The organism is Arenibacter sp. F26102 (assembly GCF_023015865.1).
Taxonomy (GTDB): Bacteria; Bacteroidota; Bacteroidia; order Flavobacteriales; family Flavobacteriaceae; genus Arenibacter.
In genome coordinates this window covers 57,672-115,342 of record NZ_JALKBC010000009.1, presented here as the reverse complement: position 1 = coordinate 115,342, position 57,671 = coordinate 57,672, and the positions used below count along the sequence as shown (strand labels likewise).

Here is a 57,671-nt window from a genome sequence, read left to right as displayed (position 1 = left end):
GTAATCCTGTGCCGTAAGGGAGACAGTTGTCATTAACAATAAAACAATGGCCCAAATCTGACTTTTAAGTATGTTTTTCATTTTTCTAAAATTATATTTCATCTATAAATTGCACAGAGTATTCCCTACAAACTGAGTCTTAGCTTATTTACTTCTTTTTCGGTTACGGTATCGGCATCATTTCCAAAATTTGTTCTAATATAAGTAAGCACATCCGCTATCTCCGTATCACTCAGAAAACTGTGCTGTGGCATTACTCCGTTAAAAACCTCACCATTTACTACTATAGAACCTTCCATGCCTTTTAAAACAATATTTATCAGCCTATCCTTATCCCCCGTTACCCAATCTGTTCCCTTTAATGTTGGAAATCTACCAGTTGCCCCCTTTCCATCCTTTTGATGACATGGACTGCAATAGGTATAATAGGTTTTTTGTCCACCCGTAAACTCTCCTGCCATAAGGTTATCCTTGATTTCATCGGGTGTTCTAATGTGAGCTAACAATTTTCTTTTTTCCATTTCAGCTAATTGTTCCTGACCGAAATTATCTTTATCACCTTCAAAAACGATTTTCCAAATTTTACCTTTAACCGAATCTGAAATGTACATACTATCGTCTGCACCGAAAGCAATACCCATAGGCCGATATTTAGCATCATTAACGCTAACGATGGTATCAACTACTGCAAAACCATCCGCAAAAACTTCCCAATCCCCCGAAGGCTTACCATCTTGGAACGGAACAAATCCAACAAAATAACCGGATTGGGGGTAAGGTGCCCTATTCGTAGACCCATGAAAGGCTATAAAAGCACCGTTTTTATATCGATTTGGCAACTTATCTCCTTTATAAAAAACTAAATCGTTGGGTGCCCAGTGCCCTGGAAAGCCCATTATGGGGTCATCGAAATCCTTACATCTACCAACAATTTTACCATCACCTCCATATTCGGGTGCCAGCACTTTCTTTTCCTGCATTTGATCATAGTAACAATAAGGCCAACCAAAATCTGAACCTTCCGTTACCCTTATAAATTCTTCGGATGGGAGCATGGCACTTTCCCAGCCGGAATATACATTTGAAAACAGTCTAAGTAAATCGTCCCGACCGTGCATAACGATATATAGATTTTCGTCCTCCGAATTCCAATCCATTGCCACTACACTGCGTATACCTGAGGCATATTTGTACCCATCCTTTTGGGTCTGGCCCAGTTTATTGGCATCAAAACGCCAAACACCTCCATGATCCTCAAGTTGGGGGCATGGGTCCAAACCCGGTGCCCTAGGTGTTCTTTTAGGGTTTTGACAGGCGTTGGATGGTGCCCCAAAAGGGACATACATATGACCCTTGTTATCAAAAGCAATTGGCTTGCCTATATGCTCGTGTTTGCCATGCTCATGATCATCGGTCATTACAATTTCCATTTCCCCTTCAGGTATTAATGTTCCCGGTTTTAATTTATAGCGATAAATAACCAGTTCCGAACTAAAATATAGATAGCCATTATAAATTCTCATGGCAGTGGAATAACTCCATTTTTGAAGTGAACGGTAGGCCCCAAATTTTTCTATCACATCAGCCCTGCCATCATTATTTTTATCCTTAAGTACAACTATACCTCCCTTTTCATTGGAATTTCTAAGTTTACCATATAGTATGCCTTCATCTGTTACCGCCATATGCCTTACTCTTTCCTCTATACTGTCTACGACCACTACCGCTTTAAAACCTTCAGGTAGAAAAAGGCCTCCGTTAGATGGCTGTACCTCGCATTGCACCAGATTCAAAATAGGTACAACACAAAAAAGTAATCTTTTGATACGCTGGGAAATAGGCATTGATTATATATTTAATAAACCACTGATTGACACTCCATATTTGGCAATTTTGTCCAATCCCCTTTTAACCCACAAATATTATATGGATTGGAATTGAAGTTTAACCTACAATATTATCCTCAGCCTGCTTGTAGATCCTGCCGTTAATTCTACTAGATGTGTTCGAACACATCTTAAATTTACTAATACTTTGGAGAAAACACCCTTAATATTTCCAATATTTAACAATTATGTTGCCCAATTGAAGGAAAAGTGCGATTTCTATTGAAAGATTACAAAAATTTTCCCTCAATAATATCTTGTTCCCGAAGTGACTTAGAATCACCCGGTTATTATTTATTGAAAAATAAGTCTGCCAAAAAATTCTGGCCTGTGATAATCCGGCCTTTCTGTTCCAACTGGATTCCAAGTTAAGTAGTGAGGTTGCGAAGTAGCATCCCCACATTTATAAAAATTTCCGTTAGCCTTAAGTCCCTTTAATTTAATTTCAGAATCATGGGTAAGAACCCCTGCGGGTATTATTATAGTCATTTCCCAAGTGAAGTCGCCCGTTTTTTCTGTAAAGGTTTGAGTTCCCAAAGAGCTTTCTACTTTGATTAAATTCCTTATGGTCTTAGGATCTACAAATTGACGCTTCTCTCTTCCGGGACCATAGGCCAGATGAATCGTGCCTATACAATTAAATTCAAAATTATAATAATTCCCATCCCCTAAGGGGTCAAAGAAAAATTCTACACAACTGTCGCGGGCCACAGGCCCATTGGTCTCTTCAACATTGGCCAATATGTTTTTTTCCCTAACATAATACTTTAACCATATAGCATTGTTACTATGGGCTATCCTAAAGGCAACCTCAGGGTGGTAAGAAAACTTATCCCAGTTAATTAAATCCACATGCTCCAATGCTACATGCTTTTCCAAAAGTTGGGACACCTGCACCAAACCAACTTGTCCGCTATATTTAATTTCCTTGACCTTAAGCACTTTGTCCTGACTATATATTTCAGATTTGCAGGCCAACATTAGCCCGATGAACCATAATATCAAATGAATCCTCCTCCACATTTCTGACATTTCTAATTAAAACTACAAATTAGCTAAAATTTATCATCCAAACTTCATGTTGATAGAATTAATGTCCCATTTAAGCAAAATAATTTTATGGGTGATCATAATACTCCCATTTTAAAGACTACTCAATATTTCATAAGATCTTAAGCGGTCATTGTGATCATAAATATGGGATACCGCCATTATTTCATTGACCTGTGTATTTGCCACGAAGTCCGAAATTTGTGATTTTATTGTTTCTTTAGATCCAACAAAGCTATAGTACATCATATTTTGTATTTGAGCTTTTTCCACCTCATGCCATATACCATCCATACTCTTTACCGGAGGCGACAATGGTTTTCTGGTATTTCTGATAATTCCCAAAGCTAATTGCTGAAGGCTTGTCTCCAAATGCCTGGCCTTTTCATCGGTTTCAGCGGCAATGACGTTAACACAGGCAATAGTATAGGGAGCTATACATTGTTCAGAAGGCTCAAAATTATGATGGTATAATCTTAGGGCTTCATGCAAGTGGGTAGGGGCAAAATGACTGGCAAAAGCATATGGCAAGCCTTTTGAACCGGCCAATTGTGCACTAAAGGTACTGGAGCCCAATAAATACAAGGGAAGTTTTAATCCCTCCCCAGGAATGGCCCTCACAGCAGCATTTCTATTCTCCTTGGAAAAATACGTTTGTAATTCCGTTATATCATTCGGAAAATCGTGCACGGTTTCTGTTCGATTTCTTCTTAAAGCCTTAGCCGTTAGTTGATCTGTTCCTGGCGCCCTTCCCAAGCCTAGATCAATTCTTCCTGGATAAAGTGTCTCTAAGGTCCCAAATTGTTCCGCTACAATTAAAGGAGCGTGATTGGGCAACATAATTCCACCGGAGCCTACCCTGATGGTTTTGGTTCCTTGGGCAATATGTCCTATTAAAATTGGCGTGGCCGAACTAACCAAACTTTCCATATTGTGGTGTTCGGAAATCCAAAATCGTTCAAAGCCCAAAGTTTCTACGTGTTGAGCCAATTCCAGACTCCTTTGAATAGACTGTAAGGGCGTCGATCCCTGAGTTACAGGGACCAAATCCAAAACTGAAAATTTAGTATTCCTCAAATTATTGTTGATGTTAACCTCCATTTTTTTGGTGTTTTCTTGATGTGATAGTAAGGCTTAGTCGAAAAAGGATATAAATACTTAAAACCTATTTAGGAAGACTAGAATCGGTAATAGGAACATACTAAAATTGAATGTTTCTATACTTTAACTATAACTGACCCCTCTAAATTTATCAACGTAAAAACTTAATCACGCTCAAAAATTACGGTGAGACCAGGATTTTGTTCTTCTAATTGAGTTATGGTTTCTTTGGACACTTCGGACTGCCAAAGATAGATTTTTTTTAACCTAGTTAATTTAGGAACAAGGTCCACGATACCTTTTGAAACTTTTGTTCCATAAAGGTTAAGCGATTCCAAATTCTCCAATTTAGATAAGTGCTTTATTCCGTTGTCGGTAATTTCATTTCCTCTAAGGTCCAACTTTACCAGATTTTGCAATAATCCAATTTTTTCAAGATTTGCGTCCTTAAGGTCCGAATTGCCAAGGTTAAGCCAAACCAATTGCTCCTTTAATTCCAATAGGACATCCAGATCGGAAGCTTCTAGGTCATATTCACTTAAACTAAAATTGGCCTCCAAAAAATAATTGTCCTTCATTAAAGGATTGATCACAAAGCCATGGCGAATCAAGGAATCAACGATGGACCGATTGGGGGGTGGAACCTTTTTGTTAAAAAGATTGTTCTTGTCCAATCCTAAATAATTACTGACCAAAGAACTTACTGCCTTTTCCGTATCCAATTCGGTTACAAAACCATCCGATGGGGCACCAATTTTAATCCACCATTTAATCATCAACACTTCTGGATCTGTCAGGGGCAACTTTCCTTCAGATGGCATAAAATCGTCATGTTCCGTTGGGAGTGTAATCCTTCGGACCAATTCGCTCTTCAAGGCATCACCCGGGATGATGGTATTTTCACTTTCACCTCCGAGTATCATATTACCATATGAGGTAAGCAAAAGACCTCCTTTATTTTTCCCCTCGTTATGGCAGCTAACACATTTAGTTTGCATCATTGGCAACACCAAATCAAGAAACACATCTGCGGAATCCAATACCGTGACCTTTTTACGCGGCTCCACTTTGGAAGGCAATCCTGCGATATTCCTAATAGGATTTGGCGCGTATTCCAGTAAATAGGTTGAACCATGGGTCAGGTTACCACCCATGTGCCCAGTAAACATAAGTAAAAGTCCAACTATGACAACCGATATCCATTTGGGTATGGTAAGTGAATCACTCGATTTCTTATTGATAAAGTAACACCCAAAAGACAATAACATTACGGTAATTCCGCCCCACTGATGCCAAAATAGGGTATCCTCATCGTAACCACCACTTAGAGACAGGAAATAACCAAAAATTACAGCCAAAAGTGCACTAAATGCACCCATAAGCCACATCAGTGGGAGATACAACTCCAAAGGTTTAAATTTGGGCCAGCGCGTAGCCAGCTGTGCCAAAATGGCCATAATTAGAAAACCTATGGGAAGATGAACAACTACAGGATGAAACCGCCCAAAAAACAAAACAACATCTGGCGGGTTATCCAAAATACCACCATTCATCAAGAAGATAAATCCCATTTATACTATTTAAGTGGAGTGCCTTTTATGGGTTTTCCATTGGTGGTCAATATTTGAAAGTGGTGCACCCTATGCCCCTCATAATTCCAAACCATGGATTTATCAGGTGCCAACTCAAACAATTTAATTCCCTTTTTAGCCCCGTAGCTCGCAATCACAGTATTGCCATTGGGTAATCTTTGGGCCCCGCAGGGATCTACAAATGGTGCTTCTTGTAAATCCGAATTGGAAACTTTCCAGACTACCTTGCCATTGGAATCAAATTCTACCACCTTGTTCCCATGAGTTAATGTAACCACGGTATTTCCATTGTCCAAGCGAATGGCAGTAAAAGGCCAATTTTCCGCTTCCCTTCCTCCCAAATCTTCTAAATCGGTATTAAAAACATTTACGACTTTCCCATCCGGTTGGTATTCCTTAACGGCAAAGGCCAATAAATGTGGTACTAAATAATTCCCATTGGATAATTTCCTGGCCATTCTAGTCTGCATATGAACATTATCCGTATCGGGTTTAAGGGGTACGTTGCCTACCACTTTTCCCTTTTTGTTAACCTCTACTATTCTTGGATCCGATCCGGATTCGGTAATCATGGTATTGCCATTGGATAAACGTACCGCAGTTCCCAATTCCATGGATTTCTCCGCTCTGGTATAGGTGAAAATTACCTTTTTTTTCTTGTTATACTCACGCACTTCATCTCCCCAACATATAAGGATATTGCCATTCTTTAAGACATAGCCGTCCCTGGCGCTCTTTTTTCCGGAATCCCAGAGTTCCTCTCCATTTTCCCCAATAATTCCAGTAAAATTAGGTCCCGCTATAAAAAAGGAATGCTTAATTTCATTTTTATTTGCTGACTGATGTTGGGGTGTTAAGACAGTCGCTTGACCTGCCAAAAACAGGGGCGACATCATTAAAAATAGTAGTCCTTTTTTAAATATATTCATATGTGAGTATTCCAATTAAAACTTTATTTAGGTTAAAATATCCTTCACTACGTTACCATGAACATCTGTCAACCTCATATCACGACCTCCAAAACGGAAGGTCAATTGCTTGTGATCTATTCCCAGCAAATGCATAATGGTAGCATGTAGGTCATGTACGGTTACTTCGTTTTCTATTACCCGATAACCATATTCATCGGTCTTGCCAAAAATAGTTCCTCCCTTTACTCCTGCTCCGGCCATCCACATACTAAAGGCGGACGGATTATGGTCGCGCCCGTCAGATCCCTGTGCGAAAGGGGTACGGCCAAACTCTCCAGTCCAGACCACTAATGTTTCCTCCAACAAACCTCTCGATTTAAGATCCTTAAGGAGTCCAGCTATGGGTTGATCTACCGCATGGGCATTTTTTTCATGGCCTTTTTTTAAATTACTGTGCTGGTCCCACCTATCAACACCTGGACCAACATTGGGACAAGTAAGTTCTACAAACCTAACGCCCCGCTCTATAAGCCTTCTGGCCAAAATACATTGAGAGGCATATCCCCTCAAATTAGGGTCATCCGAATCCATACCGTACAATTTTTTGGTGGCCTCAGTTTCCTCCTTAAACTCGGTGAGTTCTGGAATGGAGGATTGCATTTTATAGGCAAGTTCATAATTGGAAATGGCAGATTCCACGGCATCGGCCTCTCCAATTTTCCCAATTAAACTATTATCCAATTGCTTAATAAATTGTAGCTTTTCCTCCTGGAGACTTTTAATGCCTTCCCTTGGATTGATATTGGCTACAGGTTCTGGACCAGCCTTAAAAACAGAAGCCTGATAGGATGCCGGCAAAAACCCATTCTTAAAATTGTCCAATCCTCCTGGAGGAACCAGCCCTCCGTCCAGAACAACATAGCCAGGTATATTTTTATTTTCGCTCCCCAATCCATAGTTCATCCAGGCACCCATACTTGGGCGTCCCTGTAAACCACTACCAGTATGTAAAAAATAATTGGCATTGGTATGTTCCGGAAAATTGGATACCATGGATCGTATTAGAGCAATGTCGTCTACGCAGGTGGCAATATGTGGAAACAGATCACTCACCGGCATACCGCATTCTCCGTATTGTTTAAAATCCCAGGGACTTTTTAATATCTTGCCCACATTGTCGAACTGGGTGGCATCTACTTTAAATTTCTTTCTTGGATCCTCACCGTTCTCCTTGGCTAGGCGGGGTTTGGGGTCAAAGGAGTCCACTTGCGAAACACCGCCATCCATATAGAGAAAGATGACATTTTTCGCCTTGGGCAAGTAATGTGGTCCTAAATAAAGATTGGAAGCCGATTCAAGAGATCCTGGCCTTTTACAGCCCAATGGTATAGTGCCAAACAGACTCATTAATGCCAATGAACCGAAGCCCCCAGCCGATAGTCCCAACATTTCCCGACGAGAAATTACTCTTGGTTTAGTATTGTGATGATGGCTCATTAGATTAGGTATATAAATTCTTTTAAATTAAAAATACTATGACAATACTCTTTCCAGAGTTCCATTTCTTGATTCTCCATACCATCCTCTTTTTCTCCCATACTCCGCAGCATCTCAAAAAAATCAGAAGCTTTTTTTAGTTCTTCCGAACTTGCCAAACGCGAAAAAGTCTGCATATAGATCCACTGTACTTTCTCTTCAAAACCGTCCAGTCCCTTTTCCATTAATTTCCCGGCCATAATTTCGGCCTGCTGTGCAACCAATGGGTCGTTCATTAAAATCAATGATTGCGAAGGCACATTGGTAACGTTCCTACTGCCAAAAGTACTAAAGGGAATAGGACGATCAAAGGTTGTCATCATAGGCTCCAAGAAATTTCTCCGTACCTCCAAATAAATACTCCTTCGCCCTTCCCCATCTATAGGTCCCGATTTCCTCGGCCTACCCCTTCCCTGCATAAACGCTGTTAAATGGGTAGCCACAGGTGTTCCGTACATGGTGGAATCCAAACTTTCGGAAACAGCCAATATTCCATCTCGAATAGCTTCTGCCTCCAATCTTCTTACGGGAAAAGAGGCCAAATAAATATTGTTGGGATCCGTATTTGCCAGCGCATCACTTCTCAAAGTACTCCTTTTAAAGGTCTCTGATGTAACAATTGCCCTGATCAATTTTTTAACGGACCATCCTTCCTTCTGAAACTTAACGGCTAGGTAATCTAACAGTTCCGGGTGGGATGGTAATTTTCCTTGTAGACCAAAATTATCAACGGTCTCTACAATTCCCTTGCCGAACAAATGGTGCCAAATCCGGTTTACCATGACGCGAGAAGTCAAGGGATTATCTTCATTCAACATTACCTCAGCCAACTCCATACGTCCACTTCCTTCAGATTTAAATACGGAATCGCCCAATGACAATATCGATAAAAATCTCCTGGGAATATGTTCTTCCGAGGGCTCTTTATAATTACCTCTATTAAAAATGGGGCTATCGATTCCGTAACCATCGTATATCCCATTGACAAAGGCTTCGGTTTTTAAACTTTTGGCCAGCTGTTGGCTGCTATCCACAACCGATTTCAATTCAGGGAAATGCGAAGGTAATTTTCCTTTCTTCAAATCATTATTAACTCTTGTTACTTTGGAAGGAGATATATCCAGGGACGCCCAATTATCCTGTGGCTGTTGTGTGGTGATATTCTTTTCCAAAACCGACGGCCATTCCCCATCATAAGTCACCGCGTATTGTGCCTCAATAAAAGCATCCTCCTGTAGATCGTACTTATGGCGTTCAAAAGCACCCGGTAAAATTTCAATATATGCCTTTCTACCCTTCCATGCCGCTACCTTAAAAACAAAATTATTCCATTCCCCCGTATTCACCTTTTTGTTTATTCCACCATAAATCGGATTTTGGATCAATTGAAAATTGTCTATTATTATTCTGATGCTACTGTTTTTTCCAAGTGCCCTTACTCCAACAAAATCTTTGTCCAAGATAATATTGGGAGATCGTAAAGCGCCAAAAACCCCCATCCCTATTGCCCTGCTAGAGGCTTTTCCTTCATCCAAACCAAGCAATTTTCCTGTGGCCGGATCCACTATGGGATTGCCCAATGTAGACCTAGGCCCAAAAGCAAATCCATCACTTGTCCATCCATCAAAATCCCGGCCTCTAAAATCGCCAATTACGGTATATGCCTCTTCATTTGTGTTTACTGCTGTGTTCTGGGCGTGATCAGTATTTTCATAGCTGTTTTTGGCCTTGTCCCATTTTCCGGCCACCAACTTCCGCATATAGGAGTTAAGATTTTCTATTTCCTTGGCCGCTATTTTCTTATTCTTGCTTACATCGGCAGGAACGGGAGAAAACCTTGTGCTTTCCATTACCCCATATAGGGCATAATAATCCGCTGCAGTTATGGGGTCAAATTTATGGTCGTGACATTTTGCACAGGAAACCGTTAACCCCTGAAAAGTCTTGGTAGTAACGTCGATCATATTATCTATACGATCTGCCTCGTCCTGGCGCACATCCACAGGGCTATGGGTGCCTTCACCCATAACATAGAAAGTAGTTCCCAGCCTAGATTCCGAAACCCCGGTTTCCTTATTTTCCCGAGTAGTTTGCATTAAATCCCCTGCAATGTGTTCCTTAAGGAATTGATCATAGGGCACATCCTCGTTGAACGCCCTTATCAAGTAGTCCCTATATTTCCAGGCACCTGTAATTGCATAATCAAACTCATGGCCCTTTGTTTCCGCATACCGCACCAAATCCATCCAATGTCTTGCCCATCTTTCTCCGTAGGCCGATGAATTCAGATAATGATCAACCAATTTTTCGTAAGACACACTACTGCTGTCCGAAAGGAATTCTTGAACCTCTTTAGGGTTTGGAGGTAAGCCGGTAAGTAAATAGGATACTCTTCGGATAAGTGAGTTTTTATTGGCAAGGGGTACTTTTTCCAACCCTTTTTCATCTAGTTTCTTTTCTATTATAAAATCGATGGCCTTAGGGTCCGATAACGCAATTTTCGTCTCCGGCTTAATGAAGGACCAGTGATCTTTCCATTCGGCTCCCTGATCTATCCACTTGTTCAATAAAGCCTTCTCCCTCTCGGTAAGTTTTAGATTGGTCTCCGGTGGTGGCATTACCATACCTGGATCTTCATTATAAATCCGCTGTACCATATGGCTTTTGGAAGTCTTCCCCGGAACAATGGCGTGACCTCCTTCTTTTAGGGCAGCAGTGGCGCCTTCGTAGGTATCCAATCGCAATTCTGCTTTTCTGCTACTAGGGTCTGGGCCATGGCACAAATAACAATTCTGTACCAATATGGGTTTTACATGAAAATTAAAATCCACCACTTTAGGCAGAGGTTCAGAGAACTGTGGTGATCTGCCACATGAAATACCTAAACCGCCCAGCGCACAAATTAAAATCAGAACCTTTATTCTGCTAAAAAACATTGTCAAAATTTTAGAGGGAAATTCAAATATACGGATCCAAAGCATTAGAATCAACTATTTAAATTGCATGGGCAGATATTAATTGTGCTATCCAATAGCTAAAAAAATAGACTTTATCCTAGAAATTTGGATTGCTAAATCCGACCTATTTAGGTATTAAATAAAAGCCCATAATCTACTATTGTATCGATGGTGTATTCCGCTTTGGGCACCTTGCCAAAACCATTATTGGCGACTTCTCTCCCGCTAACCATCGGGAGTCCTCGAAATGGGACTCTGTCAAAGGGACCACACCCATCTGTTGGGCAGTCCAAAACTCCTTTTAGGCGCAACATCTACTGACTCTCTTCTTGGAACGAAGGGGGAATGAATTGCACAGCCCCTTGGCGGGGAAAGAAAAGAGATTGAAGTCTAATTTTCGCCTATTCTCCGTCTTCTGTCTATATCCACATGCTTGGGATTTCAGATCCTTCCGTCTTCGCTTAGGCGAAGACACCTCCCTTTGGCCAAAGGGAGGTGCTTTTTTGTTTTAGTCATCGGTACCAGAAGGGAGAAATCCTAATAGTGGTACCGCCAAATATGTGCGACTTCTCATCGTCCCCAAAAAGGGGACTCTGTCGAAGTGACTACTACGGTCATTTCGACCAACAGGGAGAAATCACACAAGTAGCTCAACATAATCATTAATTGGGTATTTAACTTGCTAGCTAGTAATAAGACTGAAGAAACTTTTACAAACCGTTGCATGTGCAACTCCGCCAAATAGGGGACTCCATCGAAGGGAGAATGCCTTATACACAGGTGCGGATTAAAATAAATCCTTTAAATCTTCTATTGTATTGATGGTGTATTCTGCTTTGGGGACCTCCCCAAAACCGTATTTGGCGTAAATAAATGGTATTCGGTTCCCTTCGGCAGCAGTATAATCCCCAAGGGTATCACCTATATATATTGGCTTGGCAAGTGTATTTCTTTCAATGACCATTTTTACATTTTCGGTTTTGGACATACCCGTATTTCCCGAACATTCAAAATCTTTAAAATAGGCGCCCAAACCATGGTATTCATAAAAGGCCTCGATATAACCAGCCTGACAATTACTGACTATAAAAAGATTATACTTTTCCCCTAAAATCTTTAAGGTTGCCTCCAATCCATTGTACAACACACCCCCAGATTCCTTAATATCATTTACCTCCTGTACATAGCAACTGTTCATGACCTCAGCTTGCTGCCCTTCGTTAAGATAAGGAAACAGCTTCTTTCCTACCAAATCGTGCTGCATTCCCAAAATACCCTGTATATCTTCCTTGGAAATCGGATTTTTAATAAAATCGAACCCATTCAGTGCTGTATGCCAAGCCTTGATACTCATTGGCATGGGATCCCAGAGGGTGCCATCAAGGTCAAAAATGATGTTTTCGATACTGTCCTTTAAGCCTATAAAAGTCATTGTGTTAGAATTGAGAATATGCTGGGTTTTAAATTAGATTTACAACCTCGCCCGTTTTTGCTGATTTATAAGCTGCATCAACTATGTCCAGCACCATTTGTCCTTCCAAAAGTCCAGGAACCGGTTGTTGCCTATTTTCGATACAATCCACAAAATACTCCATTTGACGGGTATAGATTATCTGGTCACAATGATCTTCCCTTTTTGGAAGCTCAGGCACTGTTGTTATGGAGCCTTCCCCATCTTTCATTTTTAAAAATGTAGGAAACAGATTGGCGTAACCTTTAGTCCCGAATAAACTGGTACTGGCTTCCGGTCCGTCCATATGGGGATGCCACCATCCACTTTCTATTATACTTTCCGCGCCATTATCCCATGTAATGACCAAAATACTTGTGTCGTCCACATCATAATCGCCAAATTCCGTAGAAATTCGAGCATATACCTTAGCAGGTTTGGGGTCTCCCAAAATATACCTAACGGCGTCAATGGCATGTACCCCCATATCGGCTAAGGCTCCTCCACCTGCCAGTTCCTTTTTGGTAAACCAGCCAGACGGGCCCCAATTTTCATGTATTCCGTAACCTTTGGTCTTAAACACTTTGCCGAGAGTTCCTGAATCAACGGTTTCCTTGATATAACGGGTATCGGTATCAAAACGCCACATATGCCCAACCATTACCAATTGGTTATGCTTTTTGGCCACCTCCGCTATTTGTCTACCTTCATCACCACTCATTCCCATGGGTTTTTCAAGAAAAACATCCTTACCATTTTGTAAGAACCTTATGGCATAAGGGGCGTGAAATTGGTTTGGGGTACTAATAATTACGGCATCCAAATCATCCCTATTAACAAGGGATGAAATATCGTTCAGCGCCTCTTTAATGTTGTACTTAAGGGCAAACTTTTTGGCGTTATCTAGGTTTTTGGACACTACGGCCACAATTTCCACATTAGACAGCGTTTGAAGTCCACGAGCATGATAATCAGATATAAATCCTGCGCCAATAAGGGCTATTTTAATTTTTTTCATTTGAATTACTTATATTATTTTGGGTCCACAGCTGGAGCTAAATTGAGTTTATCAAAGGCTTGAAGCATTTTGGACAAATTATCGGTCAAAATAAAATCGATCCCAGCATCCAATAATTCCTTCACCCGACCTTCTTCTTCAGAGTGAAAATAATTGATGCTGATTCCATTTTCCTTCAGCTTCTTCAAATCTGCCAGCAGATTTTCATCGTCCATACTACTTTTTAATTGGATAAAGGGAAAATTATTATTTATGGTCCCATCAATATAATCCACCCTAGAAGTTAAACGATCCATATTGCATATCATAACGCTGTTGCTTACCTGCCTTACCCCTTTTGCAGCTTCATTGCCTACGGCAATAACAGCTTGGTGGGTTCTACCTGACGCTATCACAGCTTCCGCTGTTGCCGCACCCAATTTTTCGTCCCCTTTTAAATGGATATTAAGCCAGATGTTTTTCGGCATAATATCCAAGGCCTCCTTTAAGGTGGGAACCCTTTCTTTCTTAAACTCTTTGGATTTCCATTTCCCCGCATCCAGCCTTTTTATTTTTCTCAATGAAAGATTCTTCACCAGTCCACGGCCATTGGTGGTCCTGTTTACCTTTTCATCGTGCATAATCACCAATTGATTATCCTTTGTCATTCGGACATCAAACTCGATCATCTGCGCACCTAACCGAATAGCTTCCGTAAATGCTGCCAAAGTATTCTCAGGGTGGGTTTCATTTGCTCCCCTATGGGCACAAATTCCCTTTCGTGGTAAACCGTAGTTGTCCGACACCTCCATTGAATCTTGAGAAAAAACAGGGTTAAAACAAGTAAATAGAATAAGAAGAATTATAGGTAATTTCATAATTTTAATCTAATGTTTTCTATAATTTAATCTGCCTTAAGGCTAATAAACACTCTTAATCCATCAATTCCTCGGCATGGGTATAAATCTTTTTTATAGCCTCGGCCACCAAGTCCATATCTGCCTTAGTTCCCATTAGCACCTTGTGGTGTACACAAACCGATTCTTCCTTAAAAATACGCTCACAGACGGGTAATGAAAATCGTTTTGGATCAATGGCCTTCCAATAGGCATCGTTTAATTTATGTCTGGAAGGTTTTGTATGTGGCACATATAAAGAACAATTGTTCAAGGGTTCATAACTGGCATCCACCACGATTCCCAATTCAGCCTCCAAAGCACTTCTGAATTTTTCAATGGGCAAGCCCTTAAATTCATTTTTATAGTACCTAAAAGCAAAATTAAAGTAAGCCTTTTTAGTTTCCCTTTTATCACGTGCAATTGGGGCCACCCCAGGGATTTTATCAAGCAATGCATTTAAGTACTCCCCGTTGGCATCCCTGTTGGCATTTTGTTCTGGCAGACGTTTTAACCCTTCTACTAAGATTGCAGCCTGGAATTCTGTTATTCTAAGATTTCCTGACTGAATAAAATTACCGTCGTCATCTCCATAATCCCCGGCACCCTTATCCACTCCTTCAAAGGCATCCGCCTCGGGTCTTCTACCGCAGTTTCTAAGTGCATCCAATTTATCGGCCAATTCAGAATTGTTAGTGGTTACCGATCCACCTTCCCCAGCGGTCAAATGTTTGGACAATTGATAGCTAAAACTACCAATATCCCCAATACTTCCCGCTTTTTTACCATTCCATTCCCCACCGTGTTTATGGGCACAATCCTCAATAACATAAAGATTATGCTTTTTGGCAATTGCCATAACCGCATCCATATCGGCAAAGGCTCCATATAAATGTACCGGAATGATAGCCTTAGTCCTAGGGGTAATGGCCTTTTCTATTTCCTTTGGATCAATACACCAGTTATCTTCACTAACATCCACCAATATAGGAGTGGCATTTACATCTATTACGGTAGCGGCAGTGGCCTGCCAGGTTAAGCCTGGGACAATAACCTCATCCCCAACACCTATACCTAAGGCTTCCAAGGCAATTTGCAAAGTTATGGTTCCGTTTACCGTGCAAATGGCATGTTTAACTCCCGTATATTCGGCAAAAAGTCTATTAAATTCTGTTTCCTTTGGTCCGTTGTAGGACCATACCCCACTGTTAAGTACCTCAATCAGGGCAACTTCCTCCTCTTTTCCCCATACCGGCCATTTTGGCCAAGGACTTTTATTAATATCACGACTGGCCAAGCCTCCATTTATTGCTAATTTTTTCATTTTTAATGGTTGTTATAGAATGAATTCGTTTATAATTTTTCAGGGTCCAATACCACATGTTTAACGGTCTTTCTGTTCCAGGTATACACAATATGTATTAATCCGTCTGGGGTTTGAATAAGGGTAGGGTAAGAATATTCCTCCCCCTTTTTATCGGTTGTCGCCGTTAACGGCTCTAAATCCAACACCCTTTTCCAAGTTTCGCCGTCTTTGGAAATACCTACGCTCAAGGGAACCCTATCCTCAGATTCTATACTGGTTGGATTGTAGATCAATATATGCCGTCCATCTTTCAAGGTAATGGCATCTATCCCTGAGTCAGGATTGGGAAGTCCTGTTGCCGTCATTTCACTCCAGCTAAATCCACCGTCATAGGACCAATTTTGGCCAATTACCCCCTGATAGGTTCTACTTAATAATTGAATGGTATCATTACCATGGTCCAAAATCGCCGGCTGTATGGCCTTCCATGTCTTTCCATCATTCAAAGGAGCAGTTTTAGTCCAAGTTTTACCAAAATCCACACTCCTTTCCAAGTAAATTTTATGGCCCTCAGTTTCACTCTCGGTACTTGAAGGAGATAAAATATCCCCATTGGACAAGGTAACCGGTCTATTCTTTATAGGGCCTAAAATACCTTCGGCCAATTTATTGGGCGCAGACCAACTAAGACCATCATCCTCGGAGGTTTTATAAATTCCCCACCAATATAGTGGATCGGGGCCTACCTTATAAAAGAGAATCAATGGCTTGTTTTTAGGCTTAAATAGTACTGGATTCCAAGATGGATATCTAACTCCGTCCTCCTCTATGCCATCGGCCACTTCAACCGGGGTTGTCCAAATACCATTCATTTTTCTAGAAACCCAAATGCCTACATCATTGTTTTTTTCCTCTGTTCCCCCAAACCAGGAAGCCACAAGTGTTCCATTGCTGAATTCAATGGTCGGAGCATGACATTGGGGTGTTAGCCCATGGCCTATTTCATAAATGTACTCTTCAACGGCAATGGCAGGGTGCTTAGCTGTTGTTTCCAATTTACTTTCCTTGACCTTTTCCCTGCTGGACCAACCTGATATTATAAGGGTACAGGCAAGTGCATATTTTGTCCAAATTAGCATAATAACAATGATTAAAAATTAAGCAATCCAAACTAAGAAATGGGCAACTAATAAGGGTTACTATATATTCCAACCTTCCACCTTCAAATCTGCGGCCGAAGTCCCTTTAAAATTAGCACACACCATCCGTTCTTCCCCGGGGAGTAAATTAATAAAATTGTCCTCCCAAAAAATGGGGAGTATAAGTTCCCCGCTCTTTTTATCCACAACTTTTAGATTGATTAAAAACGCTATATGGTCGCTGTTGTTCTTAAGTTCCACCTTAATATTTTGGTGTTCTCCATCTTGCTCAAAATAATGTGATTCCTCCAACTTGGTCTTGGGCAACTCATTCAACTGTTTAAAGTCTGCATAAACTTTACTAGGGGTGTGAAACGCAAATGGTCCCAAATCGGCCTCATAATCCAAAACCTCTTCTTTTGTGGAGAGCCAATAAAAATTATTGCTGATTTCGTCCCCTTTCTTATCCAACAAACGAAGATCTACAAAATAGGTAGTTGTTAGACCTTTCAATTCATTCAATGCAATGATAGATTTGGATGAATCCGATGCCATATCAAAGGCGACCTTTTCTTCAAAGAGTATTTCCGATTCTATGGAATAAACTCGAATATGGGCCGTCAAATTTTCTACTGGACTTATAAGGTCACTAACCGCATAAATATGTTTATCCCCATAATTGTATATCAGACTTAAGGGCAAACATGCCTTTTGCGTAGCATATAATGCCGCTGTAGGATTTAAGTAATAATCATACAATTGCCAGTACATTTTAGGCCAAGCCGCGTTCAACATCCACTGGACAACACCTGTTGATCTCTCTTTATAAACCTGAAAAGCTTCGAACATAGGGCGCATAAGCTCATAGTTCATAGCCTGTGCCTTTTTATCGAATTCCTCCAAAGAACTTGGTGTTCCATATTTTTCCTCAATGGCCTTTGTAAATCTACTTATATCGGCAAATTCATACCGGCCACAATGATAGTTCCAGGCTTCTCCAATAGGCCATAATTGCTCCTCGGGAAACATCTTTTTTAAACTTTCCAATTGGGGAACTTGGGCCCCGGGGCCAGTTTCTGTATTAAAGCCATAAGCTCCACCAAATTTGGTATCCGTAAACCAGTATACTGGTGCGGTATAGGCATAGGGTCCCAACATTTTTACTCCGGATGACCCACTGATCTCACTAATGACATCTTCACTCCCTATAACATGTTGGTCACTGCCCACACCTCCCGTAGAGTTTAAATATGGCCTTGTGGGGTCATATTTGGCGAAAGAATCTATATATTTTTGTTCCAATTCCGTTATGGGGACTTTATCACTGGCAACCGTCCATACGAAGATACTTGGATGATTTCGCAACCATATAACCTGATCCTCCCAGGCTTGGGCAACATGTGCTATGTCTTCGGGCTTATATACCCCCCCAAAACGTTCATTTACGGGCACGCCCATATGGATCTCATGTTCCCAATGACAGCTCCATCCTACCATTAATAAAATTCCATGTTCGTCACATAGGTCGTACAGTTTATGGTCTTTTCCCCAAAAACCTTCCAAGCGAATACAATTGAGATTCATTTGTTTTACGTACTTCACCTGTGCTTCAATGCTCTCATCCGTATCCATCAAAAGCATATCGTCTGTCCATCCGCCGCCTTTGATCAATACCTTTTGTCCATTTACTTTATAACCGCGGTGTATATCATTTAACCAATAATCCTCTATTTGGCGAATTCCAAATCTCATCTGGGTCTCATCCAAAACCTCATTATTGGCGACAAATTTCAAATCCAGATCATACAGATCGGGATTCCCCAAATTAATGGGCCACCAAAGTTTTGGCTCCTTAAAATTAAGACCCACAAACTCCTTACTGTCAAAGGTGATCAGCTCTTTTATATTTGGTGCTAAGTTTATGTTTTTCTTGAATACCGCGGCACCTATGGTGCCTATTAAATCTCCAGAAACTGCAGTATTGGAATAATTGATCAATTCTGCCGAAACAGTTATATCGGCCTCTTTCAAGGTATCAAGATTTACCTTGGTCTGTACAAAGGGTTTTTCAATTTGCACCCCACCATGTAGATGAAGGGTTACAGGCCTAAAAATACCCATATCCCCATCTGGTGGGGCAGGATTCCAATCTACAAAGCCTATACTAAAATCACCAGGTTTGGGAGGAATTACTTCAATGGCCAGTACATTGGTGCCTCTGACAAGGAATTCACTTACGTCAAAAGTAGTTATACGATAAGCCCCGTCTATAGCTTTGGTATCGGCTACTAGCTTCCCATTTAACCATACATTGGCCTTATAATTAATGCCGTCAAAATTTAAACTTCCAAAATTAGCAGCTTGATCCTGAGTAAGTTCAAAATTAGTGGCATACCACCATGGCACTTTAAACAATTCTGTTGGGATCGACTTTAGGTTCTCCCCAAAATAAGGGTCTTCATAGACCTTATTGGCCACCAAAGTACTCAAAACGGTAGATGGAACTTTAGCGGTCAACCAATTATTGGAAATTGAGGGCTTGGTAGAAATTTCATCCCCTTTTTCCGAAACTTTATTTGAACTCTGAATTCTCCAATTATCAGATAAGTCTATTTTGACGGATCTATGCATTCTATATATTTTATTATTCCTGCTTGGCTTTCAATTTCTTTATGTTACTTTTTGCCTTCCACATCATACCTCCTCCAATAGATATTAGTATCAAGCCAGCAACCATATCTGTCATATGTTCCACAAAGGTTTCGGTGTAGATCATTGCAAAAAGTACAATAACCCCAAAAGTTATAATGAAAAACCCAAGGGCGTTGTTAATTTGGGCGGCCTTTATTCCCGCATTTATTTCATCTGTTTCCATATTTTTTGGATTAAGGGGTTAAAAATGATAATAGATCGATGCCAAAATAGATAGCACGGCAATAGACCATAGTTTTAAATTGTTCCACCAATGGCGATCTTCTTTTGCTATGCCCTCGTAAACATACTCAGTGGGCAGCAATAGCACCAAAAGACCTATTACTCCATACAAACTAAGAAATATCATTTTTGCAGTTTCTTGCGAAACACCGGAAAGCCAGTCAAAATTGAACATATTACAGTGATTTATTTTTTACTAAAATTTTAGAACTAAACACCAGGCCTTGCAATTGCTCCTCTGTATGTTTCTTGGTTAGCAAACTAACCGTTACATTAATAATAAATCCTAATAGGAAAGACCACCAGGAAATATAAAGAAACGGATCCTCAATAGTGAAGAATCGCTCTTTAAATACATTTAAGAAAATCGCAAATCCAATTCCTATGACCAATGCTGAAAGTCCGCCCCATTCGGTAGTTCTTTTCCAGAATATACCTAATAATAGTATTGCGAATATCGGCCCTTGGAAATAGGACATAAAGGTTTGTATGGCAACATAAATACCAGGAAAATCACTACTTATTGGCGAGGTAGCAACCCCAATAACCAATAAAACCAAGGTTGTAATTTGCCCTACTTTTAAATAATGTTTGTCATCGGCACCTTTTTTAATAAAAGGCTCATAAATATCTTTAGTAAATAAGGTAGCCGTGGAATTTAACAACGAATCTACACTGGACATAAGGCCCGCGAAAAATGCTGCGAACATAAGTCCGACCAATCCAGGAGGCAAGATCGATTTGATCATCATTGGCAACGCTTGATCACCATCTGCCAATCCAGGATGAACCACTACAGCCATTAGACCAGGGAACAATACCAATATAGGAATAAACATTTTTAAGGCAGAACCAAAAATCATACTTGCCTTGGCGTGCCATTCGTTTTTGGCGGTAAGGCAGCGTTGTACTATAGATTGGTTGCCTATCATATAAGCATTGGCCATAACGAAGGTTAGACCAAATAAAATTCCCGTCCACGGAAAGGGCGATTTCGTATCCTGTGGTTGAATAATATCGAAATGGTTTCTATACTCAGGTCCCATTGTTGCTATCTTATCGACCATATTGTCCCAACCTCCAACTTCGTAAAGACTAAGAAAAACCAAGGCAAACCCACCAATGAACATAATGACGAATTGTACGACATCGGTCATTATTACTGCGGTAATACCCCCGAAATACGTATATAGTCCGACTACCCCGGCGGTGGAAATAATAGATATCCATATGGGCCAACCCATAAGTACGTTTAATAGAACCGCACTGGCCCAAAAAAGTACACCCAAATCCAATGCAAAAAACAAAATCCAGGTTACCGAAGCTATAGTCCTTACCTTTTGATTATACCTTCTACCTAAATATTCCGGTATAGTATACATACCCCCTCGCCAGAAATAGGGAATAAAAATAAATGCCGCCAATAACATGGCCGGAACAGAACCGACCCAATCAAAATTACCGACAGAAATACCATATCTATATGCCTGTCCAGAAACACCCACAAAATCGAGTGCCCCTATATCCGATACTACAATGGACATTCCAATTGCCCAAAAGGGTAAACTTTTACCTCCAAGAAAATAATCTTCTGAACTATTGACAAATTTTTTAAAATAAAGCCCTAGTAATAACATTCCTATTATATAGGCTATTACTATGAAATAATCTATCCCTGCTAGCATTGTTTGGTATTTTGATTAGTTACCTACAAATTAAATTCAAATAGAGGTGATTGATTAAGTAAATCTTATTGTCTTTACATGGTATATTACCATAAGTACTAGTTTTTTAACTTATTTATGGATTATTAAGTTAAAATTATAGCAGTTTGAGTAAATCATGAAATACCACTCCAATAATTTAGACATGATTAATATATACAATTATAGGGACTATTCTTATCCATTAAAATCATAAAAACCGCATTGTTTATTCAGGCTCCAAATTGTCTTGTTTACGTTTAAGAAATATTCTTGCTCAAAATCAATCATATCTTAACCTAAAATTTTCGATATCTTAATATTTAGTGCATTAGGGTTAAGATTTGACAGGTATCTAATAAAATACCATGCTTTTTGCCGATAATTTTACAATAGATTTGTTAACGAAATGCTAATTACTCAACCAATTAATAAAAATGAATATGAAAAAAAGAAGCTTGAAATTTTTGACTTTCCTTTTGTTCAGTATGGTTTCAGGAATCATGTTGGCACAACAAGGAGTAACGGGAGTCGTCAGCAGTGATGATGGCGAACTACTCCCAGGGGTATCCGTTGTAGTTAAGGGAACTACTACAGGTGTAACCTCGGATTTTGATGGAATTTATAGTATTAATGTTCCTAACAGTAGTGCTGTTTTAGTATTTTCCTATTTGGGAATGGAAACTAAAGAAGTAATAGTTGGTAACCAAACTACTCTCGATGTTACTATGGCAACTTCATCCGAACAGTTGGACGAGGTAGTCGTAACGGCACTTGGTATTACTAGGGAAAAGAAATCTCTAGGGTATTCTGTTAGTGAGGTAGGTGGTGATGCTTTAGACAATGTTCCACAAGAGAACGTTTTAAACGCTCTTTCCGGTAAAGTGTCCGGGGTGAATATCAACTCAACTGGTGGTGCAGGTTCTACTGTAAACATTAATGTTAGGGGTGCAGCTTCATTATCCAGTGACAACCAACCATTATTTGTAATCGATGGTTCTCCTGTAATTAATACAGCCAACAACATTACGGAGATAGGTAGAGATAACAAAGTGGATTACGGTAATGCTATTTCTGATATCAATGCAGATGACATTGCCAGTGTTACTGTTCTAAAAGGAGCCAGTGCTGCAGCACTTTATGGTTCTAGAGCTGGTAACGGGGTTATATTAATTACAACCAAGTCTGGAAAATCAAAAAAAGGAATGGGAGTAACTATTAATTCCAGTACAGTTTTTGATATTCCAAGTCGTTTCTTAGATACACATAGAAGGTTTGCGACAGGTTCCAGACCTTATACCGAAGATAATTTCCCAACAAATTCCTATGGTGCAATTGTCATCGGCGAAACTGCTTCAGCATGGGCAGGTCCTGAACTGGACAAAGGCATCATGGCAATCCAATGGCCTTATAGCGCAGAGGAAATAGCTAGTGGCGTTCCTGTACCAAGGGAATTGAAGTCGTACAACAATCCAAAGAATTTCTTTCAAACGGCCGTTACAACAACCAATAATATTTCTATCCAGGACAATACGGAAAAAATTAATTATAGGTTGTCCTATTCGGATCTACAGAACAAGGGAAACATCCCTAATACAGATTTACACAAACATAGCATCAGCTTAAATTCATCATTAAAGTTAAACGATAAATTTACGGTTAGTACTAGTCTTAACTATACAAAATCTGGTGCGGACAACAGACCTGTTGGTAACCGCGGTGCCAACGCAATGCAGGCAGTTTACGAATTGAACCCACATATTGATGTGCGCCAAATGAAGGATTACTGGTTGCCAGGATACGAAGGCATCTTCCAAAATTCTCCTTATAACTTTGGTGACGATCCAACAGAAACTGAATGGAACAACCCTTATTTCCTAGCTTACGAGAACAACAATGGTTTTGAAAGAAACAGGTTTTATGGTAATGTAAAAGGAGAGTGGAAAATCACCGATGATCTAACGGGTATGGTTCGCTACAACATGGATGAAATTAACGAAGTACGGGAAACCAAATTGTCCAAAGGCTATACTGGGGACATGAACGGAGCCTACGGTATCAACAAAATATTCACAAATGAAACTAATGTCGATTTCCTATTAACCTATGCCAAAAGACTGGAAGGATGGGATTTCTCAGTATCTGGAGGTGGTAACAAAAGGGTTTTAAAAGGAAACAATTTGTTAAATTCCACAATAAGTAGAGGATCTGGACTTTTAACACCAGGTTTATTCACCTTATCCAATATTGCCAACGACAATTTAGTTTACTCTTATAACACTTACGAAAAACAAGTAAACAGTTTGTATGGAATGGCTAGTATTGGTATTAAAGATATGTTCTACGTAGACGTTACAGGAAGAAATGATTGGTCCAGCACCTTGCCAGATAATAACAATTCCTATTTTTACCCATCCGTATCTACTAGTTTATTGGTTAATAGGCTTCTTGGTTTAGGCAATGGGGTATCCTTATTAAAACTTCGTGCAGGTTATGCTGAAGTAGGTAACGATACTGGGCCATATAACCTACAACCTACTTTAAATGGTGGTACATCATGGGGATCAGGATCTTTGTTATCCGTGCCTTCTACCTTACTTAACCCAGATTTAAAACCAGAAAGTATTTCATCTTGGGAAGCAGGAGCTGATTTGGCCTTCTTTAACAATAGGTTAAGTATGGATTTCACTTATTACACTGCCGATAACGAAAATCAAATTTTTGGTATTGCTCTTCCAATTTCATCAGGGTATAACTCTAAAAATACCAATGCCGGTCTATTGAGAAGTACTGGTGTAGAGGCTGGTTTAAATGCAACCATTATAAACTCCAATGATTGGCGTTGGGATATGGGCTTCGTATTTAACAGAAACCGAACCAAAGTAATTGAATTGGCCGAAGGTATGAATTCCATTCAGTTTTGGACCGATGCCCGTGGTGGTGCTATAACTTGGGTTGGTGAAGAAATAGGAAATATTTTTGACGCAGCTCTAGTTCGTGTTGAAGATCCAAACTCGCCTTATTTTGGCTGGCCTATTATTGATGATTCTGGTTTTGAAAACAGTGATCGTACTAGGGAAGACGCAGACGGTAACAGGGTTGCCCCAATTATTGGAAACTTTAACCCAGATTTCACTTTAGGGATGACAACATCTGCATCCTATAAGAACTGGAGCATCTCCATGAATTTTGATTGGAGAAAAGGCGGACAGTTTGTTTCGCAAACTCACAGATACGGAGAATCTGATTTACATACCCAACGATGGATTGATAAATTGCATAATTTCAATGACATCACCGATGTTCCTACCTATTTGAGAGACAATGCAGACCAATTCTTATCGGAAAATGGTGAATTCTATGTATTAGTAGGTGGACCTACAGCAGCTGATGGTGGGTATCCATTAACCGAAGGTGGAATTACATTGAACGATGGGGTATTTATGCCAGGGGTACAAGGCGATTATGACGATGATGGCAACTTCATAGCTACAGCCGAAAACTTAGGTGGTCCTGGAACTGTGATTACAAGATACCAAGATCACTACGGGTGGGACTTTACTAGAAATGCAACCTTTGATTCTGATTTCTTAAAACTAAGAGAAATTTCACTTACTTATTCCGTGCCAAGTAAACATATTAAGCAAATAGGACTTCAAAATCTAAATATATCTTTATTTAGCCGAAATATTATCCTTTGGACCAAGGCCGATATAGGAATCGACCCTGAGATGGCTTTCCAGCACGAATCAAGTACACAAGGAGGAAGTGGTATCCAATTTAAGCAAGGTATTGAGCGCTTTAACATAAGTCCATTTACCATTCCAATAGGTTTCAAACTTAACGTAAGTTTCTAATTAGGCACTTTAAACAAAAAACAAAAAATCATGAGTAAAATAAATAAGATATTTAAACTATTTCTCGTAGTTTGTCTACTGTCCGCTACTTCATGCGACAATGACCTTACAGAAATTAACCAAAACCCCAACGGGGTAGATCCTAGCCAAGGCAATCCAAGTTTTCTATTAACGCAAGTGATGGTGAATACCGCTTTGGACGTGGGTAACAAAGGCTATAGTGGAGAACTGTCTGCCTTTGTGCAATACACCCAAAAAGATTCTTGGGGCAACAACAATTATGATTGGGATGGAAGTGGATGGAACACCTACTACGGAAACTTGCGTAGTGCTAAATTAGCACTACAACGGTCTCAAGAATTAGGTTATACTTTACATGAAGCAATTGCCCAAATATTAATGGCGCAGAACTTTGTTACCTTGGCAGATTACTACGGTGACGTACCTTATTCTGATGCGGTACAAGCCGATGAGGATGTTATTCTACCAACTTACGATTCTCAAGAAGCAGTTTATAAAGGGGCTATTGCTGATTTCGTGGCTGCTGCAGCTTCAATATCCAACAATATGGGTAACCTAGAGGCCTTTGGTGCCAGCCAAGATATTTTCTTTGGAGGCGATGCCGAAAAATGGATGAAATACGCCAACTCCTTGGCCCTACGGTATTACATGCGATTATCGGAGAAAGACCCATCTTATGCGCAAGCAGGGGTAACGGCCACCTTGGCGAAACCTTTGATCAGCAGTGTGGATGAGGAGTGTGCCTTGGCCTATACTGGTACATCTGATGGAACTGCTCAGCCAAGTAACAGCTCAACAGGAGGAGCATCTGCCTTTAATCGTGTTAAGCCTTGTACTACTTTTACCGATAGATTACGGGAACTTAATGACCCAAGGGCTAGCATTTGGTTTGCACCTGTTGCAATTCCAATTAAAGTTGTGCCTGCCGCAGACGTTCCTGGTGGAGAAGATGATGTAGTTGTAGATGGAGTGCGTTATATAAATGAAGAAACTCTTGCCGATAATGGTTTAAAGATATATGACAAAACTACCTGGAAAGCCGATCGTTTGGCTGGATTAAGTTTAGTAGATACCAGTAGTACCTATGTGGGTATCCCTGTATCGTATCAAGGATCAGAGCCTTATACTTATAACTTGAACCCTAACCCGGTACAAGGTGGAGGCAATGTACATGTTTCATTAATGAACGATCAGTTTAAAGACGCTAGCGGTGATTTCTTAAAAGCTAGGGTTATGTCCTACGCAGAAGTTTGTTTCTTAAAAGCAGAAGCTGCTCTAAAAGGTTGGGGCTCAGATGCAGAAGGAAATTATAACAAAGGAGTACAGGCATCTTTGGACACATGGGGAATTGGTGGAGAATATGATAGTTACATAACTACTACTGACGTAGCCTATAATGGTACTTTGGCGCAAATCATGGAACAAAAATGGATTGCCAACTTTGCTACCGCTTCCGAGGCATATTTGGATTGGAGACGTACTGGACTCCCAGATTTACAGACAGGACCTTTTGCCTTATCTTCAGTAATCCCGGTTCGTTTTCAGTATCCTGATGAAGAAAGGAATATTAATGAAGAAAATTACAAGGCAGCATTATCCTCATTGGAAACTACCAGCCACACGAACGATGTGCCTGGAAAATTCGAAAACGACACACCTTGGTCCAAACCATGGATATTACAAGGAGTTACCAAGCCTTGGTAATAAAGATTGAGTTTTTTTATTGAGTTTGAGTTAGTTTTAAAATACCCTGGGAGACCAGGGTATTTTTTTTGTCTATTATTTATCGCCAATCCCACTACGCTTTAAGACATTTATACGGTACAGCTGTCCCCATCTTTTCTAACTCCAAGCTTAAATAAGATCTTCTCCATAAGACACCATTGGGTAAAGGCGGATTGAAAAAGGTTGGCCCCTACAAATAGGGTAAACCACAACCAGTTTATGTTTACGTATATTGCCAATACAACACTTATAATGATAAAAGTCCCGGCAATTGCCCTGATATATCTATTGATCATAATATAATTTTTTAAGGTTATTAAATAAATTTCTCTATTGGAACCACTGCAGCCCTTATGGGATTGTTGGTTTCCAAATTAGAATTGAAAGATGTAATAAGTCCGAATAGAATTTCAATATTTTCATCAGTGGTAAAGGAGAAAAACATGTTGGATTCCACACCTCCTTTTTCACTTGGGAACCAGTTTGATGCCATTAGCACCGTAGCCTGATTCTTATACCCATCAATATCGGAACCACTAAAGCTCTCAATATTGGCTTTTTTAAATAGTTGTAGGATTTCCTTCCCGTACTCCTCCACAACAGTTACTATTAGTAATTTCATTACTTTATTTTTAGTTTCAATTGTATTTCTGCCATTATACCTCGTTGAGCCGTAGCTTCCTTTATGCTTTACTGGGGATCACTTCGACTAGGCGCAGAGACCCATCTTTATTTATAGTTCTTCCTTTCTATCATATAATACACCAAAGGCACTACTAACAATGTAAGCACCGTGGATACAATGGTACCTCCCATTAAGGATATGGCCAGCCCTTGAAAAATAGGGTCGAACAAGATTACGAATGCTCCAATGACTACAGTACCTGCAGTTAACAAAATAGGGGTTGTCCTCACTGCTCCTGCTTCAATTACCGCTAATTTCAAGGGTACACCATCTGCCAGCCGTATATTGATAAAATCGATCAATAACACCGAGTTCCGTACCATGATTCCGGCCAAGGCAATCATCCCGATAAAGGAAGTTGCCGTAAAAAATGCACCCAGCATCCAATGGCCCAATACTATCCCGATCAAGGAAAGGGGTATGGCCACCATCATTACAATAGGAGCTTTAAAATTCTGGAACCAACCCACAATAAGTATATATATTATAATGATGACCCCTAGGAAGGCCAATCCAAGATCCCGGAATACCTCCAAGGTAATCTGCCATTCCCCATCCCATTTTACGGTATAATTGTCCTCAAAATCGGGTTGCTTTATGAACAGTTCATCTATAGAATAACCCTTTGGCAAATCCATGGCCTTTAACTTATCGGTCATTCCCAATATGGCGTACACCGGACTTTCCAATTCCCCGGCCATATCGGCCAGTACATAAACCACTCTTTTTTGGTTTTTTCTATAGATGCTCTTAGCCCTAGTGGTTTGCTCAATGCTCACCAAATCGGCTATAGGAACCATATTGCCATTGCCTTGTTCCGATTTCACCTTCATTTGGGCAATGTCCTGGATAGTAGATTTCTCTTTTTCATCCAAAGCCAATATCAACCCAATCTGATTGGAGGCATTTTCATCGTACAGATTGGTCACTGCCCTTTCCGACAGGGCCATATTCATAGTATGGGCAATTTGTGCGGGGGCTACACCATAAAGCATTGCCTTTTCCTTGTCTATGATAAACTCATATTTTATCTGGTCCGCTTCTACCATCCAATCTACATCCACAACGTCAGAGGTGTTTTTCAAGATTTGCTGTACCTGGTCCGCAATGGCTATCTGTGTGTTGTAATCAGGACCGTATATTTCCCCAACAATAGTAGATAAAACCGGAGGTCCTGGTGGCACCTCTACAATCTTAATGTTGGCGTTGAATTTACCTCCAATGCGCTGAATTTCTGGTCGCAACAAACTGGCTATATCATGGCTTTGGGCACTTCTATCGCCCTTATCCACTAAATTCACCTGAATATCGGCCATATTACTACCCCCTCTCATATCGTAGTGACGGACCAAACCGTTGAATGTTATCGGAGCCGAAGTCCCCACATAACTTTGGTAGTTTACCACTTCAGGACGGGTATTTAAATACTGGGCAATTTCCCGAGCTACCACCCCGGTACGTTCCAAAGTAGTACCTTCGGGCATGTCTATGACCACCTGAAACTCGTTCTTATTGTCGAACGGTAACATTTTTACAGCAACCGATTTGGTAAAGAACATTCCAATGGAACCCAATAGCAACAAGAAGGTAATTCCCAAAAACAACCAACGCTTCTTCTTGTTCTCGATCAAAGGACTTTCAAACTTATGGTACATCTTGTAGATAAAGGTATTCTCCAAAGGTTTCTCTACCTTTTCCTCTCCCTTTTTATCCTTCTCCCTTAGGAAAATATATCCTAGATAAGGGGTAATGGTCAAGGCAACAAAAAGGGACAACAACATTGCAATGGAAGCTCCAATAGGCATTGGCGACATATAGGGTCCCATTAGACCGGAGACAAAAGCCATTGGCAATACAGAGGCAATTACCGTGAAAGTGGCCAAAATAGTAGGATTCCCAACTTCATTAATGGCATACAAGGCAGCCTGTTTAAACGGTAAGCGTTTCATTTTAAAATGCCGGTGCATGTTTTCCGCGATAATAATGGAATCGTCCACCACTATACCCGTTACAAAAACCAAAGCAAACAAGGTGATACGGTTCAGCGTATAATCCAACATATAATAGCTAAGCAATGTAAGGGCAAAGGTTATAGGTACCGAAAGAAACACTACCAATCCTCCACGCCATCCCATGGCCAACATCACTACAAAGGTTACTGCTATAATGGCCCCAATAAGGTGCATTAACAATTCCGACACCTTATGGGAGGCCGTTTCCCCGTAATTACGGGTTACCTCTACATGCACATCATCCGGAATAAGGTTCTTTTTTAAATGATCTACCTTGTCCAAAATAATGTCCGAAATCTTCATAGCGTCGGCACCTTTGCGCTTGGCCACCGATATAGTCACAGCAGGATACTCGCTTTTGTAGACTCCCCCTTTTTCACTCCCCTGCCCAAAGCCAAGGGACACATATTCCTTTGGAATTTCTGGTCCGTCCTGTATACTGGCAATTTGCTTTAAATAAATGGGACGGTTCTGTTGTACGCCTACCACCAAATTTTCCACGTCTGCAGCAGTTTCCAGGAATTTACCGGTGGTCACCATAAATTCGGTATCATTTTTATCAAACGTACCTCCGCTCAGTTGTTGATTATTGGCCTTTATCATTTGGGCAACAGACAGAAAATCCAATCCGCTTTCCGCCAATTTATCCTTGTCCAATACTACCCTTAATTGACGGTTACGGCCACCAATTTTTTGGGTGGCGGACACATCGTTTATCTTTTCAATTTCATCCGTAAGTTCCTGGGCAATTTGCTTTAATTGGTAATCATCGTAATTCTCACTCCATAAGGTTAGTCCAAGCATGGGAACATCGTCTATAGCCCTGGTTTTTATCAAAGGGAAGGTAACGCCTTGCGGCATTTCATCCATATGCTTATTGATCTCGTTCTGGAGTTTAACAAACGAACGTTCAATGTCCTCACCTACATAAAACTGCACTATAACCATCCCCTGCTCTTCCATGGAGGTAGAGTAGACATACTCCACACCCTTAATATTGGAAATTAATTTTTCCAACGGTTTGGTTACCCTACTCTCCACTTCGGTGGGACTGGCCCCAGGGTATCCCACAAAAATATCGGCCATGGGCACATCTATCTGAGGCTCCTCTTCTCTTGGTATCAAGAACGAACTGTATACCCCAATGACCATGAACACAATCATTAAAAGGACCGTTAACTTGGAACCTATAAACGCTTTGGCAATCTTGCCTGCTAATCCTTCTTTCATCTTTTTCTTATTGTTTTTGTATTTGAGCGTTTCCTTCGCATGATAATCATATCGGCAAGGTCTTTTCTTATACCTGCAAGATCTTTTCCTGAATCATGCAAGGTCTCCAAGACCTTGTAGGTATAGCAGGATGATCATGCAGGAAAGCTCAGGTCGGGCTTTCCGCTTTTACTCCAGCTCCTTTTTAGCCTAAATCCGCTAAAAAGACCTGGGGTAACCACTGCAATCCCCGCCTAATGGCGGGCAAGCCTAACGCAAATCCGTTTTTTTAATCTTCAGTTATTGGATACTTATTTTGGCCCCATTGAACAACTTCCCCTCGGCAGATATTATGTAATCTTCCTCGGCGGAAAGTCCGGACAATACTTCAACACTATCGCCATAAGTCCTGCCCAACCGCAGCCAGCGTAAAAGTGCCGTATTGCTTTCACTAACCGTATACACCCCGGCTAATTGTCCATTGTGCACCACGGCATCCAAAGGGATAAGTACTTTATTGGTGTTCTTCTTTTTTACCGTTGGAAATTGCACAGTAGCATACATTCCGGAAAGCAAATTATACTCGGATTTGTCCAGCATCACTTTAACCATATATTGTCCTCCAGTATTTTTTGCCGATGTACTTACTTCAACCACTTTCCCCTGAACAGATTCGTTAGGAGTCTTGATCAGGACAAGAACTTCCGAATCGTCCTTGATCTGAAGGATTTCGGATTCGGGTATCATGGCCAATACCTGAAAATCTCCGGGACTCTCCACTTCCAATAAGGGCATTCCTGGATTTGCCATATCCCCAACCTTTATAAATTTGTTGGTTACTACCCCATTAAAAGGGGCGCGTATATTGCTATATGAAAATTGGGCGTTTACCTCATTCTTCATTTGTTTCGCGCCTTCCAATCTGGCCTTGGCCATGTTGTAGTTGGCCGTAATATCGTCCAGTTCCTTTTGAGAAGCACTGTTTTCATTAAACAAAGCTGTATACCTTTTGTAATCCTTTTCTGCATTGGCAAAAGCCGCAGTGGCCTCGGTAATACTGGCATTTACCTGGGCCAATTTGGCGGATAGATCAGTGTTGTTAATACTTATCAATTGCTGTCCTTTATTCACTTTATCCCCGACCTGCACGTAAATTTTATCAACATATCCCATCATTCGGGTACTGATATTGGCACTGTTCACTGCCTCTATCTTTCCACTGGCAGAAAGGAATGTGCCACCGCTCTGTTCGGAAACCGTATTCACTTTAACGGCAACAGCTGGAGAATTATCTGTCACCGCTTTTTTATCTTCACTCCCACAACTGGAAATTGTTATGACTAGGGTGATGAGTGCTATTAAGTATAATTTTGTTTGCATGTTTTTCTTTTTATTTTTAGTGCTAAATGCGAAAATTCCTTTTTATGATTTCTTATGTTAAGCGACTTAGGCGCATTATTCCTTGGTTAAGAACTTAACATAGGCCAAAGCATAGTTATAATTAAAAATTGTAGTGTAATACTCCAATCTCTTTTGTGAGAATTGTGTTTCGGTATTTAATAGATCGGTAGTTTTTTCCAAGCCTTGTTTAAATCTATTGGTACGTATGCGCAAAGACTCTTCCGACTGTTGCAACGCCAAGGAAGTTAGCTCCAGATTATTTTTGGCATCCTGAAGCAGCCGCATGGCCCTATTCAACTCTACCTGACTCTCCGCCTTATACTGATGCAGTTCCAATTTGGATTTTTCGTATTCGGCCCTACTTTTTTGAACCTTTCCAAAACGTTTGCTGCCTTCAAAAATGTTCCATTTTAATTCTGCCCCGATCAGGTATCCATTGGCATCACCCTGAAAAACTTGATCATCATGCAATTCATAGGTTCCAAACGCATTTAGGCTGGGAAGGAAACTCATTTTGTCCGCCCTGTACATTTGTTGGTAAGCGTCACTGGACAAGGACATGGCTTGTAGGTCCTTTCTATTCTCGGGCAATCCTTCGGTATAAATGTCACTGACCACTAGGGTCAAGGAGTCCGATGGTTGTAGAAGAGCATAGCTGTTATCGTTCATCAAGACGGATAGATAATTGGAGACATTATGGACATTGCTCTTGGCGTACTGCAACTGATTCTCTATTTCGGTAAGCCTAACCTCAACGGCAAGGACATCCGATTTTTGAAGATACCCCTGATTAAAACTATTATCTGCCAAACGCTTATTTTCCATGGCTGCCTTTTTTGCCTGTTCCAAAACCGCGACCGACTTATACGCCAATTGCAATTGCATATAGGCCTTTTCCACCTCCAAGTCCATATAATCATTGGTCCTATCAGCTTTTAACTCCACAGCATTTAATTTGGCTTTTGCTGCCTTGCGCTGAAAAATTCCATCCAGATTTACCAAAGGCTGCTGTACTACTATACGCGTGGCATAATCCTCGATCTGACTGGGATTGTTCAATAAAAAGGGGTCAAAATCGGCTTGAGTCAAAATTTCCTGGTTTAATTTTGAACCAAATGCCATCAAGGGATTGGTGGTAGCTATAGCCGTATGGGAGACGCTTATATTGGGCAAAATCACCGCATTGGACTGATTAAAATCTCCTTTCGCGGCCAACACATCCTGTTGGGACATTTTTAGGGTATTGTTGTTTTCCCTCACTTTGGTCATCACTTCCTCCTTGCTGATCAACACCCTTTCCTGTGCCTGAACAAAGAACATAGTTCCCAAAAATGATAGTATGTATATAATATTCTTCATGTTACAAATTATTTAAGACAAAATTAGGGGGAGAAAAGGGATTGCACAGTAACTAATGTTACTGACGTAAAGGAGCCTAGGTTGGTCTAAAAACTTGGGTTATCGCCCACATTGATCTGGACTATCATTGATTATTAGGGTATAGTCTTCCTGGGTTAAATACCGGGGCTCATAGGTGTTTCCCGAAACTTCAATGGCAGTAACAAAGCTCCTGAGGTGGTTTCGGCTACCACATTGTAGGCTTTCAAAAACCTTTATCATGGCGCTGTTGGTAGTGGAATTAATAAAGTTGGCCAAATCCACAATGTCCAAATCTTCAATATTGGCACCAACCTCCAAGGCATTTGCCCTATTCTCGCTGCCGTAATCAACAAACTGATCATAAAGTTTTTGAATGTCCGGGTTATTAAACTCCCCATAGGATAAAAGGGTATAGGAAATATTATATTGGTCCAAAAGGCCAATAACGGCATCCATATGACTTTGTTCACTTTTCTTAATGTTTGAAAACTGATTTATTTCCCATAAATCCTCCAAATAGGTATAGGTATCCCTTGCCACCTTTTCCTCTTCCAACATAAACAGTAATGCAGCACTGTCTTCATTAGTGAGGTTTGTATTATCCAGATCCGCAACGGATGAATCATCATTGTTACAGGAGAACACTGCCAAAAGGAACGGCAAACCAAAAATGTATAAATTGGCTCTATTTTGTTTAAAAAGTTTCATTGCTGATACATTTAAATTACATAAGCAATTTCCAACATATAAAACAGATAGACAGCTACTTAAGTTACACAGGCCATGGATTTTGAAACATAAAGGAAAACTAAACTATTTTGGTAGATGCTCTTAATTCCTATCAATAGTTAAGGGGGTTATAATAATCTGAGCTTTATCGAAAAGATTTTGGTAAAAATGAGGAACCTTCTTATTCTTCCCCAAACCACCAACTAGGTCGTTGTGGTTTTTTAACTAATTTAAACCTTTGAATAGCATGGGTTTTAATGTGTTCTACCATCTCCTCCACAGAATCGGTTACGAACAACAACTCCATGTCTTTTGGACTTATACTTTCGTTCTCCGCCATAATCCTAATGTGTTCGCAAAGCTCTTTATGGTATTCTGACCCGAAAATGACCACGGGAAAATTTTGGATCATTTTCGTTTGAATCAAAGTAATGGATTCGAAAAGCTCATCCAAGGTGCCCATGCCGCCGGGCATAACCACGAAGGCGTAGGAGTACTTTATCAACAGGAACTTCCGGACAAAAAAATATCTTATGTTGATCCATTTATGTAAATAGGGGTTTGGTTTTTGTTCAAAGGGCAAAATTATATTACATCCTACAGAATAACCACCCGCTTCATAAGCGCCTTTATTGGCAGCTTCCATAATACCTGGACCTCCGCCCGTCATCACCGTAAAGCCAATATTGGCCAAAGCGGCACCTACCTCTTCTGCCTTTTTGTAAAAAGGATTGGTAACGTCAAATCTGGCCGATCCAAAAACCGTTACGCAGGGACCTATAAAGTGCATTTTCCGAAAAGCCCTAATAAAGCTGTATTGTACCTTAAAGGTGAAAAGCAGTTCTTTAAACCTGGAACGAGGCCCACTTAGAAAACGTGACTCTTCTGGTTGTAAATGGTTGTAGTGGTTGTTTTCCATTGGCTAATTTTTTATTACGAATAGCTGCCAGGACATTCAATTAGATAGTAAACACCAAGGTTTTTGTCAGCTGTGTATAAATATCCGAAATACCAGCGCCATTAAACAGTACCACTCTCGTAAACTCCACAAATCAATTGATAGGTTTAAATTTCACTATAACTTGATAGACCTAGGGCATTCCTTCAATCGAACAAAAAGAAATACTACTTGTTTTTGTCAAAAACCACACTCCATATTCCACGAACCTCATTTACATCATAACCAACGGCCTTATCTTCCGGGTATAATTTTCTTAAAGTGGCCATAGTAGTAGGCTTCACCTGGTCGTTGGGTTTCCCATGGCATTGGAGGCACATGGTATTTGTAGTTATAGGATAATATACCGTTACATCTTCGTTACCGGGAATTACTATGGGATCCACTTCCAAACCGGAGGCAACCTGCTCCTTAAAAGTAGCAATATATCCCAGTTCCTCTCTATTGGCCTTATTGATTGGGTTTCTGGGTTTATCGGAAACCCGTTTGACCTGGGCATTGTTCATCACTGAAATACTATCCGTCAATTCTATGGCCCGGAGGTTACAAAATTCTACCGCCCCATCCGTTCCTTTTTCCTGGATAGCCTTCATTAGATTTTTTCCCAACGCAGCTTTTGTGGCCAAGGCATAACCAAGTCCTATATCCCCATAATCCGTTTGTGCTCCATGTTTGAGACCATTGCCCATGCCTTTACCCATACCTTTGCCTTTGCCCATTCTTCTACCATGCTCCCTCTGAAAATGATTATCGAACCATTCTGGCTGTGCAATTTCATAGTCATACATGTATTCGGCAATCAGGCTAATGGTTTCTTCGGGATAGGGTTGATAGGGCATTATCCCAAATCGATTTAGTGCTCCAGGCATTTTGGATTTTTCTTCTTGAGGATCATTAATCCAATCTACCATAGCTTTTATGAATTGTTCCTTGGTAGTGGTTGAATCTATATAGTGCTTTTTTATGGCCACCATGGGAGGCGCAATCATACTGACTTCCGATGCCTTAGGATTGTGACATAAATAGCATTCTGTCTCAATAATCTTTTTACCTGGATGTATTTTTTCCTGATCAGTAGATGCGCTTTCGAGCTTTGTTTCCACAGGTTTCGTTTCCGCATTTTTAGCCTCCTTACAGCTTACTAGGGTCATTAAAAGGATCGTAAAGAAAGATAGATACTTCATAAAGCTAATATTTTTGGATTTATTCCTTCATCATCCTTCCGGCTGCACAGCTAAGAAAGGATTTGGCCCTATCTCCCAAGCCGTTTTTGGCATCAACCTTAGGATAGCCCATAGCTTTAAGAGAATCCCTTAGCCTTTGGGTGGACTCAACGTTCTTGGATTCAAAAGATACCGTTCCGGAATTTACATCCACCATAACCTCTTTAATATTATCCAATTCCGATAATTTGGTGGTAATTGTTTTAGCACAACCCCCACATTTAATATTTTGAACAATTAGGGATAATTTCATAGCGTTTACATAGCGCTTATTTAAAGCTAATTTATAAATTCCTGTTATCTACGAAATTATCTCCAAGACATGTAGCCACCTTTCAGGTCATATACTTTTTCAAAACCCATGCCGATCAATTTACGCGCCGCTCTCTGGCTCCTGGCACCGGAACGACAATATAGATACACGGGTTTATCCTTGGACATTTTTTCGCAATATTTTTCAAAGCCCGATGTATTAAAAAAATCAACATTTACTGCATTTTTTATGTGTCCACCACCATATTCATTAGGCGTACGAACATCTATAAGTTGTACTTTTTTACCAGCTATGGCCGCTGAAAAGTCAGCTTGATTCAATATTTCTATTTTATCCGATTTCTCTTTACTTGTTCCGAATAGTGTACTAAAAATGGACATATTTTTTTATTTATAATTTTTGATTGTTGAATGTTTAAAAAGGAAACCGCCACCTTTTACAATGACCGTTTCCTTATACAACCAACCAAAACATTTATACTGTAAAGATAAGCCAGGCATTTAATGTCCACAGCAACTTTTGTTACACTCCGCCTTTTTCCATAAAAAATTTTGCCATTCCTAATAGATTAACTTCCAGAGAGTTTAACACCAAATAAATAAACTGATAACCACAAAAAGCCTTAAAATGTAAACTCCAAATAGGAGCCGAAATTCCTATAGTTCCAAAGTCCCAGGCTTATAAGAAGTACACTATACAATTGTCATATAATATATATTACTTAATATACATTATATATTACCCCAAACTAATATTTAATTGGTTTTATTGATTAAAATGAGTTAATATTATTGCATTAAACGTAATGAAAAAAGAATAAACGCGCATAATTCCCCTTATTAACGAACAACCAAGGGAATAGAGAGCCGTATGGAATTTATGATAAAATCATTTAGACCAAAAACTTAAATACTCACAAATAGGAACTAGCCATGTTTAAATATTCTTTATTGCCCTTGGTTTCGATTTTCATTTTTATAAACCATGGCCTGCTTGCCCAAAAAGTAAACGAATTTCCAAAGAAAACAGACCCTCTGTACAAGAAGGTGGAAATGTTTGACAGGTTGATGCTTGGAAACCATTGGAACGAAGGCGCTATAATGCAGCACGTCATTTTCCCCCCTGCCGGACTGGAGCAGCCCATTATAGGCTCTCAGGCCGATTGCCTTGATCCCACCTCCGAAATGCTGGCTGCCTACTCCCATAAGTACGCTATTACCGGAGACCCAAAGGACAGGAAAATAGCCAATGACATCTTCGAGGCTATATTAAAACTGGAAAAAGTAACCGGTGTTGATGGATTGGTGGCCCGCAGTTTCAATAGGACCAACGAACCGCTTTGGCACGAAGAAGTTTTTTGGTACCATGAATGGCACCAATCGTCATCCATGCCCGGTTACCGATGGCTGGGCGATTTAAGCGCCGATAAGTTTACTTCCATCTTCTATGGTGTGGGAACTTTCTGGGAGCTATGTGCGGATGACGAGTATAAGAAGAAAGCAGCAGGCCTCCTGGATAGATTTATTGGGCGGGTAGTGGACAACAATTTTAAACTTACAGATCTAGATGGAAAAATGACGTTGTGGGGCAACTTTTGTCCCAACCTACCGCACCAAGAACTCAACTCTTTGGAAATGTTGGCCGCGCTTAAGGTAACCCATCATATAACGGGAAAGGAACGTTACAATGCCGCCTACCATATGCTCATAGACCGCTATCATTATGACGACCACCAGATTAATTCCAAAATACTATTCCCTAAAGAATGGAGGAACGTAGGGGACGACTACCACGCCGCCCGTTCCCTCTATATGATTATGCGTTTAGAGACCGATCCCAATCTACTCAACAAATACCGAATGAACCTAAACAGACATTGGTACGATTGGAAGGATATTGAATTTACTTGGGAAAGCAATATCTGGTTTTTAATGGTCTATAAGGTACTCACTGGGGAGGACATTTTTACCGAATTGAAAAAGCAGGGCATTAAGGACATGTGGGGATTTGAACGCAACACCAGGGAATTCAAAATTCCACAGAAAGATGGCAGTTTTAAATTGGTCCGTTCCGAGGAAGAGCGAACTGCCGCCGCCATGATCCGAAATTATTGGTTTGGTAGGTACTACGGTATTATTGATGAAAAATGGTAATCACAAATAATAGGAAGCGCATGAAATCTGGTTTAACACTCCTAACTTTTTTTGTACATATTCTTTATCTAACAGGGCAAGAAACGCCAACTCCCCCCGAGGGAATGGTTTATGTTCCCGCCGGCGAATTCATTATGGGCAGTACCTATGGCGATCCGGACGAACGGCCTCAACAAATTGCAAGTACAAAAGCATACTTTATAGACAAATACGAGGTGAGCAATACGGAGTTTGCCAAATTTGATCCTACTTTTAAATTTCCTCCGGAAAAAAAGAACAATGCCGCGGTGGTAACATGGTCTAAGGCTGATGCCTATGCTAAATGGGCAGGTAAACGTTTGCCCACTGAAAAAGAATGGGAGAAGGCGGCTCGCGGTATCGACGGCCGCGTATTTCCTTGGGGAGATACCTATGACAACACCTATGTTGTGTGGGACCAAAAAGAGACACGCGGAACTTCCATTGCCAAACCTGCGAGCCCTTATGGTTGCTATGATATGGCCGGGGGGGTGTGGGAATGGACATCGGACTGGTATAAACCCTACCCCGGCAACGAGGTGCCTATGGAACAATATGGCGAAACCTACAAGGTAATGCGGGGCGGATCCAATTTTAACAACCACTCCTTTATTCGTACCTCACAACGCTATTATGTGTTACCGGAAAAAATACACGTTTATCCCGTGGGAATAAGATGTGTAAAGGACATAGATTAGCACAACGCCCCTATAAAAATTATTATAATAAAAATGTCGTACAAGATGAAAAGACAATTAAGATTTTGGCTGGTATTGATTGGAATTGGCAGTATGCTGTCTTGCGAAAAGGAACAGCCTAAAACCTTGGACCTTTCCCAAGCAAACATTGTGATATCGGCCCAGATTAAATCTCCGATCCAAGAAACGGCGGCTAACATCCTAATCGAAGAAATTAAAAAACGAACCGATCTTCAACTTGGATTAAACAATAATTGGGATTCCAATACTACCATTGCCTTGGCCTTGGCCAATGAAAAGGAATTGTTCGGAACAAAAGTACCCACACCTGAGGGTAATAATGGCTCCGAATTAAAAAAAGAAGGCTATCGTATTTTCCATGAACACCAAGGGGACAATAATACTCTTTGGGTTATTGGTGCGGATACTAGGGGCATTCTTTTCGGTATTGGCAAACTGCTACGAACGGCCAAAATGGAAAATGGCAAAATTACGCTGAACCCCAATATTGATTTTTCGGAATCCCCGGAATATGCGCTTCGCGGACACCAGTTCGGCTACAGGAATACCGCCAATTCCTGGGACGCTTGGACCGTGGAGCAGTTTGATCAACATTTTAGGGAACAAGTGCTTTTTGGGGCCAACAGTTTTGAAAATATTCCATTTCAGGAAGCAGATTCCAGTCCCCACTTTAAGGTAGATCCCCAGATCATGGAAGTGGAACTAAGCAAAATATGTGAAAAATACGACGCCGATTATTGGGTCTGGACACCGGCACCGCATGACCTGACCATAAAAAATGCTCATGAGGACGGACTTGCAGAACAAGAGGCCTTTTATGCAAAATGTCCAAGATTGGACGGTGTATTTGTTCCGGGCGGAGATCCAGGGGAAAACCATCCAGCCCAGCTCATACCTTATTTAAACGACTTATCGGAAATACTGCACAAATACCATCCAAATGCCGGTATATGGGTTTCACTCCAAGGTTTTAATAAGGAAAAAGTAGATTATTTTATTAATTACCTGGACAAACAAAGTCCAGATTGGCTAAAAGGCGTTGTTTACGGACCAAGTAGCCCTCCTATTGACCTAGAGCGCGAAATGTTGCCGAAAAAATATCTGCACCGCTTTTATCCAGACATAACCCACACTGTTAGATGTCATTATCCAGTAGATAACTGGGATCAAGCCTATGCATTGACCTTGGGAAGGGAGCCTATCAATCCACAACCATTTATGTACACCCAACTTTTTAACAGGGACACCAAATATACCGATGGCTTTATTACCTATTCCGATGGTTCCCATGACGACGTAAATAAAGTATTATGGAGCCAATTGGGTTGGGATTCCAAGAAAAATCCCAAAGATATTATCTATGAATATGCGCAATTCTTCTTTGGCCCTAAGGTGGCCGAAGATGCTGCCCAAGGCATATTCGCCTTGGAAAAAAATTGGGATGGGCCCATTTTGGAAAACAATTCCATTAAAGAGACCTTGGCTTTGTGGAAAGGCTTAGAAGAAAACAACCCGGTTCTGGCAAATAATTGGAGGTGGCAGCAATTAATTATGCGGTCCTATTACGACGCTTATGTACAAGACCGACTCGCCTATGAAAAAAGGCTGGAGGCCGAGGCATATGAAATACTGGCGCAGGCCAATACCATTGGGGCCGACAAAGCTATGAGCGATGCCCTACAACACATAAAAAAGGCCGATACCGAGTTGGTTTCCCAAGACCTCAAGAAAAAGGTTTTTGAATATGGGGAGAAACTATTTCAATCCATAGGTGCACAGACTAGCGTGGAAAAATATCAGGCACGTAGTGCTGAGCGAGGGGCCATTTTGGATTTTATAGATTACCCCTTGAACAATAGATGGTGGCTGGAAGACGAATTTAATAAAATTGGTGAATTTAAGTCGGAAGCCGAAAAGCTAGCCCGATTGGAATTTATTAAAAATTATGAATCTCCCGGCGAAGGCAGTTTTTACGACAATATTTCCAGTGCCGATGCCAAGCATGTAACCTCAAAAACCGATGATGCCATAGACTTCCTATGGGAAAATGACGGTATAAGCAGAAAGCGGCTCTCTACCCAATTGTTCCAATTTACCCCTACCTTGGAATACAATGATCTGGATCCCGATTCCAATTATTTAATTCGTGTTTCCGGTTATGGAGAGGCCCTTTTAAGGGCCAATGGAGAACGCCTAAAACCTACCAAATATGAAAAAGGCTTTGAGGAGTTTAAGGAATTTCCACTTCCTAAGAATTTGATCAAGGACGGTCAACTAAAAATAAGCTTTGACAAGCCCGATGAGGAACACCTCAACTGGAGGAAACAATCAAGGGTAACCGATGTCTGGCTTATTAAACAATAATAGCATGTGGGCCCAAAAAAATCGCTACCCCCTTATGGGAATTGTTACGGTGCTCAACACCCCCTTTACCAAGGAGGACACGATTGACCATACAGCACTAAAGAACAATGTAGAGGAAGCATTAAAGGCCGGTGTTGCCGGTATATTGGTGCCCGCAATGGCCGCTGAAGTATATAAATTATCCCATTCAGAAAGATTGGCAATGCTATCGACGGTTTTGGAAATAGCTGGGGACAGGATTCCCGTTATTGGAGGTGCAGGGGAGCTTGATCTATCCAAAAGCAAAGAGCTCCTAAAAGCCTATATGGACTTAGGTTGTAAAAACGTATTGTTTCAAATTCCATATGTTGATGATAGCCAATTTCGAAATCATTTTATGGAACTGGCAGCCCTTGATCCAGAGATGATCATGTTACAGGATTGGGATGCTACGGGATACGGCCTATCGGACGAACTTATATGTGATTTGTTCGAAAAAGTGTCTGCATTCAAATGTTTAAAAATCGAAACCGTTCCGGCAGGCCCAAAATATTCCCGTATTTTGGAACTGACCCAAGGCAAACTGAACCTTAGTGGAGGTTGGGCGGTTACTCAAATGATAGAAGGGCTTCAAAGAGGAGTACACGCCTTTCTGCCAACAGGCATGCATGTGATTTACACCACAATATATCGTCTTTTTGAAGAAGGGAAGATTATGGAGGCAGAAGCCTTGTTCGAGAAAATAATTCCAGTATTGGCGTTTTCCAATCAACATCTGGATATCTCCGTACATTTTTTTAAACGCTTATTGTATCGCCAAGGAATTTATAACACCCCCAACGTACGTAATCCAATCCTTCCTTTTGACACCTTACATCAAAAATTAGCAGACGGCCATATAGACAGGATACTGCGACTTGAAAACGAACTGAGAACACAAAGCCTATAAATCCTGACATTGTAAAGAGCCCCACAGGCAATCTCATCATAGGTTCTTACAAGACTGTGGGATAAAAGGCACAATAGGCAATATATTATCTGTTTTAAATAATATAGTTGTGGTGCACCCCTATCTTTTAAATTTACTTTGTTCCTAACAAAAGAAAATATATGTCATTAGAATTAAAAGGGATTATACCCCCTATGGTTACCCCGCTTACCGCAGACGGTGGTTTGGATGAAAAAGGCTTGGAAAAACTTATAGAGCACCTTATTACTGGCGGTGTACACGGCATATTCCTTTTAGGCACCAACGGGGAAGCTCCCAGTCTTAGCTATGCATTGCGAAAAGAGCTTATTACAAAGGCTTGTAAATATATCCGTGGTAGGGTTCCTGTACTGGTTGGAATAACAGATACCTCCTTTAACGGTTCCTTGGACATTGCAGCCCACTCCAAAGAAGCTGGGGCAGATGCAGTGGTGGTAGCCCCTCCGTATTATCTTCCCATTTCCCAAGAAGAAATGATCGACTATCTGGAGCGCTTAATTCCACAATTGTCCTTGCCGGTTATGATGTACAATATGCCAAGCTGTACCAAACTTCACCTTTCTTTAGAGACCGTTAAAAAGGCCAAGGAATTAGGAGCTATTGGCATTAAGGATAGCTCTGGGGATATGTCCTATTTCTACTCCCTTATAGAAACATTTAAAGAGACACCGGAATTCTCAATTATTGTTGGGACAGAAATGTTTTTACCAGAGACCATACTCTATGGTGGTCATGGGGCCGTTGCTGGTGGGGCAAATTTCTTACCGGAATTATTTGTTGATCTGTACAACGCCTCGGTAGCACATAATTTAGAAGATATAAAAATACTACGTAACAAAGTCGCCTTTGTAAACAGCACAATTTATTGTGTAGGCAAGAATTCCTCCAGAATCACAAAAGGTATAAAATGTGCCCTATCCGTAATGGACATTTGTGAGGACCATATGGCATTACCGTTACGAAAATTTGAAAATAGGGAAAGAGAAAAGGTAAAGGAATATTTAGACCAGTTCGAAGGTTCAAAAGTCATATAAAAACAGTAATGGACAAAAAACTAAAATGGGGTATTTTGGGCACTGCCCATATTGCTACGGAACACGTAATTCCTGCAATGCTCAATTGCCTACATGGAGATGTTCATGCTATTGCCTCAAGGAATTTGGACAAGGCAAAGGATATATCCGAGCGATTTAAAATTCCAAAGTTTTACGGTTCTTACGAAGAAATACTTGCCGATAAGGATGTAGATGCTGTCTATATTCCACTACCCAATCATCTTCACGTAGCTTGGGCCATAAAAGCTCTGGAAGCGAACAAACATGTTTTAGTTGAAAAGCCAGTAGGATTAACCAGTAAGGAAGCCGAGAAGTTATTGAAGGTCTCCCAAAAATATCCTCATCTAAAGGTTATGGAAGCCTTTATGTACAGGCATCATCCTCAATGGATAAAGGTTAAGAAATTAGTGGACCAAAAGGTAATTGGTGAAATTAAAACCATTCAATCTTCCTTCTCATTTTTTGAAGATGACCCCAATAGCATTGTAAACAATAAGGAGTTCGGGGGTGGAAGTCTAATGGATATTGGCTGCTACCCTATTTCCCTATCACGTTTTTTGTTCAATTCGGAACCTAAAAGTATTTCCGCGGTCATAGACTATCACCCAGATTTCAAGGTAGATATTTTAGCATCAGGAATATTGGAGTTTCAAACCGGGACTTCGGTCTTCTTCAGCTCAACACAATTGGCCGACAATCAACAGGCACAAATTTTCGGCACCAAAGGAAACATAAAATTTGAACTGCCTTTTAATCCGCCTATAGACAGGCCTTCCAAAATATGGGTCACTATAGACGGTGAGCGCCAAACCATAGAATTTGATATGTGTAATCAGTACACAATCCAGGCAGATCTTTTTGCCTTGGCGATAAAAAACGATACTCCAGTGCCTACTCCCTTGGAGGATGCTGTTAAGAATATGGTTGTTATTGAAAAGTTGGAGGAAAGCAATTTAAAGGGGCAACGGATACCCATGTAGGCTCCTTTTACCCCTTTTTATACTAATTCAACAGTTCTTTTAATGTCCAATAGCTTTTCCTGTCCGAATTTTTTGCCCTTATGTCGCCTACTTCTTTTTCACGGACCATAGACGCACTGTTCATGGCACGGATGTAGGTAGCTACTTGACCTATCCACTCATCATCATTGGAGCCCATTGGAAGCATAATGCCATATTCCTTACCTTCTATTGGACCGGTTAATCCGTTTAATAGGATACTTACAAGTACATCCTTATCCCCCGTTACCCTAAGTGACCCTATTAATGGCGGTGCTATCAAGGAATTTTCACCACTTGGAACCCCTTTTAAATCAGGACCATGACAGGTAACACAGGTCTGCTTATAAATGTCATATCCGGCCAAGGCCGTTATTTTATGAATTCTACTATTGTTGGCAATTTTTTCCTTGAATTTCAGAAAATCGGAATCCTTGGCTTTTATCCCAAGTGCAATGGAAGCAGTCACCATTTCATTATCCTCATATTGAGTACCTATGGCACTGGATAGTTCTTCGGCTTCCGAACTTTTGGAATATCGTAAACTCAGTGCCAACTGATTTATCACATTAATATCGACATCATTTTGCAAAGTGACCAATGCCTTTAAAATTCCTTGATCGTCCTTCTTCAAAAATTCCTCACTTAGGCGGACAGCTGCTATACGGACCCTATAATCCTCGTCGTTGAACTTTTCGAGTACCAAATTCCTGTCTACAACTCCAAGCCCTTCCAATGTCCATAGAGCATGAACCCTCTGGAGTGCATAATCCTTATCCCCAAAGTTATCTGTCCAAAAGGATTCATTATCCAGGGCTATTTCCTTTAGCTCGGGAACAACTCCCATATCTCCTTTTATTATGATAAGCTTTTGTGCAGTATTCCTATACCATCCGTTGGGATGTCCTAAATAATCCACTAGTTCGGCAGCAGATTTATCCAAAAGATTTGGCTTTCCTGCAGGTTTAATGTCTTCATGTACTATACGGTATATCCTTCCCCGACCTATGTTCTTGTCCAATCCTTTACGAAGAATAACCGGCCTTAAATGACTACCTTCCCTGGTCCAGTTGCCTTCCTGGATAATGCCCCGGTACATATCTACAATATAAAGACTACCATCCGGTCCTGTTTGTGCCTGTACAGGTCTAAAATTCAAATCCGTAGACGCCAAGAACTCGGCCTCATCATAGGCATTATACAGCACTTTTTTCCCGTTCTCATTTTTTATTTTTGCCCTACGTACCAATCTGCCCACAGGTTCCGGAATAAAAAGGTCCCCATAGGTTGAAGGAGGCAATTTATCGCCCCTAAATATCTCTTGTCCGGCAACCCCGGTAAATTTATTAAGGGTGCCATCTGGCTTTAACCTTAATTCTGCACCTCCTTGAACATCAGGTGTGCCAACAACTGGCCAAGGTTCCATAAATCCCTCTGAAATCTGGCCCTCTGGGTTTAAATCACCATATATAGGAGGTATTTGAAAATTATATGCTGCTATTTCAGATCCTGCAGAAGAATAATACATATTTCCCAAATCGTCCTGGGTCAGACCCCATTGTCCGCTGGAACCACCGACCAAAGAATCCACTTGAACACCGTCTTTGTTAAATCTGAACCGCAGGGGGTTATAGGTGGTGTACACCCAATTATCCAAGTTCCAAACCAAACCACTCTGTTGGTGCTCCAGGTTACCTCCCCTTCTTTTTGGATTTTCATAAACCCTGATCTTTTCGTCTGCCACCCCATCGTTATCGGTATCCCTATAGCTCCATAAATCATAAGAATAAGTTTCATTCACAATAAGTCGGTCATCGAGAGGCAAAATCATTCTGGGTAATAAAAGACTATCAATAAAGACGGTACTCTTGTCCATTTTCCCATCCCCATCCAGGTCTACCAGGAGTTTTATCTGACTAATAGGTTCATCTTCACCAACTGCATCCACATTTTGCATATAAGTGTCCATTTGGGCCACATACATTTTTCCATTCCCATCCCAGGCAATTGCTACAGGTTCATTTACCATAGGTTCGGATGCCACCAGCTCTATCTTATATCCCTCGGGCAAATAAAACTTTTCAAGACTTTCCTCGGGAGAAAGAAAATCTGACGGAGCTTCCCTTACAATTTCTGGTTTTACATAAATCTTATCCTTGTATTCCTTTTTTCCACAACCAACTATCCCCAATAGAAGTAAGCATCCAATAATTTTATTCATAATTAATCAACTTGTTATTCAAATATTTGCAGTTTGGGCAAATTTAACTTTAATATTTGAATCATTGGCCTTCTTTTGGAGGTCTCTTGTGCCAATAGGAGGCCAAAATAGACCCTGTAATATTCATTAATGGTCCAAATACGGCCGGTGCCAGACCCATTGTTGCTATCTTACCCAATGAATTTGCGATGCCCGAAGCAAGGCCACCATTCTGCATCCCCACCTCCAATGCAATGGTACGTGAATCCTGCTCATTCAATCGCAATAGTCGGGCATACCAATATCCAAGCATGTACCCAAATAAGTTGTGAATAAGCACCAACAACATTAATATACCTCCGATATCCAAAAGACTATCCCTCCCTGCTGCCGTAATTACCACGATTATAAGGCCGATCCCCAACATGGAAATTACAGGAAGTGCCTTGTCCATCCATTTTGCCCTATCTCCCCGCAAACGGTTAAAAAGAAGTCCAACACCGAGGGGCAAAATAATCATCTTTACAATACTCCACATCATTTCCATCACATCAATCTCAATAAATTCGCCAGCCAAGAACTTCATAAGAAGTGGTGTTACAAAGGGTGCAAGAATTGTGGAGATGGAGGTAATTGTGATGGAAAGCGCTAGGTTGGCCTTCGCCAAATATGCCATTACATTGGATGCCACCCCACTAGGGGAACAACCGATCAAAACGATCCCAGCCGCAATCTCAGGGGGAAAATTGCTATATTTTGCCAGAACAAAACCCATAATTGGCATAATTCCCAACTGTGCCGAGACTCCGACCATTACCCCTTTGGGCGACTTGATAACTTCTGCAAAATCGCCCAGTTTCATTGAGGTTCCCATGCCGAACATAATGAGTTGGATCAAGGGTATAATCAGTGCAGTAAGTTTAAAATCACCTATCTGCAAAAAGTATTGGGGGTAATATAGCGCTAGGGCTACTCCGGCAAATATGGATGCTGTAAATACATAACTGTTCAGGGTTTTATATCCACTGAAGCCAAAGGCCAGAAGTGCAAAAAAGGCCATTATCACAAGCCCGGCATGTTCAATATTACGGGTAAAGATCAGGCCCAAAATTGCCAACAGCAATATGGCAGCCATGCCAAGGCTAATGGAATAAATATTCAATTTTTTCAAAATAGTTTGGTTTAGGTTATTATGGTTCTAGTTGGGCAATTTATAGGCCTGTCTGGCCAAAAGTTTAAGTTTACCCTGCCTGTCTTTTTGGTATACCTGTACATTGCCTATACGGACATCCGCATCCTCCCCGGCATTGGTGCCCTTGGCCAAAAAAATATGGCGAACTATGGCTGTATTTCCCGAAATATGGATCGACTGATCTGCAGCTTCCACAGACAAAAAATCGAATGGCCCGTTAACAATATCGTCTATAAATTCTGCCTTGTTCTGGATTAGTCCACTGGAATGGCCGTAAGTAAGCTCGTCCGCACATAGGTCGTCCATGAGTTCCACGGTAGGGCTCACCATAGCTTCATTAAAAATGGATACTGCCTGTTGAACTGCATCGGTTGTGGGCGGATCTTGCCCTACCATGGTAGTAGTTGTTATAGTTTCGGATTTATTATGATCTGTATTTTGCTTACACCCTATAAATAGGAACAGGACCAACAAAGCAATGGTCCAGCTGCTCTTTGCACTCATTATTAATTCCCGTGCTCCGACTACCATGTCCTTTTGCTTAAAATCTTATTTAAAGTCTCCTTGGACATTTTTATCAATTCCGGATGTTTGTCCAGCCATTCATAAAATTCCTCTTTTAGCTTTTCGTTCCAATCACTATCTATCTCCCCGGTAGAATATTTCTTAGTTCTCACCATCTCAAAGCCAAACTGATCCTTAAGGGCAACAAATTCAGCCGTACCCACTACCTGTTCGGCCAAATGGGCAGGAATGAACAATACCCCTTCCCTCTTTGCCACAACAAGGTCTCCTGGCAAGACCATTACCTGACCGATACGTATAGGGGTGTTGAGCCCCATTAGTACTTCTTCCTCCAAAAAAGACGGGTGAAAATCGCGGACAAAGGCATTGAATCCTTTTATCTGGCTTATACTCTCCAAATCCCTTGCACTGCCATTAAAGACCACTCCATTACCGGACTTGCTGTAAATTGAAGTTGCCAGCGTAGCTCCCATAAGGGTACCCGCATCTATTTTACCAAAACTATCCGCCACATATACGTCGCCCTTAGTGAGTACCTCAATGGGCCATGAATTGGTATTGCCCTTCCTGCCCTGCGAATTTATTCCTCTTTCCTTAACGTTCCTCTCCACATCGGGGCGACTCGGCATGAACAATGCCGTAAGTGCTCTGCCAACAACGGGAACATCGTCATGTACCATTTTCCAATTGCCTTCGAACTGATTCTTATATCCTTCATTTTCAAGGACCGTCCAAGCATCATCGATACCAATTTTTTTTGCCCGCTCCAATAGTTCGTCCGGTATTTTTGGACGCCCGTCATCAAAGCGTTCCCCTTTCCATTCGGAGGTCAAAAAAATAAGTTCCTCCTTGGAAATGGTCTGCCCCAAGACATTAAAAGTGAGTAAAAATGAAAAAAGGAATAGTGCAATTATATTGAACTTCATTGTGTAAAAAGGTTTATCAGATGTTGATCGGTTATCTAGTCCAAAGCGGCAATACAGTCCATTTCCACCAGCGAATTCCCTGGAACACCCCCATACGTAGCAACAGTAGTCCTTACTGGAGGGTTAGGTCCAAAACGGCCCCTGAACACTTCGTTCATGCCTTTGTAGTCCGCCAAATCTGCCAAATAAACATTAACCTTGAGTACCTTTTCCATGGAAGAACCATGTTTTTTCAGCTCCTTTTCCAGCTCTTGCAATACAATTTCGGTATGTGCCTTGATCTCAAAAGGTTCCACATGCGCGCCTTTCCCAGCAATATAAAGAGTATTCCCGTGTTTTACGCCTCCTGAAAATAATGGAATATCCTGATCCATAACGATGTCACCTACGACTTCTTTTTTTGGTTTTGATCCACCGTCCATTGCCTTGGCGGCGGCACCTAGGCCAAACATAGCTGCCAATCCCATTCCCAGTTTCTTGAAAGATGCTCTTCTTGTTGTTTTGTTTTCCATGCCTATTGAAATTATGATTATTTGTTTTATGTAAAATTGATTTATAGCCTATTTATCAGTTCTTAATTGGACAATTCCTAAACTTCTAAAAGTTCATGTTCTTATCTAAATTGATTGACAAATGACACTCTAAAACCTGTAAATACTTGTCTTTTAACCACCTAATGTCCTCATCATGAATATATGAAATTTTCGCTATCTTGAAATATTCGCCCATATTATTGTTTTGGGCGTCTCAGGAAGCCAAAAATTGCCAAGTTTCTAGCACCACCCCCAAACATTGCAGTACATAAATATAGCACTCTTCGGTTTGGAAATCTAAAGTTACTTTTTCATTAAAAATTCCCTCCCAGGATGTTCCGTATCAAAGGTTTCAAAATTACCATTGTCCTGCAGTGTTATAAAGGCCTTAGTACCTTCACTTCCGCCAAATGCAATGTTTGATGGGGTTTTACCCTTTAATTCAATTTCCTTCAGAATTTTACCATCGGGCGAAACCTTAACCACAGTGCCTTTTCCATGACGGGTGATGTATAGATTTCCCATGATGTCTGTACGCATGCCGTCCATTCCAAAATCTTCGAATTTAATAAGTAGACGTTTATGGCTTATTTCCCCAGTTGGTGAAAGATCGTAGGCCCATACATTGCGTTGCACCGTTTCGTTGACATAAAGTGTTTTGTTGTCCGGACTAACCTCTATACCATTGGTAGTTCCCATATCCCCTTCCAGGAGGGTAACAGTACCATCGGAATCTATTCTCCATATTTGCCCCTTTGAATTTTTCCAGTCGGGATCACTGGCGAAAAGTATATCGTTGTCCATTATTGCAATATCATTCGGCTGGTTCATGGCATCATTATGGGCAAACACACTGATCTCTTTGGTATCCATGTCCACCTTCAATATGTTATGTTTTGTATAATCTGCAATGAACATATCGCCCTTGCTATTAAAACGAATCCCATTGCCAATACTGCCTTCAGGGAGGTCAACAAATAAGGAGGCTTCACCATTGGAATCCACCTGTCCAATGGTTCCCGTACTTTCAAAATTAACGGCATATAAAACTCCATTGGCATCCACTGCAGGTCCTTCAATGCCTGACGGAAATAGGGAAGGTTTGGTAAATTCGCTACTTTGGTAAAAGCTCCGATTTTCTTCAACAACAATATCCTGAAATCCTTTTTTCTTGGTATTTTCCATTTTTTCTTTACATCCTACAATTAACAGTAATAAACCTATAGCGGCTAATTTGCATTTAAAAAAATAACTTGACTTGTAATTCATTTTCATTTGCATAAAGTAGACTGTTACCAATTAATTATTCACGCTCACTTTAGATCCTCTTTTTAGAGGATAAAGTGCCTAAAATGACCCAAGTACTGGCCAATCATTTACATGATTGCTAGGCCAGCGAAGATCAGGAGAAAATTCACTTTTAAATATACATATTAAAGTAACACAGCCATAACAGAATTTTACCTTGGGAAAAACCGACTAAAAACTCACTACGATGGAGTACAGGTTTTTCCTCAATTGTCAATAAGTAATAATACTGTCTTGATGTGAGTCACAGTAAATTTTATGGAAAATTGTTTTCTTACATAACGCATTTTGGTTTCCATACCACGGTTTTTTAATATGGCAACTACCGAAATTGAGTCGAGCATTTTAACCTATAAGCTTAAACAATCCACGTACACCTTAATAGCAGGGGAGTTAATTAATTTTAAGTTTACTTTTTTGTGCTTATCTTGTGCACAAAAGGGCTTATAGCAACTTCATAGTTATTACAATACAAATTTCACGAATTTATTATAGGTTTAACCAATAGTAATTTAAAACCCAAATTGTAAGCAATGTTCCTCCGCATATGTGCAATCATTATGGCTTGTTTTTTATCCCATTCAGTATTGGGGCAATTCAACAATCTCAAATTTGAAAATTTAAATACCATAGACGGTCTGTCCAGCAGTACTTGTATGGCGATTTTTCAGGATAGTGATGGTTTTATGTGGTTTGGCACTATAGACGGTCTAAATAAATATGACGGCTATGGGTTTGAGATATACCGATCCATCCTTAACGATTCCACCTCTATAAGCAACAATAGAATTAATACGATAGCCGAGGACAAATATGGCAATCTTTGGGTAGGAACGAGCAATGGGCTAAATTTTTTGGATAAAAAGACCAATAAGTTTCATCGCATTAATTTATATGGGGAACAATCCCTTTCCAGGAGCCCCAGAAAAATAATAAACGATCTATTGTATGATTCGGTGACCAACATACTTTGGATAGCAACCAATAACGGGGTAATTAAAATTGATCTTCAGGACAATCCAAGCAATAGTGAAAAGTTGAATTTATCCTATTATTATAATAAAGCTGTCAATACCAATTCTTTGGACAACAACAGTGTAAATTTTATAATTAAGGACAGCAAAAATGCACTTTGGTTTGTGACCAATGGCCAATATCTTAATAGATACGATCCGCCTAATGATAATTTTGAAAGAGTACACATTAATGTCTCCGTTCCCTATGAACTTAACCATATACCAAAAACAGTATACATAGACTCCAATGACGATTTCTGGATAGGAAATAATTTGTCCAATATTATTTTGTGGACCAAAAATGACAACAAATTTACACCTATTTCTTTGGTCGATGGCGACATTCCCATCAGGGATTTCCACCTTGATAAAAATGGGACAGTTTGGCTGTCAACAGATGGGCATGGCCTTTTCCTTTTCAATGGTGAAGAAAAAAAAGCGGTCCAAAATATTTTAAATGATCCTTTTGATCCGTTTTCGATACCTAATGATAAACCCTCGGTCATTTACGAGGACGATAATGGTATTTTATGGATCGGAAGTTATGATAAAGGAGTTAGCAAGTTAGACCCTTCAAAATATTTCTTCGGCCATTATTATTACCAACCCAATAATCCAAATGGTCTTAATGAAAAAATAGTGCAGTCGGTTTTGGAGGATTCCAAGGAAAGAATTTGGATCAGTGCCTACAATGGCGGACTCAATCTTTTTGATGAGGAGAACATTTCCTATAAACATTTTAGCCATGACCCAAGAAATCCCAATTCCCTAAGCTCCAACAAAATCCTATATACCTTTGAATCTTCCAGCGGCCATATTTGGGTTTGTACCTTGGACGGTGGGGTAAATAAATTTGACCCTGAACTAAAGACGTTTAACCGGTACCTCCATAATTCATCAGATTCCAATTCCATTGGTGAAAGCTCTGTATGGACAGGGGTCGAGGACAACAGACATAGACTTTGGTTTGGACTCAGAACAGAGGGCTTAAGTTTGTTGGACCAGAGTACCGGACGATTTAAGAACTACAAAAATACCATTCAAAATGATAATGGCCTGGCCAGTAATTTTGTGTTCTTTCTCTATATAGATTCCAAAAATCGTTTACTAATCGGTACATCACTGGGTTTAAATTTTATAGAATTAAGTAAACTGGAAGAATTTGCACCTGAACAAATCCAATTCCAGCAAATAAAAGAAAATGGTATAGAAGGCAATGGCATAAACTACATTAAAGAGGATCATCTTGGGAATATTTGGTTGGGAACGGACAATGGAATTTTTAAACTTGATAGCGACCTGAAAGTTATTAGGTCGTACACCACCAAAAACGAACTTCCCAATAATCTGGTGGTAGGAATAAAAGAAGACAACAACCACAATCTATGGATAACAACAAAAAGCGGTCTTTCCCAATTGAACCCTAATACACATCAATTTAGAAATTTCAACGAACATGATGGTCTGCAAGGGCCGGAATATCAGAGCAAGTCCATTGAAAAGACCAAAGATGGACGTATTATTATTGGTGGCATCAACGGCTTCAACGTATTCGATCCCAATAATTTTCAGTTGGATTCTGTACCAAAATTAAGACCGTACATTACCAGCTTTAAGCTCAATAACACAAAAATCTATCCAGGCGATTCCGTAAACGGAAGGGTGCTCCTTAACAAAGCGATCAACGAAGTTCGGGATATAACTTTAAAGTACGATGAAAATTATATCTCCTTCGAGTTTGTTGCACTCCATTATGAAAATCCGGAATTGGTACAATATGCCTATAAAATGGATGGTTTGGATGATAATTTTATAGATACAGGGAACAACAGGGTAGTGAACCTCTCCAATCTAAAACCTGGGGATTATTCCTTCGAGGTAAAGGCTTCATTGGACGGCCAATGGGAAGATGCCGAATCCTCGAGAATTGATATCAAAATCTTACCTCCTTTTTGGCAGACTTGGTGGATGAAGATTATTTACTTGATCGTAGGCGGTCTAATATTATGGGCATTAATTAATTTTTACACACTAAAGGTAAAAGCCTCACAACGTCGAGAACTTGACCAAATGAAACTGGAATTCTTTGTGAATGTCTCCCATGAATTCAGAACTCCATTAACACTAATACTCAACCCAGTTGACAAAATTTTATCAAGTATCACGGATTCCGATCAAATTAAATCTTCGGCTATTACAATTCAAAGAAGCGCAAGAAGACTGTTGCACCTGGTAAACCAATTACTGGATTATAGAAAAATGGATGTGGGCATGTCTCCCCTACAACTGGAGAAAGGAAACATCGTCAAATTCTGTAATGATATTTTTTCCCTTTTCGAGCCACTAGCTACTAAAAAAGAATTAAAATATACCTTTGAATCTGATACTAAAAATATTACCACCCTTTTTGATTTTGACAAAGTTGAAAAAATAATTACCAACCTAATTTCCAATGCTATTAAATTTACAGATAGGGGGGGCTCCATTAGCGTTTCGGTCAATAAAAGGTCATCCAAGGGCAATGGAAAACCCGGTTTTTGGTCAAAGAAGGAGAGCTTCAACGAATATGTCGAGATAGTGATTACCGACAGTGGTGTGGGATTGGACAAAGAGCAACTAAAGAATATCTTTAGAAGGTTTTATCACCCGGATAGCACAACATCGGGTACCGGAATAGGATTAAATTTTACGAAGGCGCTAGTAGGAATCCACAAGGGCGAAATAATGGTTGAAAGCCAACGTAAAAAGGGAAGCAAATTCACCGTAAAACTGCCTATAAACTATGATTTGGAACCGGAAAACGTTGAGAATATAAAAAATGAATTCCTGATCAACTCTATGAATGCGGTCGACTATGAAATGAGTATAGCGAGTGAGGAACCCAACACGTCCGTTATAAATGAAAGCGACACCAATAAGAAATTACCTACCGTATTGATCGTAGAAGACAATAATGAATTACGAAGACACCTTGCATCCGATTTGCAAAATGACTACATCATTAAGGAAGCGGCCAATGGCAGCAAAGGGTTGAAAATTGCAAAAAAAATCTTTCCGGATCTAATTATTAGCGATGTAATGATGCCTAAAATGGATGGCTTTGAACTGTGCAAGGAAATAAAAATGGATTTTGATACCTGTCATATTCCAGTGCTTCTACTAACGGCAAGAAGCTTGGACAACGATCGGATAGAAGGATATGAAAGTGGTGCCGATGGCTACCTAGCCAAACCTTTTGTAACCAGTGTCCTTAAAGCCCGAATAAGTAATTTGCTTGCAACAAAAAATAGACTCCGGGAGCGGTTTTCTGAAATTGGAGGTATTTTTTCGTCCAGTGAGGTCACAACAAATAATATGGACGAGGTGTTTTTGGATAAAGCTACCAAGAATATCATTGAAAACATAAGCAATGTAGACTTCAAGCAAGAGGACCTCTCAAAAGAATTGGGGATAGGGAGATCTCAACTTTACCGAAAAATAAATTCGCTCACAGGCAATAATCCTAGCCACTTTATACGCACCATAAGGTTAAGGTACGCTTCGGAATTGCTTCAAAGTAACCAATATACTATAAAGGAGATAACCTATATGAGTGGTTTTAACTCTACTGCCTATTTTAGTAAAACCTTTCGGGAATTATTTAATATGACCCCAACAGAATTTATAGAACAAAAAGGGAAGTGATCCGCCTAAATATAACTCAAAGGATATTTTCCCCTCCATTTCCATAAATAAAAAAGCGGCCATGATTTTAATCATGACCGCCCTTTCAACTAACTAACTCAACTAATTATTTTAATACCCGGGGTTTTGAAGTAACTTATCATTTAAACCCGTCTGGGATGTAGGTATAGGGAATAAGTAATTTTTTCTGGTAAAGTTGCGAATTGATGCCGGCTGTACTATGAGACATCTTCTATTGCCAACTCCCGTTGTGGTGGTTGCTTCTCCGAAACCATATGCAGCCGGATTATATAAAGCTGTGTTTCCTTCATAAGCAGTACCTTCTATAACAGCGCCATAAATGGTTTCACCTAATTCTTCCTCAGCAATACCCCATCGTTTTAAGTCATTAAACCTTGTTGCACTCTCCGCATAAAGCTCAATGGTACGTTCTCTACGAATTTCTGTACCTATATCCATGCCGTTAGCCGTTAAAAAAGTATTGCTAATAGGTGGCAATCCAGCCCTAGCTTTAACTAAATTTATAGATTCGTTCATTTCAGCATCAGTTAGACTTCCATTCAACTCGTACAAAGCCTCGGCATACATTAAATATACTTCGGCAAGGCGTAAAAAGGGTATGTCATAGGCTTCGGTAGTTGTTGCCCTATAGGCAATATCCGTTCCCCAATTCCAACTCATAAACTTAGAATTGAAGTAACCGAAATTATTTGTTCCATTTAAAAGCACGTCGCCAGTTTCAGGTATCTCACCAAGATTTTTATGATAGGTAAAATAAGCTCTCATTCTTAAATCCCTGTTTTGGAATTCATCTTCTGTATTTGCATATCCCTGAAACAATGGAGACTGATCAATAGGTAATCCATCACTGGATAAAAACATATCCATCATTTTTCTACTGGGCTTTACCCTTCCTTCAAAAACATGACTTACTAGTGTGCCAGCCTGTCTAAAAGTAAAATCGTATTTCCCGTAAAAAATAAATTCCTTATTGGATGCCTTGTCCAATCCAGCAGGGTTAGACCCACCGTCTTCCAGATTGAATAAGAAATTTGAACTCAAATTATCAAGAACATCGTTA

43 protein-coding genes (2 of these 43 cut by a window edge) are annotated in these 57,671 nt (G+C 40.4%); 9 read left to right on the top strand and 34 right to left on the bottom strand.

What is annotated here, in order from left to right:
- The 17 genes from MWU78_RS14030 to MWU78_RS13950 all read right to left on the bottom strand — a co-directional run.
- A protein-coding gene (locus MWU78_RS14030; protein WP_246998764.1) for an amidohydrolase/deacetylase family metallohydrolase crosses the window boundary here: on the bottom strand, positions 1-81 show its beginning. It extends 1,173 nt beyond the left edge of the window; 81 of the gene's 1,254 nt are visible here — the first part of the coding sequence; the start codon lies at positions 79-81; its stop codon lies beyond the left edge, outside the window.
- Positions 82-125: 44 nt separating this feature from the next.
- Positions 126-1,844, bottom strand: coding sequence for a PQQ-dependent sugar dehydrogenase (locus tag MWU78_RS14025; RefSeq protein ID WP_246998762.1), 1,719 nt, complete (start codon positions 1,842-1,844; stop codon positions 126-128).
- A 336-nt stretch (positions 1,845-2,180) separates the two neighbouring features.
- Positions 2,181-2,909, bottom strand: coding sequence for a carbohydrate-binding family 9-like protein (locus MWU78_RS14020; protein WP_246998760.1), 729 nt, complete (start codon positions 2,907-2,909; stop codon positions 2,181-2,183).
- A gap of 120 nt (positions 2,910-3,029) precedes the next feature.
- Complete coding sequence (locus MWU78_RS14015; RefSeq protein ID WP_246998758.1) at positions 3,030-4,037, bottom strand: LLM class flavin-dependent oxidoreductase; 1,008 nt, start codon at positions 4,035-4,037, stop codon at positions 3,030-3,032.
- Positions 4,038-4,201: 164 nt separating this feature from the next.
- Positions 4,202-5,608: a c-type cytochrome domain-containing protein gene (locus MWU78_RS14010; protein WP_246998756.1), complete on the bottom strand. Its 1,407-nt coding sequence runs from the start codon at positions 5,606-5,608 to the stop codon at positions 4,202-4,204.
- A 5-nt stretch (positions 5,609-5,613) separates the two neighbouring features.
- Complete coding sequence (locus tag MWU78_RS14005) at positions 5,614-6,558, bottom strand: hypothetical protein (RefSeq protein ID WP_246998754.1); 945 nt, start codon at positions 6,556-6,558, stop codon at positions 5,614-5,616.
- 27 nt (positions 6,559-6,585) lie between these two features.
- The gene (locus MWU78_RS14000; protein ID WP_246998752.1) at positions 6,586-8,037 is read right to left on the bottom strand and encodes a DUF1501 domain-containing protein; all 1,452 of its coding nucleotides are present in this window, start codon (positions 8,035-8,037) and stop codon (positions 6,586-6,588) included.
- Positions 8,037-11,012, bottom strand: a complete 2,976-nt coding sequence (locus MWU78_RS13995) for a PSD1 and planctomycete cytochrome C domain-containing protein (protein ID WP_246998750.1) — start codon at positions 11,010-11,012, stop codon at positions 8,037-8,039. The genes MWU78_RS14000 and MWU78_RS13995 overlap by 1 nt, the downstream gene beginning before the upstream one ends.
- A gap of 808 nt (positions 11,013-11,820) precedes the next feature.
- Complete coding sequence (locus MWU78_RS13990) at positions 11,821-12,465, bottom strand: HAD family hydrolase (RefSeq protein ID WP_246998748.1); 645 nt, start codon at positions 12,463-12,465, stop codon at positions 11,821-11,823.
- Between the two features lie 28 nt (positions 12,466-12,493).
- Positions 12,494-13,501, bottom strand: a complete 1,008-nt coding sequence (locus MWU78_RS13985; protein WP_246998746.1) for a Gfo/Idh/MocA family oxidoreductase — start codon at positions 13,499-13,501, stop codon at positions 12,494-12,496.
- A 14-nt stretch (positions 13,502-13,515) separates the two neighbouring features.
- Positions 13,516-14,358 (bottom strand): glycerophosphodiester phosphodiesterase family protein, encoded by an 843-nt coding sequence (locus tag MWU78_RS13980; protein WP_246998744.1) that lies wholly within the window; start codon positions 14,356-14,358, stop codon positions 13,516-13,518.
- A 55-nt stretch (positions 14,359-14,413) separates the two neighbouring features.
- A complete protein-coding gene (locus tag MWU78_RS13975; RefSeq protein WP_246998742.1) occupies positions 14,414-15,700 on the bottom strand; it encodes a DegT/DnrJ/EryC1/StrS family aminotransferase in 1,287 nt (428 codons plus the stop codon).
- Positions 15,701-15,729: 29 nt separating this feature from the next.
- Complete coding sequence (locus MWU78_RS13970) at positions 15,730-16,821, bottom strand: sialidase family protein (RefSeq protein ID WP_246998740.1); 1,092 nt, start codon at positions 16,819-16,821, stop codon at positions 15,730-15,732.
- 60 nt (positions 16,822-16,881) lie between these two features.
- Positions 16,882-19,452 carry a glycoside hydrolase family 2 TIM barrel-domain containing protein gene (locus MWU78_RS13965; protein WP_246998738.1) on the bottom strand — a complete coding sequence of 857 codons (2,571 nt, stop codon included), beginning with the start codon at positions 19,450-19,452 and terminating at the stop codon, positions 16,882-16,884.
- Between the two features lie 13 nt (positions 19,453-19,465).
- Complete coding sequence (locus MWU78_RS13960; protein ID WP_246998735.1) at positions 19,466-19,696, bottom strand: hypothetical protein; 231 nt, start codon at positions 19,694-19,696, stop codon at positions 19,466-19,468.
- Positions 19,697-19,714: 18 nt separating this feature from the next.
- Positions 19,715-19,930, bottom strand: coding sequence for a hypothetical protein (locus MWU78_RS13955; RefSeq protein WP_246998733.1), 216 nt, complete (start codon positions 19,928-19,930; stop codon positions 19,715-19,717).
- Between the two features lies 1 nt (position 19,931).
- Complete coding sequence (locus MWU78_RS13950) at positions 19,932-21,440, bottom strand: sodium:solute symporter family protein (protein ID WP_246998731.1); 1,509 nt, start codon at positions 21,438-21,440, stop codon at positions 19,932-19,934.
- Positions 21,441-21,901: 461 nt separating this feature from the next.
- On the opposite strand from MWU78_RS13950, the gene MWU78_RS13945 reads away from it, so the two are divergent.
- Both MWU78_RS13945 and MWU78_RS13940 read left to right on the top strand, forming a co-directional pair.
- The gene (locus MWU78_RS13945) at positions 21,902-25,315 is read left to right on the top strand and encodes a SusC/RagA family TonB-linked outer membrane protein (RefSeq protein ID WP_246998729.1); all 3,414 of its coding nucleotides are present in this window, start codon (positions 21,902-21,904) and stop codon (positions 25,313-25,315) included.
- 30 nt (positions 25,316-25,345) lie between these two features.
- The gene (locus tag MWU78_RS13940; RefSeq protein WP_246998727.1) at positions 25,346-27,040 is read left to right on the top strand and encodes a SusD/RagB family nutrient-binding outer membrane lipoprotein; all 1,695 of its coding nucleotides are present in this window, start codon (positions 25,346-25,348) and stop codon (positions 27,038-27,040) included.
- Between the two features lie 110 nt (positions 27,041-27,150).
- Here the strand turns inward: MWU78_RS13940 and MWU78_RS13935 are convergent, their stop codons facing one another.
- The 10 genes from MWU78_RS13935 to MWU78_RS13890 form a co-directional block, all read right to left on the bottom strand.
- On the bottom strand, positions 27,151-27,357 hold the full coding sequence (locus MWU78_RS13935; RefSeq protein WP_246998725.1) for a DUF2892 domain-containing protein: 207 nt from the start codon (positions 27,355-27,357) through the stop codon (positions 27,151-27,153).
- 20 nt (positions 27,358-27,377) lie between these two features.
- A complete protein-coding gene (locus tag MWU78_RS13930) occupies positions 27,378-27,683 on the bottom strand; it encodes a hypothetical protein (protein WP_246998723.1) in 306 nt (101 codons plus the stop codon).
- Positions 27,684-27,790: 107 nt separating this feature from the next.
- Positions 27,791-30,988 carry an efflux RND transporter permease subunit gene (locus tag MWU78_RS13925; RefSeq protein ID WP_246998721.1) on the bottom strand — a complete coding sequence of 1,066 codons (3,198 nt, stop codon included), beginning with the start codon at positions 30,986-30,988 and terminating at the stop codon, positions 27,791-27,793.
- 279 nt (positions 30,989-31,267) lie between these two features.
- Positions 31,268-32,347 carry an efflux RND transporter periplasmic adaptor subunit gene (locus tag MWU78_RS13920; protein ID WP_246998719.1) on the bottom strand — a complete coding sequence of 360 codons (1,080 nt, stop codon included), beginning with the start codon at positions 32,345-32,347 and terminating at the stop codon, positions 31,268-31,270.
- A gap of 75 nt (positions 32,348-32,422) precedes the next feature.
- Positions 32,423-33,727: a TolC family protein gene (locus MWU78_RS13915; protein WP_246998717.1), complete on the bottom strand. Its 1,305-nt coding sequence runs from the start codon at positions 33,725-33,727 to the stop codon at positions 32,423-32,425.
- Between the two features lie 99 nt (positions 33,728-33,826).
- Positions 33,827-34,456 carry a DUF2202 domain-containing protein gene (locus MWU78_RS13910; protein WP_246998715.1) on the bottom strand — a complete coding sequence of 210 codons (630 nt, stop codon included), beginning with the start codon at positions 34,454-34,456 and terminating at the stop codon, positions 33,827-33,829.
- A gap of 202 nt (positions 34,457-34,658) precedes the next feature.
- On the bottom strand, positions 34,659-35,396 hold the full coding sequence (locus MWU78_RS13905; RefSeq protein ID WP_246998712.1) for a TIGR00730 family Rossman fold protein: 738 nt from the start codon (positions 35,394-35,396) through the stop codon (positions 34,659-34,661).
- A 206-nt stretch (positions 35,397-35,602) separates the two neighbouring features.
- Positions 35,603-36,619, bottom strand: coding sequence for a DUF3365 domain-containing protein (locus MWU78_RS13900; protein ID WP_246998710.1), 1,017 nt, complete (start codon positions 36,617-36,619; stop codon positions 35,603-35,605).
- Between the two features lie 19 nt (positions 36,620-36,638).
- A complete protein-coding gene (locus tag MWU78_RS13895) occupies positions 36,639-36,911 on the bottom strand; it encodes a heavy-metal-associated domain-containing protein (protein WP_246998708.1) in 273 nt (90 codons plus the stop codon).
- 56 nt (positions 36,912-36,967) lie between these two features.
- Positions 36,968-37,312 (bottom strand): rhodanese-like domain-containing protein, encoded by a 345-nt coding sequence (locus tag MWU78_RS13890; RefSeq protein ID WP_246998706.1) that lies wholly within the window; start codon positions 37,310-37,312, stop codon positions 36,968-36,970.
- 552 nt (positions 37,313-37,864) lie between these two features.
- Here MWU78_RS13890 and MWU78_RS13885 point away from each other — a divergent pair.
- The 6 genes from MWU78_RS13885 (at position 37,865) to MWU78_RS13860 (ending at position 45,188) form a co-directional block, all read left to right on the top strand.
- Positions 37,865-39,085, top strand: a complete 1,221-nt coding sequence (locus MWU78_RS13885; protein ID WP_246998703.1) for a hypothetical protein — start codon at positions 37,865-37,867, stop codon at positions 39,083-39,085.
- 20 nt (positions 39,086-39,105) lie between these two features.
- Complete coding sequence (locus MWU78_RS13880; protein ID WP_246998701.1) at positions 39,106-39,801, top strand: SUMF1/EgtB/PvdO family nonheme iron enzyme; 696 nt, start codon at positions 39,106-39,108, stop codon at positions 39,799-39,801.
- A gap of 45 nt (positions 39,802-39,846) precedes the next feature.
- Complete coding sequence (locus tag MWU78_RS13875; RefSeq protein ID WP_246998700.1) at positions 39,847-42,186, top strand: hypothetical protein; 2,340 nt, start codon at positions 39,847-39,849, stop codon at positions 42,184-42,186.
- 34 nt (positions 42,187-42,220) lie between these two features.
- Positions 42,221-43,114, top strand: coding sequence for a dihydrodipicolinate synthase family protein (locus MWU78_RS13870; protein ID WP_246998699.1), 894 nt, complete (start codon positions 42,221-42,223; stop codon positions 43,112-43,114).
- 161 nt (positions 43,115-43,275) lie between these two features.
- Positions 43,276-44,187 (top strand): dihydrodipicolinate synthase family protein, encoded by a 912-nt coding sequence (locus tag MWU78_RS13865; RefSeq protein WP_246998698.1) that lies wholly within the window; start codon positions 43,276-43,278, stop codon positions 44,185-44,187.
- An 8-nt stretch (positions 44,188-44,195) separates the two neighbouring features.
- The gene (locus MWU78_RS13860) at positions 44,196-45,188 is read left to right on the top strand and encodes a Gfo/Idh/MocA family oxidoreductase (RefSeq protein ID WP_246998697.1); all 993 of its coding nucleotides are present in this window, start codon (positions 44,196-44,198) and stop codon (positions 45,186-45,188) included.
- A 22-nt stretch (positions 45,189-45,210) separates the two neighbouring features.
- Here the strand turns inward: MWU78_RS13860 and MWU78_RS13855 are convergent, their stop codons facing one another.
- The 6 genes from MWU78_RS13855 to MWU78_RS13830 form a co-directional block, all read right to left on the bottom strand.
- Positions 45,211-47,427 (bottom strand): c-type cytochrome, encoded by a 2,217-nt coding sequence (locus MWU78_RS13855; RefSeq protein ID WP_246998696.1) that lies wholly within the window; start codon positions 47,425-47,427, stop codon positions 45,211-45,213.
- 61 nt (positions 47,428-47,488) lie between these two features.
- On the bottom strand, positions 47,489-48,577 hold the full coding sequence (locus MWU78_RS13850; RefSeq protein ID WP_246998695.1) for a bile acid:sodium symporter family protein: 1,089 nt from the start codon (positions 48,575-48,577) through the stop codon (positions 47,489-47,491).
- 27 nt (positions 48,578-48,604) lie between these two features.
- Positions 48,605-49,102, bottom strand: coding sequence for a nuclear transport factor 2 family protein (locus tag MWU78_RS13845; RefSeq protein ID WP_246998693.1), 498 nt, complete (start codon positions 49,100-49,102; stop codon positions 48,605-48,607).
- A 20-nt stretch (positions 49,103-49,122) separates the two neighbouring features.
- On the bottom strand, positions 49,123-50,049 hold the full coding sequence (locus MWU78_RS13840) for an RraA family protein (RefSeq protein WP_246998691.1): 927 nt from the start codon (positions 50,047-50,049) through the stop codon (positions 49,123-49,125).
- 35 nt (positions 50,050-50,084) lie between these two features.
- On the bottom strand, positions 50,085-50,561 hold the full coding sequence (locus tag MWU78_RS13835) for a RidA family protein (protein ID WP_246998689.1): 477 nt from the start codon (positions 50,559-50,561) through the stop codon (positions 50,085-50,087).
- A gap of 324 nt (positions 50,562-50,885) precedes the next feature.
- Entirely contained in the window at positions 50,886-51,767 is an 882-nt protein-coding gene (locus MWU78_RS13830; protein WP_246998687.1) for an SMP-30/gluconolactonase/LRE family protein, read from the bottom strand.
- Between the two features lie 656 nt (positions 51,768-52,423).
- On the opposite strand from MWU78_RS13830, the gene MWU78_RS13825 reads away from it, so the two are divergent.
- A complete protein-coding gene (locus tag MWU78_RS13825) occupies positions 52,424-56,590 on the top strand; it encodes a two-component regulator propeller domain-containing protein (RefSeq protein WP_246998685.1) in 4,167 nt (1,388 codons plus the stop codon).
- A 111-nt stretch (positions 56,591-56,701) separates the two neighbouring features.
- On the opposite strand, the gene MWU78_RS13820 is transcribed toward MWU78_RS13825, so the two are convergent.
- Positions 56,702-57,671: the 3' portion of a RagB/SusD family nutrient uptake outer membrane protein gene (locus MWU78_RS13820; RefSeq protein ID WP_246998683.1), read on the bottom strand. Its footprint extends 815 nt past the window's final position; the window shows 970 of its 1,785 coding nt (coding positions 816-1,785); its start codon lies beyond the right edge, outside the window; the stop codon is at positions 56,702-56,704.

Coding starts and splice junctions, on each gene's coding strand:
- MWU78_RS13900 (WP_246998710.1), bottom strand. CDS start 36,619: ATGAAGTATCTATCTTTCTTTACGATCCTTTTAATGACCCTAGTAAGC.
- MWU78_RS13945 (WP_246998729.1), top strand. CDS start 21,902: ATGAAAAAAAGAAGCTTGAAATTTTTGACTTTCCTTTTGTTCAGTATG.
- MWU78_RS13940 (WP_246998727.1), top strand. CDS start 25,346: ATGAGTAAAATAAATAAGATATTTAAACTATTTCTCGTAGTTTGTCTA.
- MWU78_RS13825 (WP_246998685.1), top strand. CDS start 52,424: ATGTTCCTCCGCATATGTGCAATCATTATGGCTTGTTTTTTATCCCAT.
- MWU78_RS14000 (WP_246998752.1), bottom strand. CDS start 8,037: ATGAGCCATCATCACAATACTAAACCAAGAGTAATTTCTCGTCGGGAA.
- MWU78_RS13885 (WP_246998703.1), top strand. CDS start 37,865: ATGTTTAAATATTCTTTATTGCCCTTGGTTTCGATTTTCATTTTTATA.
- MWU78_RS14025 (WP_246998762.1), bottom strand. CDS start 1,844: ATGCCTATTTCCCAGCGTATCAAAAGATTACTTTTTTGTGTTGTACCT.
- MWU78_RS13860 (WP_246998697.1), top strand. CDS start 44,196: ATGGACAAAAAACTAAAATGGGGTATTTTGGGCACTGCCCATATTGCT.
- MWU78_RS13875 (WP_246998700.1), top strand. CDS start 39,847: ATGAAAAGACAATTAAGATTTTGGCTGGTATTGATTGGAATTGGCAGT.
- MWU78_RS13835 (WP_246998689.1), bottom strand. CDS start 50,561: ATGGAAAACAAAACAACAAGAAGAGCATCTTTCAAGAAACTGGGAATG.
- MWU78_RS13855 (WP_246998696.1), bottom strand. CDS start 47,427: ATGAATAAAATTATTGGATGCTTACTTCTATTGGGGATAGTTGGTTGT.
- MWU78_RS13925 (WP_246998721.1), bottom strand. CDS start 30,988: ATGAAAGAAGGATTAGCAGGCAAGATTGCCAAAGCGTTTATAGGTTCC.
- MWU78_RS13970 (WP_246998740.1), bottom strand. CDS start 16,821: ATGCTAATTTGGACAAAATATGCACTTGCCTGTACCCTTATAATATCA.
- MWU78_RS13985 (WP_246998746.1), bottom strand. CDS start 13,501: ATGAAAAAAATTAAAATAGCCCTTATTGGCGCAGGATTTATATCTGAT.
- MWU78_RS13870 (WP_246998699.1), top strand. CDS start 42,221: ATGGGAATTGTTACGGTGCTCAACACCCCCTTTACCAAGGAGGACACG.
- MWU78_RS13845 (WP_246998693.1), bottom strand. CDS start 49,102: ATGAGTGCAAAGAGCAGCTGGACCATTGCTTTGTTGGTCCTGTTCCTA.
- MWU78_RS13865 (WP_246998698.1), top strand. CDS start 43,276: ATGTCATTAGAATTAAAAGGGATTATACCCCCTATGGTTACCCCGCTT.
- MWU78_RS13910 (WP_246998715.1), bottom strand. CDS start 34,456: ATGAAACTTTTTAAACAAAATAGAGCCAATTTATACATTTTTGGTTTG.
- MWU78_RS13975 (WP_246998742.1), bottom strand. CDS start 15,700: ATGAAAAAATTAGCAATAAATGGAGGCTTGGCCAGTCGTGATATTAAT.
- MWU78_RS13930 (WP_246998723.1), bottom strand. CDS start 27,683: ATGAAATTACTAATAGTAACTGTTGTGGAGGAGTACGGGAAGGAAATC.
- MWU78_RS13950 (WP_246998731.1), bottom strand. CDS start 21,440: ATGCTAGCAGGGATAGATTATTTCATAGTAATAGCCTATATAATAGGA.
- MWU78_RS13990 (WP_246998748.1), bottom strand. CDS start 12,465: ATGACTTTTATAGGCTTAAAGGACAGTATCGAAAACATCATTTTTGAC.
- MWU78_RS13905 (WP_246998712.1), bottom strand. CDS start 35,396: ATGGAAAACAACCACTACAACCATTTACAACCAGAAGAGTCACGTTTT.
- MWU78_RS13980 (WP_246998744.1), bottom strand. CDS start 14,358: ATGAAATTACCTATAATTCTTCTTATTCTATTTACTTGTTTTAACCCT.
- MWU78_RS14010 (WP_246998756.1), bottom strand. CDS start 5,608: ATGGGATTTATCTTCTTGATGAATGGTGGTATTTTGGATAACCCGCCA.
- MWU78_RS13915 (WP_246998717.1), bottom strand. CDS start 33,727: ATGAAGAATATTATATACATACTATCATTTTTGGGAACTATGTTCTTT.
- MWU78_RS13960 (WP_246998735.1), bottom strand. CDS start 19,696: ATGGAAACAGATGAAATAAATGCGGGAATAAAGGCCGCCCAAATTAAC.
- MWU78_RS13890 (WP_246998706.1), bottom strand. CDS start 37,312: ATGTCCATTTTTAGTACACTATTCGGAACAAGTAAAGAGAAATCGGAT.
- MWU78_RS13920 (WP_246998719.1), bottom strand. CDS start 32,347: ATGCAAACAAAATTATACTTAATAGCACTCATCACCCTAGTCATAACA.
- MWU78_RS14015 (WP_246998758.1), bottom strand. CDS start 4,037: ATGGAGGTTAACATCAACAATAATTTGAGGAATACTAAATTTTCAGTT.
- MWU78_RS13840 (WP_246998691.1), bottom strand. CDS start 50,049: ATGAAGTTCAATATAATTGCACTATTCCTTTTTTCATTTTTACTCACT.
- MWU78_RS13995 (WP_246998750.1), bottom strand. CDS start 11,012: ATGTTTTTTAGCAGAATAAAGGTTCTGATTTTAATTTGTGCGCTGGGC.
- MWU78_RS13955 (WP_246998733.1), bottom strand. CDS start 19,930: ATGTTCAATTTTGACTGGCTTTCCGGTGTTTCGCAAGAAACTGCAAAA.
- MWU78_RS13935 (WP_246998725.1), bottom strand. CDS start 27,357: ATGATCAATAGATATATCAGGGCAATTGCCGGGACTTTTATCATTATA.
- MWU78_RS14020 (WP_246998760.1), bottom strand. CDS start 2,909: ATGTGGAGGAGGATTCATTTGATATTATGGTTCATCGGGCTAATGTTG.
- MWU78_RS14005 (WP_246998754.1), bottom strand. CDS start 6,558: ATGAATATATTTAAAAAAGGACTACTATTTTTAATGATGTCGCCCCTG.
- MWU78_RS13830 (WP_246998687.1), bottom strand. CDS start 51,767: ATGGAAAATACCAAGAAAAAAGGATTTCAGGATATTGTTGTTGAAGAA.
- MWU78_RS13895 (WP_246998708.1), bottom strand. CDS start 36,911: ATGAAATTATCCCTAATTGTTCAAAATATTAAATGTGGGGGTTGTGCT.
- MWU78_RS13880 (WP_246998701.1), top strand. CDS start 39,106: ATGAAATCTGGTTTAACACTCCTAACTTTTTTTGTACATATTCTTTAT.
- MWU78_RS13965 (WP_246998738.1), bottom strand. CDS start 19,452: ATGCATAGATCCGTCAAAATAGACTTATCTGATAATTGGAGAATTCAG.